Annotated in this window: 53 protein-coding genes, 1 tRNA gene and 2 pseudogenes (2 of these 56 running past the window's edge); 25 read left to right on the top strand and 31 right to left on the bottom strand. The window is 63.2% G+C overall.

Translation table 11 applies throughout. The features are described 5' to 3' along the window. The 3 genes from ACLEJU_RS14570 to ACLEJU_RS14560 all read left to right on the top strand — a co-directional run. Positions 1–1144, top strand: partial view of an MFS transporter gene (locus ACLEJU_RS14570; protein WP_435425640.1) — the 3' portion only. It extends 38 nt beyond the left edge of the window; 1144 of the gene's 1182 nt are visible here — the last part of the coding sequence; its start codon lies off the left edge, out of view; it ends in the stop codon at positions 1142–1144. Positions 1145–1263: 119 nt separating this feature from the next. Beyond that, positions 1264–1644, top strand: coding sequence for a hypothetical protein (locus ACLEJU_RS14565; RefSeq protein ID WP_435425641.1), 381 nt, complete (start codon positions 1264–1266; stop codon positions 1642–1644). Between the two features lie 117 nt (positions 1645–1761). After that, positions 1762–3900, top strand: a complete 2139-nt coding sequence (locus ACLEJU_RS14560; protein ID WP_435425642.1) for a TonB-dependent siderophore receptor — start codon at positions 1762–1764, stop codon at positions 3898–3900. Between the two features lie 197 nt (positions 3901–4097). Here ACLEJU_RS14560 and ACLEJU_RS14555 read toward each other — a convergent pair. Continuing rightward, positions 4098–4187: transfer RNA gene (locus ACLEJU_RS14555), tRNA-Ser, on the bottom strand. 290 nt (positions 4188–4477) lie between these two features. Here ACLEJU_RS14555 and ACLEJU_RS14550 point away from each other — a divergent pair. The 3 genes from ACLEJU_RS14550 to ACLEJU_RS14540 all read left to right on the top strand — a co-directional run bounded on the left by ACLEJU_RS14550 (position 4478) and on the right by ACLEJU_RS14540 (position 7035). After that, positions 4478–5167 carry a crotonase/enoyl-CoA hydratase family protein gene (locus ACLEJU_RS14550; RefSeq protein WP_435425669.1) on the top strand — a complete coding sequence of 230 codons (690 nt, stop codon included), beginning with the start codon at positions 4478–4480 and terminating at the stop codon, positions 5165–5167. Positions 5168–5248: 81 nt separating this feature from the next. After that, the gene (locus ACLEJU_RS14545) at positions 5249–5968 is read left to right on the top strand and encodes a lysophospholipid acyltransferase family protein (RefSeq protein WP_435425668.1); all 720 of its coding nucleotides are present in this window, start codon (positions 5249–5251) and stop codon (positions 5966–5968) included. A gap of 95 nt (positions 5969–6063) precedes the next feature. Then, positions 6064–7035 (top strand): magnesium and cobalt transport protein CorA, encoded by a 972-nt coding sequence (locus tag ACLEJU_RS14540; protein ID WP_435425667.1) that lies wholly within the window; start codon positions 6064–6066, stop codon positions 7033–7035. A 118-nt stretch (positions 7036–7153) separates the two neighbouring features. Here ACLEJU_RS14540 and ACLEJU_RS14535 read toward each other — a convergent pair whose 3' ends face one another. After that, positions 7154–7888, bottom strand: coding sequence for an amidotransferase (locus tag ACLEJU_RS14535; protein ID WP_027919507.1), 735 nt, complete (start codon positions 7886–7888; stop codon positions 7154–7156). A gap of 478 nt (positions 7889–8366) precedes the next feature. On the opposite strand from ACLEJU_RS14535, the gene ACLEJU_RS14530 reads away from it, so the two are divergent. Beyond that, complete coding sequence (locus ACLEJU_RS14530) at positions 8367–9167, top strand: c-type cytochrome (RefSeq protein WP_435425221.1); 801 nt, start codon at positions 8367–8369, stop codon at positions 9165–9167. 53 nt (positions 9168–9220) lie between these two features. Here ACLEJU_RS14530 and ACLEJU_RS14525 read toward each other — a convergent pair whose 3' ends face one another. The 4 genes from ACLEJU_RS14525 to ACLEJU_RS14510 all read right to left on the bottom strand — a co-directional run bounded on the left by ACLEJU_RS14525 (position 9221) and on the right by ACLEJU_RS14510 (position 12484). After that, entirely contained in the window at positions 9221–9553 is a 333-nt protein-coding gene (locus ACLEJU_RS14525) for a ribonuclease E inhibitor RraB (protein WP_110639695.1), read from the bottom strand. 174 nt (positions 9554–9727) lie between these two features. Further along, entirely contained in the window at positions 9728–9964 is a 237-nt protein-coding gene (locus tag ACLEJU_RS14520; RefSeq protein ID WP_103449660.1) for a hypothetical protein, read from the bottom strand. 126 nt (positions 9965–10090) lie between these two features. Further along, positions 10091–12148: an LTA synthase family protein gene (locus ACLEJU_RS14515; protein ID WP_435425220.1), complete on the bottom strand. Its 2058-nt coding sequence runs from the start codon at positions 12146–12148 to the stop codon at positions 10091–10093. A gap of 144 nt (positions 12149–12292) precedes the next feature. Continuing rightward, positions 12293–12484 (bottom strand): PLDc N-terminal domain-containing protein, encoded by a 192-nt coding sequence (locus tag ACLEJU_RS14510; protein WP_110639697.1) that lies wholly within the window; start codon positions 12482–12484, stop codon positions 12293–12295. Between the two features lie 124 nt (positions 12485–12608). On the opposite strand from ACLEJU_RS14510, the gene ACLEJU_RS14505 reads away from it, so the two are divergent. After that, the gene (locus ACLEJU_RS14505; RefSeq protein WP_435425219.1) at positions 12609–13547 is read left to right on the top strand and encodes a ZIP family metal transporter; all 939 of its coding nucleotides are present in this window, start codon (positions 12609–12611) and stop codon (positions 13545–13547) included. A 154-nt stretch (positions 13548–13701) separates the two neighbouring features. Here the strand turns inward: ACLEJU_RS14505 and ACLEJU_RS14500 are convergent, their stop codons facing one another. Then, a complete protein-coding gene (locus ACLEJU_RS14500) occupies positions 13702–14232 on the bottom strand; it encodes a hypothetical protein (RefSeq protein ID WP_152959332.1) in 531 nt (176 codons plus the stop codon). Between the two features lie 59 nt (positions 14233–14291). After that, complete coding sequence (locus ACLEJU_RS14495; RefSeq protein ID WP_435425218.1) at positions 14292–14816, bottom strand: ankyrin repeat domain-containing protein; 525 nt, start codon at positions 14814–14816, stop codon at positions 14292–14294. 266 nt (positions 14817–15082) lie between these two features. Between ACLEJU_RS14495 and ACLEJU_RS14490 the strand changes: the two genes are divergently transcribed. Beyond that, a complete protein-coding gene (locus ACLEJU_RS14490) occupies positions 15083–15355 on the top strand; it encodes a DUF3509 domain-containing protein (protein ID WP_435425217.1) in 273 nt (90 codons plus the stop codon). A gap of 123 nt (positions 15356–15478) precedes the next feature. Here the strand turns inward: ACLEJU_RS14490 and ACLEJU_RS14485 are convergent, their stop codons facing one another. The 3 genes from ACLEJU_RS14485 to aroC all read right to left on the bottom strand — a co-directional run bounded on the left by ACLEJU_RS14485 (position 15479) and on the right by aroC (position 18393). Beyond that, positions 15479–16015 (bottom strand): oxidase, encoded by a 537-nt coding sequence (locus ACLEJU_RS14485; protein ID WP_435425216.1) that lies wholly within the window; start codon positions 16013–16015, stop codon positions 15479–15481. Continuing rightward, positions 16012–17169 carry an MFS transporter gene (locus ACLEJU_RS14480; RefSeq protein WP_435425215.1) on the bottom strand — a complete coding sequence of 386 codons (1158 nt, stop codon included), beginning with the start codon at positions 17167–17169 and terminating at the stop codon, positions 16012–16014. Before ACLEJU_RS14480 ends, ACLEJU_RS14485 begins: the two co-directional genes overlap by 4 nt. A 132-nt stretch (positions 17170–17301) precedes the next feature. Then, a complete protein-coding gene (gene aroC, locus ACLEJU_RS14475) occupies positions 17302–18393 on the bottom strand; it encodes a chorismate synthase (RefSeq protein WP_435425214.1) in 1092 nt (363 codons plus the stop codon). Between the two features lie 142 nt (positions 18394–18535). On the opposite strand from aroC, the gene ACLEJU_RS14470 reads away from it, so the two are divergent. Continuing rightward, positions 18536–19498, top strand: coding sequence for an alpha/beta hydrolase (locus tag ACLEJU_RS14470; protein ID WP_435425213.1), 963 nt, complete (start codon positions 18536–18538; stop codon positions 19496–19498). A gap of 101 nt (positions 19499–19599) precedes the next feature. Next, positions 19600–20388, top strand: coding sequence for a hypothetical protein (locus ACLEJU_RS14465; RefSeq protein WP_435425212.1), 789 nt, complete (start codon positions 19600–19602; stop codon positions 20386–20388). Between the two features lie 37 nt (positions 20389–20425). Here the strand turns inward: ACLEJU_RS14465 and prmB are convergent, their stop codons facing one another. After that, on the bottom strand, positions 20426–21334 hold the full coding sequence (gene prmB / locus ACLEJU_RS14460) for a 50S ribosomal protein L3 N(5)-glutamine methyltransferase (RefSeq protein ID WP_103449651.1): 909 nt from the start codon (positions 21332–21334) through the stop codon (positions 20426–20428). Between the two features lie 180 nt (positions 21335–21514). Between prmB and ACLEJU_RS14455 the strand changes: the two genes are divergently transcribed. From ACLEJU_RS14455 to ACLEJU_RS14435, 5 genes are all read left to right on the top strand, one after another. After that, positions 21515–22105, top strand: coding sequence for a cysteine hydrolase family protein (locus tag ACLEJU_RS14455; RefSeq protein WP_103449650.1), 591 nt, complete (start codon positions 21515–21517; stop codon positions 22103–22105). An 88-nt stretch (positions 22106–22193) separates the two neighbouring features. Continuing rightward, entirely contained in the window at positions 22194–22514 is a 321-nt protein-coding gene (locus ACLEJU_RS14450; protein ID WP_110639706.1) for a hypothetical protein, read from the top strand. Positions 22515–22590: 76 nt separating this feature from the next. Continuing rightward, on the top strand, positions 22591–23151 hold the full coding sequence (locus ACLEJU_RS14445; RefSeq protein ID WP_254480967.1) for a Smr/MutS family protein: 561 nt from the start codon (positions 22591–22593) through the stop codon (positions 23149–23151). A gap of 71 nt (positions 23152–23222) precedes the next feature. After that, positions 23223–23768, top strand: a complete 546-nt coding sequence (gene folE, locus ACLEJU_RS14440; protein ID WP_103449647.1) for a GTP cyclohydrolase I FolE — start codon at positions 23223–23225, stop codon at positions 23766–23768. A gap of 58 nt (positions 23769–23826) precedes the next feature. Then, positions 23827–24192, top strand: coding sequence for a glutaredoxin (locus ACLEJU_RS14435; protein ID WP_435425211.1), 366 nt, complete (start codon positions 23827–23829; stop codon positions 24190–24192). A gap of 143 nt (positions 24193–24335) precedes the next feature. Here ACLEJU_RS14435 and ACLEJU_RS14430 read toward each other — a convergent pair whose 3' ends face one another. Further along, on the bottom strand, positions 24336–24938 hold the full coding sequence (locus ACLEJU_RS14430; protein ID WP_435425210.1) for a glutathione S-transferase family protein: 603 nt from the start codon (positions 24936–24938) through the stop codon (positions 24336–24338). 145 nt (positions 24939–25083) lie between these two features. Between ACLEJU_RS14430 and ACLEJU_RS14425 the strand changes: the two genes are divergently transcribed. Beyond that, positions 25084–26274 (top strand): benzoate/H(+) symporter BenE family transporter, encoded by a 1191-nt coding sequence (locus tag ACLEJU_RS14425; protein ID WP_435425209.1) that lies wholly within the window; start codon positions 25084–25086, stop codon positions 26272–26274. A 125-nt stretch (positions 26275–26399) separates the two neighbouring features. Here the strand turns inward: ACLEJU_RS14425 and ACLEJU_RS14420 are convergent, their stop codons facing one another. From ACLEJU_RS14420 to ACLEJU_RS14410, 3 genes and pseudogenes are all read right to left on the bottom strand, one after another. Then, on the bottom strand, positions 26400–27263 hold the full coding sequence (locus tag ACLEJU_RS14420; protein WP_435422895.1) for a methyl-accepting chemotaxis protein: 864 nt from the start codon (positions 27261–27263) through the stop codon (positions 26400–26402). Beyond that, positions 27261–27485 (bottom strand): annotated as a pseudogene (locus tag ACLEJU_RS14415) (HAMP domain-containing protein); the annotation flags it as partial. The pseudogene ACLEJU_RS14415 and the gene ACLEJU_RS14420, both read right to left, overlap by 3 nt. A 969-nt stretch (positions 27486–28454) precedes the next feature. Next, complete coding sequence (locus tag ACLEJU_RS14410; protein ID WP_435422890.1) at positions 28455–29852, bottom strand: PLP-dependent aminotransferase family protein; 1398 nt, start codon at positions 29850–29852, stop codon at positions 28455–28457. A gap of 165 nt (positions 29853–30017) precedes the next feature. On the opposite strand from ACLEJU_RS14410, the gene ACLEJU_RS14405 reads away from it, so the two are divergent. Beyond that, complete coding sequence (locus ACLEJU_RS14405) at positions 30018–31178, top strand: MFS transporter (RefSeq protein ID WP_435422889.1); 1161 nt, start codon at positions 30018–30020, stop codon at positions 31176–31178. Between the two features lie 6 nt (positions 31179–31184). On the opposite strand, the gene ACLEJU_RS14400 is transcribed toward ACLEJU_RS14405, so the two are convergent. The 3 genes from ACLEJU_RS14400 to ACLEJU_RS14390 all read right to left on the bottom strand — a co-directional run bounded on the left by ACLEJU_RS14400 (position 31185) and on the right by ACLEJU_RS14390 (position 33820). Beyond that, a complete protein-coding gene (locus ACLEJU_RS14400) occupies positions 31185–32123 on the bottom strand; it encodes a hypothetical protein (RefSeq protein WP_435422888.1) in 939 nt (312 codons plus the stop codon). Beyond that, positions 32120–32959, bottom strand: coding sequence for a lipopolysaccharide biosynthesis protein (locus tag ACLEJU_RS14395; protein ID WP_435422894.1), 840 nt, complete (start codon positions 32957–32959; stop codon positions 32120–32122). The genes ACLEJU_RS14400 and ACLEJU_RS14395 overlap by 4 nt, the downstream gene beginning before the upstream one ends. Positions 32960–33058: 99 nt before the next feature. Beyond that, complete coding sequence (locus tag ACLEJU_RS14390) at positions 33059–33820, bottom strand: SDR family oxidoreductase (RefSeq protein WP_435422887.1); 762 nt, start codon at positions 33818–33820, stop codon at positions 33059–33061. A gap of 172 nt (positions 33821–33992) precedes the next feature. On the opposite strand from ACLEJU_RS14390, the gene ACLEJU_RS14385 reads away from it, so the two are divergent. Both ACLEJU_RS14385 and kdsA read left to right on the top strand, forming a co-directional pair. Then, the gene (locus ACLEJU_RS14385; RefSeq protein ID WP_435422886.1) at positions 33993–34994 is read left to right on the top strand and encodes an NADP-dependent oxidoreductase; all 1002 of its coding nucleotides are present in this window, start codon (positions 33993–33995) and stop codon (positions 34992–34994) included. Between the two features lie 57 nt (positions 34995–35051). Continuing rightward, the gene (gene kdsA / locus ACLEJU_RS14380; protein ID WP_435422885.1) at positions 35052–35894 is read left to right on the top strand and encodes a 3-deoxy-8-phosphooctulonate synthase; all 843 of its coding nucleotides are present in this window, start codon (positions 35052–35054) and stop codon (positions 35892–35894) included. Positions 35895–36068: 174 nt separating this feature from the next. Here kdsA and pyrF read toward each other — a convergent pair whose 3' ends face one another. Further along, the gene (gene pyrF, locus ACLEJU_RS14375; RefSeq protein WP_435422884.1) at positions 36069–36770 is read right to left on the bottom strand and encodes an orotidine-5'-phosphate decarboxylase; all 702 of its coding nucleotides are present in this window, start codon (positions 36768–36770) and stop codon (positions 36069–36071) included. A 185-nt stretch (positions 36771–36955) separates the two neighbouring features. Here pyrF and ACLEJU_RS14370 point away from each other — a divergent pair, with 185 nt between their 5' ends. Next, positions 36956–37123: a DUF2897 family protein gene (locus tag ACLEJU_RS14370; protein WP_103449638.1), complete on the top strand. Its 168-nt coding sequence runs from the start codon at positions 36956–36958 to the stop codon at positions 37121–37123. A gap of 61 nt (positions 37124–37184) precedes the next feature. Here ACLEJU_RS14370 and ACLEJU_RS14365 read toward each other — a convergent pair whose 3' ends face one another. The 11 genes from ACLEJU_RS14365 to ACLEJU_RS14315 form a co-directional block, all read right to left on the bottom strand. Further along, on the bottom strand, positions 37185–37514 hold the full coding sequence (locus ACLEJU_RS14365) for a ComEA family DNA-binding protein (protein WP_435422883.1): 330 nt from the start codon (positions 37512–37514) through the stop codon (positions 37185–37187). Between the two features lie 117 nt (positions 37515–37631). Further along, the gene (locus tag ACLEJU_RS14360) at positions 37632–39641 is read right to left on the bottom strand and encodes a polysaccharide biosynthesis protein (RefSeq protein ID WP_435422882.1); all 2010 of its coding nucleotides are present in this window, start codon (positions 39639–39641) and stop codon (positions 37632–37634) included. A 42-nt stretch (positions 39642–39683) separates the two neighbouring features. Beyond that, entirely contained in the window at positions 39684–40688 is a 1005-nt protein-coding gene (locus tag ACLEJU_RS14355) for an MraY family glycosyltransferase (RefSeq protein ID WP_435422881.1), read from the bottom strand. Further along, entirely contained in the window at positions 40685–41617 is a 933-nt protein-coding gene (locus tag ACLEJU_RS14350; protein WP_435422880.1) for a UDP-glucose 4-epimerase family protein, read from the bottom strand. Before ACLEJU_RS14350 ends, ACLEJU_RS14355 begins: the two co-directional genes overlap by 4 nt. Positions 41618–41661: 44 nt before the next feature. Beyond that, positions 41662–42771, bottom strand: a complete 1110-nt coding sequence (locus tag ACLEJU_RS14345; protein ID WP_435422879.1) for a glycosyltransferase family 4 protein — start codon at positions 42769–42771, stop codon at positions 41662–41664. After that, positions 42771–43913, bottom strand: coding sequence for a glycosyltransferase family 4 protein (locus ACLEJU_RS14340; protein WP_435422878.1), 1143 nt, complete (start codon positions 43911–43913; stop codon positions 42771–42773). Before ACLEJU_RS14340 ends, ACLEJU_RS14345 begins: the two co-directional genes overlap by 1 nt. Then, positions 43910–44806 (bottom strand): GDP-mannose 4,6-dehydratase, encoded by an 897-nt coding sequence (locus ACLEJU_RS14335; protein ID WP_435422877.1) that lies wholly within the window; start codon positions 44804–44806, stop codon positions 43910–43912. Before ACLEJU_RS14335 ends, ACLEJU_RS14340 begins: the two co-directional genes overlap by 4 nt. Further along, positions 44806–45837 carry a GDP-mannose 4,6-dehydratase gene (gene gmd / locus ACLEJU_RS14330; RefSeq protein ID WP_435422876.1) on the bottom strand — a complete coding sequence of 344 codons (1032 nt, stop codon included), beginning with the start codon at positions 45835–45837 and terminating at the stop codon, positions 44806–44808. The genes ACLEJU_RS14335 and gmd overlap by 1 nt, the downstream gene beginning before the upstream one ends. Before the next feature lie 344 nt (positions 45838–46181). Further along, complete coding sequence (locus ACLEJU_RS14325) at positions 46182–47582, bottom strand: TolC family outer membrane protein (RefSeq protein WP_435422875.1); 1401 nt, start codon at positions 47580–47582, stop codon at positions 46182–46184. Beyond that, positions 47579–48904, bottom strand: coding sequence for an HlyD family type I secretion periplasmic adaptor subunit (locus tag ACLEJU_RS14320; RefSeq protein ID WP_435422874.1), 1326 nt, complete (start codon positions 48902–48904; stop codon positions 47579–47581). Before ACLEJU_RS14320 ends, ACLEJU_RS14325 begins: the two co-directional genes overlap by 4 nt. 12 nt (positions 48905–48916) lie before the next feature. Next, positions 48917–50707 carry a type I secretion system permease/ATPase gene (locus ACLEJU_RS14315; RefSeq protein ID WP_435422873.1) on the bottom strand — a complete coding sequence of 597 codons (1791 nt, stop codon included), beginning with the start codon at positions 50705–50707 and terminating at the stop codon, positions 48917–48919. Positions 50708–51294: 587 nt separating this feature from the next. Between ACLEJU_RS14315 and ACLEJU_RS14310 the strand changes: the two genes are divergently transcribed. From ACLEJU_RS14310 to ACLEJU_RS14295, 4 genes and pseudogenes are all read left to right on the top strand, one after another. Further along, the gene (locus ACLEJU_RS14310) at positions 51295–52176 is read left to right on the top strand and encodes a hypothetical protein (RefSeq protein ID WP_435422893.1); all 882 of its coding nucleotides are present in this window, start codon (positions 51295–51297) and stop codon (positions 52174–52176) included. 17 nt (positions 52177–52193) lie between these two features. Beyond that, positions 52194–52670 (top strand): annotated as a pseudogene (locus ACLEJU_RS14305) (DUF4214 domain-containing protein); the annotation flags it as partial. A 111-nt stretch (positions 52671–52781) separates the two neighbouring features. Beyond that, positions 52782–53588 carry a DUF4214 domain-containing protein gene (locus ACLEJU_RS14300; RefSeq protein ID WP_440776685.1) on the top strand — a complete coding sequence of 269 codons (807 nt, stop codon included), beginning with the start codon at positions 52782–52784 and terminating at the stop codon, positions 53586–53588. A gap of 144 nt (positions 53589–53732) precedes the next feature. Beyond that, positions 53733–55188 carry the 5' portion of a glycosyltransferase family 2 protein gene (locus tag ACLEJU_RS14295; RefSeq protein ID WP_435422892.1) on the top strand. It continues 1019 nt past the right edge of the window, so only the first 1456 of its 2475 coding nucleotides appear in the window; the start codon lies at positions 53733–53735; its stop codon lies off the right edge, out of view.

Here is a 55188-nt window from a genome sequence, read left to right as displayed (position 1 = left end):
GATGGCCACCGCCACCGGCCTGGCCGTGGCCAGCAATTACTACGCGCAACCGCTGCTGCACAGCATCGCCCAACAGTTCGGCCTGAGTACCGCCAGCGCCGGCAGCATCGTCATCGCCGCGCAACTGAGCTATGGCGCCGGCCTGCTGCTGCTGGCGCCGCTGGGCGACCTGTTCGAACAGCGCCGGCTGATCGTGGTGATGACGGCCATCTCTACCCTGGGCCTGGTCATCAGCGCCTGTGCCCCGAGCCTTCCCTGGTTGCTGCTTGGCACCGCGCTCACCGGCCTGTTCTCGGTGGTGGCGCAGATCCTCGTGCCGATGGCCGCCACCCTGAGCGAGCCGCATCAGCGCGGTCGCGCCGTGGGCACCTTGATGAGCGGGCTGCTGCTGGGCATCCTGCTGGCGCGTACTGCGGCCGGTTTCATGGCCGAACTGGGCGGCTGGCGCAGCATCTATGTGCTGGCCGCCGTGCTGATGGCACTCGCTGCACTGGCGCTGTACCGCAACCTGCCCGAACACAACAGCCACGCCGGCCTGAAGTACCCGGCGCTGATCGGCTCGGTGTTCCGCCTGTTCATCGAAGAGCCGGTGCTGCGCCTGCGCTCGCTGCTCGGGCTCCTGGCGTTCAGCCTGTTCGCACTGTTCTGGACACCACTGGCGTTCCTGCTGGCACGCGAGCCCTACCACTACTCCGACGCGGCCATCGGCCTGTTCGGCCTGGCCGGTGCAGCCGGTGCACTGGCGGCCAACTGGGCCGGGCGCCTGGCCGACCGCGGCAAAGGCTCGCTGGGCACCACGGTTGGCCTGGTGGCGCTGCTGTTGTCGTGGATCCCGCTGGGCTTTGCCGAAAGCTCGCTGCTGGCCTTGCTGGTGGGCGTGCTGGTCCTGGACCTGGCCGTGCAGCTGGTGCACGTGAGCAACCAGAATGCGGTGATTGCCTTGCGACCTGAAGCCCGTACGCGGCTGAATGCCGGTTACATCACCTGTTACTTCATCGGCGGTGCGCTAGGCTCGTTGCTGGGCACGCAGCTGTTCCAGCGGCAAGGGTGGATGGGCATCGTGGTGGCAGGCCTGGTGATCGGCACGCTGGCCCTGGTGGTATGGGGCCTGGCGCAGCGCAAGGCCGCCGCGCAGCTAGCCTGAAGCCATCATTGAACGCGACAACCCACCGCATTACCCTCCGTCGCCTGGCCGTTGACTTGCCTGCCCCGGCGGCGCTCAGTAAGCGCTGGTCAAGGACCTTTCACTGACAGGATGATTCAATGACAAGACTCACGGTGCAATCCGGCGATTTCTTGCAAGGTGAAGGCGAGTTTCGCAATGGATCGCTCACACTCAAGACCCCGCGCAGCCCTTCACCCGGCGAGCGAATTTCTCTGGCCCGTATCGCTGACCTGCGCCTGGCCAGCCTGGAGTCCAGTCGCAGCCTGGGTACCGCTCTCGGCTGGGGCGTGGCCGGAGCGCTGGTGGCCGGCCCTGTGGGCCTGCTGGCCGGGCTCTGGCTGGGCGGCAAGGAGGAAGAAGCCACCTTCCTGGCGACCTTCAAGGATGGCCGCAAGCTGATGGCCATTACCGACGGCAAGACTTGGTCGAAGATCGACGACACCTGGCGCCAGCATCGCCGCCCGGCAACTGTCGATTGAGCCCCTGCGGGGTCTGGGCCTGCTAAAATAGCGGCCCTTTTTTCCGCCTGTTGCGGCCGCTTCACGGGGGTTACCCGCGAGGCGGCTTGTGCGCGCTTCACCCAAGGACGCCCCTGCATGCCCCTCCTTCGCCCTCACCTGCCCCTGAGCCTGCTCAGCCTGGGCCTGGCCCTGCACAGCACCCATGGCCTGGCCGAAGACAGCCTGGAATTGGCCCCTGTGCAGGTATCCGACACCTACGGCGATGAGGGCTACCAGGTGCGCGAGGCCTCGGTCGGCGGCTTCCAGCCTGCCCCCTTGCTCGACACCCCGGCCTCGGTCAGCGTGTTCAGCCAGCAACTGCTGGAAGACCGCCTGGTCCGCCTGCTCAGCGAAGTGCTGCAGAGCGACGCATCGGTAGGCGAAAGCTATGCCCCGATCGGTTACTACGAGAACTTCAACGTGCGCGGCTTCGAGCTCAACGCGGCCAGCAGCTATCGCATCAATGGCCAGACTATCGCCGGCGAGCAGAACGTGGCAGTGGAGAACATGCAGCAGGTCGAGTTGCTCAAGGGCCTGTCCGGCCTGCAAAGCGGCGTGTCGGAGCCCGGCGGGCTGATCAACTACGTGACCAAGCGTGCCGCCGACGTGCGCAGCGTGACGGTTTCGACGAACGGCGAAGGCGAACGCTACCTGGCCACCGACCTCGGCGGCTGGTTCGGCAGTGAGCGGCAGTTTGGCCTGCGCGCCAACCTTGCCCACGAGGACATCCGGTCCTACGTCGACCATGCCGACGGCAAACGCGACTTCGCCTCTCTGGCCTTCGACTGGCAGATCAACCCCGATGCCACCTTGCAGCTCGACGCCGAGTACCAGCACCGCGAACAGCGGTCAGTACCGGGGTATCAGCTGCTGGGCGGCAGCGAACTGCCCCACGGTATCGACCCGAGCGACCGCCTGGCCTACCAGCACTGGGCAAAGCCTGTGCAGAACGATTCGCTGAACCTGGGCGGGCGCTTCGAGTACCGCTTCAACGAGGCCTGGACCGGCACCCTGAGTGCATCGCGCAGCAAGGTGGTGATCGACGACTACAGTGCGTTCGCGTGGGGCAGCGAGGGTGGCTGGCAGTCGCATTTCAGCCCCGAAGGCGACTACGACATCTATGACTTTCGCAGCCCCGACGATACCCGCCGCACCGATGAAGCCCAGGCCATGCTCAATGGCCATTTCGACGCGTTGGGTGCGCAGCACGACCTGACCGTGGGCAGCAGCGCCCAACGCCGCACGCTCGACCAGCGCCCCTATTACAACGAGCTGGTCGGCAGCGGCAACATCTATACCGGCGCACCGGCCGTGGCGCCGTCGGACAAGCCGGTCGGTGCCAGCGAAAAGCGCCTGGACAGCCGCCAGTACGGCCTGTTCGTCAGCGATCGCATCACTTTCAACGAGCAATGGCAGACCGTACTGGGTGCCCGCGAAGTGCGCCTGGACGAGAAAACCTGGGACGAGAACGGCGTGGCCGGGCGGCATACTCGGCAATACCAACTGCTGCCCAATGCCGCGTTGATCTACAAACCACGCCCCGATACCACGCTGTATGCCAGCTACGCCAAGGGGTTGTCCGCGGGCGGCACAGCCCCCTGGTACGCCAGCAACGCGGCCGAAATTCTTGCCCCTACCCTCTCCCACCAGTTGGAGCTAGGTATCAAGCGTGACTGGCAAGGCATGAGCTTCAGCGCCGCGCTGTTCCAGATCCGCCAGGCGTATCAGTACGCACGCCCGGAAGGCGACGGCAGCTTCACCTATGTTCAGCAGGGCCAGCAGAAGAACATCGGCCTGGAACTGGGCGCCAGCGGCTGGGCAACCTCCAATCTGCAGCTTCACGCCAGCGCCGCGGCGATTCGCGCCCGGGTACAGGACAGCGGCACCGATGCCTACGAGGGCCATCAGGCGATCAACGTGCCGCGGCTGCGTGCCGCACTGCAGGCCGAGTACAGCCTGCCAGTGCCTGGCCTGGCCTTGCTCGGCGGCGCGCGCTACAGCGCCAGCAAGTATGCGAGCCAGGCTGGTAACGTTGAGGTGGGTGGGTACACTGTGTTCGACATCGGTAGCCGCTACCGCACGCAGTTCGGTGGGTATGACACCGTGCTGCGGCTGACGGTGGATAACGTCTTCGACAAGCGCTACTGGCGCGATGTGGGGGATTACCTGGGCGACAACTACCTGTTCCAAGGGGCACCGCGGACGGCACGGCTGTCGGCCTCAGTGAACTTTTGAGTCTCTGGAGCGAGTGACGGCCTTGTAGGAGCGGCCTTGTGTCGCGAAAGGGCTGCGAAGCAGCCCCAGGGTTTCAGCGCAGACGCACAAATTGCTGGGGCTGCTTCGCAGCCCTTTCGCGACACTAGGCCGCTCCTACAAGGCCGCAGAATGCAAAAAGCCCCCGAACTTTTCAGCTCGGGGGCTTTCGCAGAATGTGGCGGTGAAGAAGGGATTTGAACCCTTGATACGATTTCTCGTATACACACTTTCCAGGCGTGCTCCTTCGACCACTCGGACACTTCACCGTTTTCTCTTCAAGGCTTTCACCCCGTCGAGGCGCGCTAATTTAGTAGAAGAGCTTTTCTTTGGCAAGCATTTTTTTCAAATTTTTCATGCATTTAAGCCAACCCACTGAAAAACCGAGGTTGCCAGGGCATTGCTGCCAATCTCGCCAGCGCTTTTACCCGCAGCAAACGCGCTGCCCTCGCCACGCAAGGCATCGCGCCCCGACGCTGACTGGCCGGTCAGCCTTGCTGCTTTACCTGGCCCGCCGCGCTGGGTAACGTCGTCGCCACGTCACCCTAAGGATTGCGCCATGAGCGAGCTGATTACCTACCACGCCGAAGACGGCATCGCCACCCTGACCCTGAACAACGGCAAGGTCAACGCCATCTCGCCGGACGTCATCGCGGCCTTCAATGCCGCCCTCGACCGCGCTACGCAGGAGCGTGCCGTGGTGATCATCACCGGCCAGCCGGGCATCCTCTCCGGGGGTTACGACCTCAAGGTGATGACCTCCGGCCCCAAAGAAGCCGTTGCCCTGGTCACCGCCGGCTCCACCTTGGCCCGCCGCCTGCTGTCGCACCCGTTCCCGGTGATCGTCGCCTGCCCCGGCCACGCCGTGGCCAAGGGTGCCTTCCTGCTGTTGTCGGCGGATTACCGCATCGGCGTCGAAGGCCCGTACAAGATCGGCCTGAATGAAGTGCAGATCGGCATGACCATGCACCACGCCGGCATCGAGCTGGCCCGCGACCGCCTGCGCCGCTCGGCCTTCCACCGCTCGGTGATCAATGCCGAGATGTTCGAGCCTAGGGATGCACTGGATGCCGGCTTCCTCGACAAAGTGGTGCCGGCCGAGCAGCTGCTTGAAGTCGCCCAGGGCGTTGCCCGCGAGCTGAAGAAGCTGAACATGCTGGCGCACAAGAACACCAAGCTGAAAGTGCGCAAGGAGCTGCTGGACACCCTGGACGAGGCGATTCTGCTCGATCAGGGCCACATGGGCTGATCGCAACGGCTCACACCAAGGTTTGCCCCGGCCAGTGCACAGCCGTACACTGCGCCGCGACTGTCTGGTGTGAGCCGTACCATGCTTTATTCCCTTCGCATGCTCCTGCTGGGGCTGCACTTCTTGCTGGCGGGCGCCCTCGGCCTGCTGATCGGCCTGCTACGCCCCTTCAACCGCGACAACAGCCGCCTCTTCGCCCGCCTCTACAGCGTGCCGGCCATCTGGCTGATGCGCATCAAGGTCAAGGCCGAAGTCGGCCCGCTGTGGGACCAGCCGCCTGGCTGCGTGATCGTGGCCAATCACCAGTCCAACTACGACCTGTTCATCCTTGGCCGTGTCGTGCCGCAACGCACGGTCGCCATCGGCAAGAAGAGCCTCGGCTGGATTCCGCTGTTCGGCCAGCTGTTCTGGCTGGGTGGCAACGTGCTGATCGACCGCAAGAACGCCTACCAGGCGCGCAAGGCCATGCAGACCACCACGCGCATCCTGCGCGACGACACTTCGATATGGATCTTCCCGGAAGGCACGCGCAACCCCGAAGAACAGCTGCTGGCGTTCAAGAAAGGTGCGTTTCACATGGCCGTGGAGGCCGGCGTGCCGATCGTGCCAGTGTGCGTCAGCCGTTATGCCCGGCGCCTGAGCCTGAACAGCTGGCGGCGGCGAACCGTGATCGTCCGTTCACTGCCACCGATTGCCACCAGCGGCCTCAGCCAGCAGGATGTGCCGGCATTGATCGAACAGTGCCGTACCCAGATGCAGCAATGTATCGACCTTATGGAAAGTGAACTGAAAAAGACCTAGTTTGCTTCATCGCGAGCAAGCTCGCTCCTACAGTTGCTCTACGGCCAACTACAGCCCAAGCTGTAACCCGTGTGCAACCGAACAAGTAGATAACCATGGGTCGAGTCGTGGCATCGGCGGTGTACGCCGCCGGCAGAAAGGTCACCAACATCAATATCGACGAAGGCAGCGAGTGGGCGCGCAAGCCGGGGCACTTCGTGTGGATCGGCCTGGAAGAGCCCAATGCCGAGGAGCTGGCCAACCTGCAGTGCCAGTTCAACCTGCACGAACTGGCCATCGAGGATGCGCTGGAAAAGCACAGCCGGCCCAAGCTGGAAACCTTCGGCGACGCGCTGTTCATCGTCACCTACTCGCCGGTACGCCACGAAGGCAAGTTGGAGTTCATCGAAACCCACATCTTCGCCGGTAACGGCTACATCATCACCTGCCGCAACGGCCACTCGAAATCCTACGCCCTGGTGCGCCAGCGCTGCGAAGCGCGCCCGCTGCTGCTCGAACATGGTGAAGACTTCGTGCTGTATGCCCTGCTCGACTTCGTTACAGAGAACTACCAGCCGGTCAGCGAGGCCATTCATGGCGAGATCGAGGAGCTGGAACAGAGTGTGCTGAGCACCACACTGCAGGAGGAGGATATCCAGCGCCTGCATAGCCTGCGCCGCGACATCCTGCGCCTGCGCCGCTACGTGGCGCCGATGGTGGAAGTCAGCGAGGAACTGCAGCGCCTGAGCTTCCCGTTCATCGACAAAAACATGCGCCCGTACTTCCGTGACGTGCAGATCCACGTGACGCGGCAGATGGAGGACCTGGCCGGAATTCGCGACATCGCCAGCCAGACCATCGAGATCGGCATGCTGCTGGAATCGTCGCGGCAGAGCATTGTGCAGCGCAAGTTTGCGGCGTGGGCGGCGATATTGGCCTTCCCCACGGCGATTGCCGGGGTTTACGGCATGAACTTCCAGAACATGCCGGAGTTGAGCTGGCACTATGGTTATTTCGGGGTGCTTGGGCTGATCGGGGTTGGGTGTACGGCGTTGTACGCCAGCTTCAAGAAATCTGGCTGGCTTTAGAATGCCGGGGGCGCTTTGCGCCCCTTTCGCGACACAAGGCCGCTCCTACAGGAGATCGCGTAACCCTGTAGGAGCGGCCTTGTGTCGCGAAAGGGCTGCAAAGCAGCCCCAAGCTTGATCATGCAGCGCTGTCGCTGGCCTTGGCCGGCTGCTGGATGAAGCGCATCATCCACTCGCCCACCAGGTCACCCTGGTGCTCGGTAGCCAAACTGGCAATGGCCTTGTGGTACACCTCGTCCCCCAGGTACTCCTGACGTGCATCGAGCAGCGCTCGGGAATAGTCATGGACGAACTCCGGGTGCCCCTGGAAGCACAGCACCTGGTCACGGATGTGGTACGCCGCATTCGGGCAGAAATCGCTGGAGGCGATCACCGTGGCGCCTTCCGGCAGCTCGGTGACCTGGTCCTGATGGCTGATCAGCAAGGTCAGTTCGGACACTTCCGGGTCCATCCATGGCGCATGCGCCGCCAGCGAGTAGCGGTGAACGCCCACGCCCCAGCCCTTGTCGGCGCGCTCGGCCTTGCCGCCCAGGGTCAGCGCCAGCAGTTGATGACCGAAACACACACCTAGCAGCTTCTCGCCACGCTCGTAAAGCTTGAGCAGATAGGCCTTGAGTGTCTGGATCCAGGGATCGCTACCGAACGAATCAGCCTTGCTGCCCGTCACCAGGTACGCATCGAAGCGTTCGCCGTCGGGCGGGTAGTCACCGTTCATCACGTTGTACACACGAAACTCGGCTGCGATCGGCTGACGCGAGAAGAGCTGCTCGAACATCCTTCCGTAGCCCTGGTACTGCGCGGTCAACTCCGGTCGCAGGACATCGGTTTCAAGGATGCAGATGCGTAACGACATAGGGATAGTCCTGAACGACATGGGTGGGAATCTGTTGTAGAGACTGACGCGAAAGCCACGTACAAGCAAGTAGGCTGCACTGACGAACGGTCACATTTTGTCGGGGAACATCAACTGCATACGCGGCTGTCTAGGCAGAGCTACCCAGCGCTATGGCCACTGGCCTCATAGCCAGTCGAAATCAGGTAGCCACCCTTTTAGAACAAAGGGTTCTCAATAGTGGTTAACGCTCGCCCCGCGGGTGGTTTATATCCACATACATGAAGCAAGCAGACCCGACAAGGAAGCCAACGGGTATTCAGGAATAACAACAAAAAGGCGGTCCGCCATGTTCAGACAATCGAAACTTCGCCAAGCCGGGCTCATTCTCTTCGCCACGACGTTGCTGCTGATTCTTCCCAATCTCACGCGGTTGTTCGGCTGAAAGCGCCAGTGCCACGCTTGGGTTAACCTGCGACTTTCCGGTCGGAGATTGCCCATGCGCCACTGCATTGCCCTGCTAGCCCTGTTGTTGAGTCTGCCGCTGTCGGCGGCGCAGTTGCACCTGGAGCTGGGTGACAGTGCCCGGCAGTGGTCCAGCGAGGAACTGCTCAAGCACCCTCAGGCACGCGACATCGAGATCGATCAGGACGTTTCCTACAAGCGGCCCATGCATTATCGCGCTGTGCCCCTGGCAACGCTGCTGCAAGGGGTAAATTCCGATGACCATCTGCAGGCGGTAGCACTGGACGGCTTTGCCGCAGAAATGCCAGCCGGGCCCTTGCTGCAGGAAGGCCCGGCCCGTGCCTGGCTGGCCGTCGAGGACCCGGCCAGGCCTTGGCCAGCGCTGGGCGATGGCAAGCCGAGCGCCGGGCCATTCTACCTGGTGTGGAGCAACCCGCAGGCGAGCGGCATCCGCCCCGAGCAATGGCCCTTCCAGGTCGCCACGATTCGCCAGCTGGCGCCGGTCGAACAGCGTTTTCCGGCGCTGCTGCCCGACCCCGGGCTGCCGGCCAATGACTCGGTGCGCCAGGGCTTTGCCCTGTTCCAGCAGAACTGCCTGGCCTGCCATCGGCTCAATGGTGCAGGGGACGCGCAGTTCGGGCCGGACCTGAACGTTCCGCACAACCCGACCGAGTACTTCCGGCCTGAGTACCTGCGCAAGTACATTCGCGACCCGCAGAGTTTGCGGCAATGGCCGCAGGCGCGGATGCCAGGGTTTGCCGAGAATGTGTTGAGTGAGCAGGAGCTGGATGCGCTATTGGCTTATCTGGGGCATATGGCTGGGCGCAGGCCCTGAAATCGGGGAGTCTTCTTCGCGGGTACGCCCGCGAAGAAGGCAACTCATTCCTGTCAGGCAATCGGCCTTTCCTGCTTGACGCCCCACCCTTCGACTTCGCCGCCATAGGGTGAAACAACCTGCTCGAAGGCTTCCTCAAAATCACCAATCCCGCCGTAAGTGGCGTACATGACCTTGCTCAGTTCCAGGTGCCACGCGCCATCGTCCAGTTCACGCACCTGAGCATTCAACGATTCGCCACGAAACTGCCCGGCTGCACGTCGCGCGCCGGCTTCATCTGGAAAGACCGCGTAGAACTCGATGGGGTGGATGCGGGTGAAGTCGAAACCGCCAGCTTTCATCTGGCGCAGGACATTGCTGCTGATATCGTCGTTCAGGCTGCTCATGAATCGTCCTCCCGAATAAAGCAATGGATAGACTTTCCGTGCACTACGCACCTGCCGGCACTGCCGACAGATCGAGCTGATGCAAGACGCGAGTTGAATGAGTGCAGGCCCGCAGAAAAGGCCGGCACCTCCCACCAGCGTAGTGCCTGCGCAGGCACCACGCCAACCCGTGATTCAGAGCGCTTCGTGGATGCTGGTGATGATCACGCCGTTCTGCTCCTTGAGCCAGCGTGCCGTGGGGGATGGGGCGCGGTCCTGGAAGTCGTTGAGGTCCAGCTCATCCATGACCGGAAACAGATGCGAACGGATGGCGCGAGCTGCCTCCTCCTCGCTGGGGCACTGTTCACCGTGCAGCAGCAAGGTGGTTGGCTCGCCTTTCTGGTCGGCAAAGATGACTTCCCACTCTTTCATTGAATTGCCCTCTCAATCAAAGAACACCCAGTGTGTGACGCCTGTTAATGCAGACCTTGGGCCTGGGGATTCGTTCCTGCAACAGAAAGGGCCGCAATGCGGCCCTTTCTGTTTGCTACATGATGCTTATTTCTTTGGCGTACCGTGAACAACACCGGCGGTGTTGTCCAGCAAGCTCTTGGTCGCGGTCTGGATGAAGGCCTCGAGCTGCTGCAACATCTGCGGCTGCTCCGGGCTTTCGATCAGCTCGGCCTTGAACTCGCTGCCCAGCTGGTAGCGGTACATGCGCGGGCTCATGTCCTTGGACTCGATCAGCAGGTGGTCGCCCTTGACCAGGCCGACGATCTGCTCGCTGCCCGACGGCTTGATCATGCCGATGCCCGGGTCGCCCTCAGGCAGGTTGAGCAGGTCGCGGCCCCAGCACTGGTGACGGGTCTCGCCACCCAGGCGGCCCATGATGGTCGGCACGATGTCGACCTGGGTACCCACGGTGTGGTTGACCGCACCGAACTTCTCCTGAATGCCCGGCGCGATCAGCAGCAGCGGCACGTTGAAGCGGCCCAGGTCCAGCTCGGTGACCTGCTGCTGGTTGCCGAAGCCGTGGTCGCCGACGATCACGAACAGGGTGTCCTTGAAGTACGGCTCCTTGCGCGCCTTCTCGAAGAACTGGCCCAGCGCCCAGTCGGAGTAGCGCATGGCAGTCAGGTGCTCGTCCAGGCGACCTTGGCCTGTGACCTTCTCGACCGGCAGGTTGCTCGGCAGCGCGTACGGCGTGTGGTTGGACAGGGTTTGCAGCAGCGCGTAGATCGGCTTCTTCTGGTCGTGCTTGGCCAGTTCCTCGTTGCCGCGGTCGAACATGTCCTGGTCGGACACACCCCAGGTCGGGTCGGAGAACACCGGGTTGACGAAGTCGTTACGGCCAATGAACGTGGTCATGCCCTGGTTGCCGAAGAACCCGGACTGGTTGTCCCAGGCGAAATCGCCGTTGTAGACGTAGACATCATCGTAGTCACGGGCACTGAGCAGCGCCGGCAGGCCCGACAGCTTGTGGCCACCCTCAGGGGTCTGCATCAGGTATTCGAAGCCTGGCAGGTTGGGGAAGCAGGCCATGGTGGCGAACATGCCCTGGTGGGTATGGGTGCCGTTGGAGAAGAAGCGGTCGAACAGCAGGCCTTCTTTGGCCAGCTTGTCGAAGTACGGGGTGATGTTGTTCGGGCTGCCCAGGGCGCCTACCGAGTGACCGGCGAAGCTTTCCATGAGGATCACCACGACGTTCTTGATCGGCAGAGTGCGGTCGGCCGGCGGCACGAAATCGCGGCGTATGGCGGCCTCGTCGGCGTCGACCAGGGTGTCGTTGGCGGTCAGCAGCTGTTTGCGCACGGTCTCGGTGGCCAGCTCCTGCTTCAGCACCGGCTTCCAGATATTGGCGCGGTCTTCGCCGAAGCGGCTCTTGGCAGCGTCGATCAGAGTCAGGGTGCCGTTCAGGCCCAGCTGGTTGACGAAGTTGGAGTCGGTGGTGAAAGCATCACCCCAACGCATCGGCGGCCCCTGGCGCAGGGTGCCACGGGCGGCGACCACGGCCACCAGCAGGATCACCATGAACACCGCCAGGCGGTTGTACCAAGGCGCTACGCGCTGCTGGCCGGTACCCCGGGTCAGGCGGTCGATGCCCTTGAACAGCAGGCTCAGCAGCCAAGTGCCAAAAGCCCAGGCCAGCAGGTAGCGAACCACCGGGAAGCCGTACCAGAGCATGCTCAGCACGGTCTTCGGGTCTTCTTTGATGTACTGGAAGACCAGGCCGTTGAGGCGCTGGTGGAACTCGCGGTAGAAGTCCATCTCCATCAGGCCGAGGAACATCACCACGCTCGAGGCGAGGGTCAGCCAGAAGCGGAACAGCCCGCGCCGGGCCATGAGCCAGGGGCTCAACATTGCCAGCAGCAGCGGTATGCTCAGGTACACCACCACCCGCAGGTCGAAGCGCAATCCGTTGAAGAAGCCTTCGGCGACAGTCGAGTAAGGGGTGTCGCCGATCATGTCGCTGTTGTAGACCAGCAGCGCCAGGCGTACCAGGCTGAGCATCAACATGATCACCAGGCCGCTGAGCAGCGTATAGGCCAGGTGCGATTTCAAGGTCGGCGTGAACGCTCGCGCGCCCTGTTGCCTCAAGGCATCCGTGTTAGCCATGAATGGGAAGGTCCTAGGATTGCGGTTTGCGGAGGTGGCGTTGGGGCTGGCCCAACGCAAGCATTATGCGGGAGCGGATTCTGTTTAATCCAATGTGAAAATTTTGTCACGTTACTATTGCTGATTTTGTCTGGGACGCGGCTTTCATATCCGCACATTGCCCCGCGGCCCGGCAATCGCCCAGATCACCAGGCCGATCACCGGCAACAGGGCAATCAGCAGAATCCACAACACTTTGATCCCCACTTCGCTGCTGCTCTTGATCACATTGAGGATTGCCCAGATGTCCAGGGCGAGGATGATCAGGCCGACCAGGCCATTGAAAGTAGAGCCCATTGCCGCGTTCTCCTTGAAAGGCTGTTGCTGAGCATAGTCCCCTATCAAGGCTATAGAAGGGAATCCTTGGCGAGCCACGCTTGTCACTGCATAAACTGCAAGCATCAATGGAGACGAGGTTCACATGCCCCCAGCCCCCACTCAAAGTGCCACCCCGCCCTCTTTGCTGAGCGCCTGGCGCCAACAGGTGCACAGCACCCCATGGCTCAGCGCGGGCCTTGGCATGAGCTTGCTGGCGGTGATCGTGCTGCTGGCGGCCAGCTTCTGGAACGCCATCAACGGCGACCATGCCGACAACCTGCACCTGGCCGCGCTCGGCGGGCTTTCTGGTTTTGCCGCCACCGCCCTGGGTGCGGTGCTGGCGGTGGTGCTGCGCGATGTCAGCACGCGCAGCCAGGATGTGATGCTCGGCTTTGCCGCCGGCATGATGCTGGCGGCCAGTTCGTTCTCGCTGATCCTGCCGGGCCTTGATGCCGCCCGGGCGATCACCGGCAATGGCCCGGCGGCGGCATTCACCGTGGTGCTGGGCATGGGCCTGGGTGTGCTGCTGATGCTCGGCCTCGACCGTTTCACCCCGCACGAGCATGAAAGCACCGGCCCCTGCGGCCCGGAGGCCGAACGGCTGAGCCGGGTGTGGCTGTTCGTGCTGGCGATCACCCTGCACAACCTGCCCGAAGGCATGGCGATCGGGGTGAGCTTCGCCAATGGCGACATGAACATCGGCCTGCCGCTGACCAGCGCCATCGCCATCCAGGACATCCCTGAAGGCCTGGCCGTGGCCCTGGCCTTGCGGACGACCGGGCTGTCGAACCTGAAAGCTGCGCTGGTGGCGATTGGATCGGGGCTGATGGAACCCCTGGGCGCGGTGATCGGCCTGGGCATTTCCACCGGGTTTGCCCTGGCCTACCCGATCAGCATGGGGCTAGCGGCGGGGGCGATGATCTTCGTGGTGTCCCACGAGGTGATTCCCGAAACCCACCGTAACGGGCACCAGACGGCGGCGACCCTGGGGTTGATGGGTGGGTTTGCAGTGATGATGTTTCTGGATACCGCGTTGGGCTAAGCGAGATCAGCACCTCCCTGTAGGAGCGGCCTCGTGTCGCGAAAGGGCTGCGGAGCAGCCCCGACAATCTGATGTGTCACAACGATTGCTGGGGCCGCTTTGCGGCCCTTTCGCGACACAAGGCCGCTCCTACAGGTTGATCAGCATGCCCTTTTTAGACGTGCACCGCGACTTTCAGGGCCTCCAGTGCCGGCTCCACCTTGATCCCCACCTCTGCCCCCAGCTCCAGCACCCGCGCCAGGTCCTGTTGGCCAACCATCACCATCTGCAGTTCGTCATCGAGCAGCTGGCTGAAGTTGAGCAGCACATAACCGCCCGCCTCCTTGTTCAACGCGCCCATCTGCACCTGGATGCGATTGAGTGCGGTCAGCGGCTCGGTGCGCGCCAGCTGCTTGGGCTTGAGGGTGAACGGCACGCTCTGGTCGAACGAATCGCTGATGTGCTGGAACAGCTCCTGATAGCTGTCGGCCTGGAACACCACTGTGTCAGGCAGGCTGCCGAGCACAACCCATTCGCCAAGCGGGATCGGGAAGCTGTCGTCGTAGTTGATATCCGGGTTGGCGGCGAGGAAGGCAGCGGGGTCGGCGTAGGCCTGGGCGGCCTCGTCGGCGATGCGCTCGATGTCCTCATCGCGCATGCAGCCGGCGCCGATGAGGCTGATGAATTCGAGCAACTGGTTTTTCATGAAGGGGGCCTGCGACGGGTGAAAAGTCGCCAAGGATAGCCGCAAATGCCCCCAGGCAGTTAGCCGGCCAGCGCTTGCAGGCGTGCAGCGGCGTCCACCGCGCCCATGGTCTGCGCCGCCATCAGCGCCGTGGCGCCACGGGCGTCCTGGCGCGCCGGGTCGGCGCCCTGGGCCAGCAGAAAGTCGAGAATCTCGCCGCGGTTGAACATCGCCGCCAGCATCAGCGCGGTGCGCCCGTCCTGTGCGGCAGCATCCACTGGGACGCCGCTTTCCAGCAGCAGACGGATCATCGCCAGGTCCCCCTTGAACGCCGCACCGGCGATTGGCAACTGGCCGTTGTCGTTGGCGATCAGCGGGTCGGCGCCGTGGGCCAACAACACCCGCACCGCTTCATGCTGGCCGTGGTAGCTGGCCAGCATCAGCAAGGTATCGCCCTTGTGATTGCGCAGGTTGGCCGGCAGCCCGCTGGCCAGCAGGCGGCCGAGCATCTCGGCGTCGCCCTGGCGGGCACGTTCGAAGACCTGCTCGGCAAAAGCGGCGGTTTCATCATCGGTCATGGCGGTAGCGGTGGGTTGAGCGGACATCGGGAACCTCCTGGCATAAATGATTGCCCAAGTTTTTGTCAGGCATGCCATTGCGGTCAAAGGTTCAGATTCTATGAGGCCGATAGGCAACGCCTGACCCGTGCAAAATGCACTGTGCAAAATGCACGACCATGCAGCCTGCACGATGCCGCTTCTGAAAATCCCCTATAACACCCTGTATTTACTGGACTTCCCCGCCTTCACGTTCTGGCACGGTCACTGCAACGATCAACTCACGTCTGCCCACACAACAGTCAGGAGTTGATATGGACCTCATCCAGGAAAAATTTGTCTCGGTGTTCTCGTCCTACCAGGTCGCCACCCAGCCCCGCCCTGACGGTGGCGTGCTGCTGACCCTGCGCGCCGCTGATGGCAAGGTCACTCGCCGCGTGCTGACCTACGGCCAGTTGCACAGTGCCGAGCAGTTGTCCTGGGCGATCAGTGCCATTCGCCGCGACCTGGCCGAGCAGGCCAGTGAGCTGCCGGTGATTTCCATGCTGCAGAGTCAGCAACGGTTTGCGCTGCCGACCTACCGCTGAGGTTTGTCTGTACCGGCCCTATCGCGAGCTTTGCTCGCTCCTGCAAGGGTATTGCATTGCCCATAGGGATGGCGGGATGCCTGGCAGGAGCGAGTGCAGCTCGCGATAGGGCCCGGTCAGACACTAAAGCTCGTCGATCCCGAGAAATGCCCGAGCAGTCGCATCTCCGGTAAACCGCGGCTCCGCGCCCTGCTCACTGCCAAACAGGCGCAACGCCAGGCAGAACGGATTGTCCCCCAGCTCCACCCAACGTCGCGTCCCTGCCGGCACCACCAGCTGGTCTCCCTTTTCGCACAACACCGCATATACGTACTCGCCCAGGCGCAGGCCGACTTGTGCGCGGCCGGTCAGCACGGCGAACACTTCATCGCTGTCGTGCACATGCTCGTCGCGCACATCGGCCTGGGTCGGGTCGAGGCCATCACGGTTGAGCAGCGTGAACGCCGCGCAGCCCTGGTCCGTCATCAGTTGGTCGAGGTGCCCGCGACAGGCGTCGAGCACATCCGCCTGGCTGCTGCCCGGGCGCACGCGCAGCTCCAGCGGGCTATGGCTGAAGCGCACGCCGTGCTCGGCCAGGGTCGCGGCGATGTCGTCGTGGTGGGTCAGCACCTTGTTCGGCAAGTCCGGGCTGGACGGATGGAAAACACAGAGGATGCTCATCGGCTGCTGGTCCTGGTCGATTTCGAACGAGTGGCAATGATAACGGCTGCCGCCAACGCTGCGGCGCTGGCCATACCAAAGGTGAAGGTCGGCCCCAGCATTTTCCAGCTGTAGCCCGAATACAAGGCGCCCAACGCACCGCCGGTACCCGACAGCGCCGCATACAGCGCCTGACCCTGGCCTTGCTGGCGGGCACCGAAACTGGCCTGGACGAAGGCGATGGACGCGGCGTGGAAGCAACCGAAGGTGGCCGCGTGCAGCAACTGGGCGAAGATCAGCACGGCCGGCTCATCCGCCAGGTTGCCCAGCAGCAGCCAGCGCAGCGCCGCCAGCAGGAAGCTGACCAGCAGTACCCGCTGCACGCTGAAGCGGGCAAACAGGCGGCTCATGACCATGAACATCAGCACCTCGGCCACTACCCCCAGCGCCCACAGCAAGCCGATGGCGCCGCGGCTGTAGCCCAGGTGTTCCAGGTGCAGGGTGAGGAAGGTGTAGTACGGGCCGTGGCTGAGCTGCATCAGCGCCACGCAGATATAAAAAGCGATCACTCCTGGCGCCGTCAGCTGGCGCAGGAAGCCGCCCGCCGCCGGGCGCTCGCTCTGCTCCACCGGCTGGGCGTTGGGCACCCACAGGCTGGCGGCGACGATGCCGGCCATGATGGTCACCAGGGCCACCGGGTAGATATCCAGGCTCAGCCATTCGAACAGCCGGCCCAGGCCGACCACGGTGAGGATGAAGCCGATCGAACCCCACAGGCGCACCTGACTGTAGCGCGAGGTCTGCCCATGCAGGTGGGCCAGGGTGATGACTTCGAACTGCGGCAGCACCGCATGCCAGAAGAACGCGTGCAGCGCCATGACCAGCGCCAGCCAGGCGTAGCTCTTGCCGAAGAAGATCAGCGAGAAGGTGGCCAGGGTCGACAAGGCGCCCAGGCGCACGATCAGCAGGCGCTGACCACTGCGGTCACCCAGCCAGCCCCACAGGTTGGGGGCGATGCAGCGCATCAGCATGGGGATGGCCACCAGCTCGCCGATGCGAGCCGGGGAGAACCCCAGGTGGTCGAAGTACAGGGCCAGGAACGGTGCGGTGGAGCCCAGCAGGGCGAAATAGAACAGGTAGAAGCTGGACAGGCGCCAGTAGGGAATCGCAGGCATGGAATAAGCCTTGTGGGACCTGTGCCGACCTCTTCGCGGGTAAACCCGCCCCCACAGAGCCCCCGCTGCCCTCAGGTTCAGTGATATCCCTGTGGGAGCGGGTTTACCCGCGAAGAGGTTGGCACTGGCGAATCAGAGCTGGCCCAGCACCGGGGTGTTGACCTTCACATCGGCATTTTGCGCGCGGTGACGCAGCAGGTGATCCATCAGCACGATGGCCATCATCGCTTCGGCGATCGGCGTGGCGCGAATGCCGACGCACGGGTCATGGCGGCCCTTGGTGATGACGTCGACCGGGTTGCCATCGACGTCGATCGAGCGGCCCGGGGTGGTGATGCTGGAGGTCGGCTTCAGCGCCAGGTGGGCGACGATCGGCTGGCCTGAGCTGATGCCACCGAGGATGCCGCCGGCATTGTTGCTGAGGAAGCCGTCCGGGGTCAGTTCGTCACGGTGCTCGGTGCCACGCTGCGCAACGCTGGCGAAACCGGCGCCGATTTCCACACCCTTGACCGCGTTGATGCTCATCAGCGCATGGGCCAGCTCGGCGTCGAGGCGGTCGAAGATCGGCTCGCCCAGGCCTGGCATCACGCCTTCGGCCACCACGGTGATCTTCGCTCCGACCGAATCCTGGTCACGGCGCAGCTGGTCCATGTAGGCCTCGAGTTGCGGCACCTTGCTCGGGTCGGGGCTGAAGAAGGCGTTTTCCTCCACCGAGTCCCAGCTCTTGAACGGGATCTCGATCGGGCCCAACTGGCTCATGTAGCCACGCACCTGGATGCCCTGGGTTGCCAAGTACTTCTTGGCAATGGCACCGGCGGCCACGCGCATGGCGGTTTCCCGGGCCGAGCTGCGGCCGCCGCCACGGTAGTCGCGGATGCCGTACTTGTGGTGGTAGGTGTAGTCGGCGTGGGCCGGGCGGAACAGGTCCTTGATCGCCGAGTAGTCCTTGGACTTCTGGTCGGTGTTGCGGATCAGCAGGCCGATCGAGCAGCCCGTGGTACGGCCTTCGAACACGCCGGAGAGGATCTCCACTTCGTCGGCTTCCTGTCGCTGGGTGGTATGCCGGCTGGTGCCAGGCTTGCGCCGGTCGAGGTCGTGCTGCAGGTCGGCGAGGGAGATTTCCAGGCCAGGCGGGCAACCATCGACAATGGCGACCAACGCCGGGCCATGGCTTTCGCCAGCGGTGGTGACAGTGAACAGCTTGCCGTAGGTATTGCCGGACATGGACGCTCCGCGAAATCTGCCTGAGATGAACGAAAGCGGGCAGTATACAGATGGAATGGCAATCTGTGCGCTGCGTGGGCCCTGCCTGCGAACCTTCCCGCAAACATTGGGTCAAAGCGTCATCTCCCCACTGTAGTACCGCATGATGTCGCGCCTCGTCGCCTTCTTCCTCCTGCTGTGCACGGGCATGGCTCAAGCCGCTGCCCCCACCGTGCTGCAACGCCCCATCGACCTGGACACGGGCCAGGGTGTGCTGCACGGCAGCCTGCTGCTGCCGCAACAGGCCACGCCACCGCCGGTGGTGCTGATCATCGCTGGCTCCGGCCCCACCGACCGCGACGGCAACAACCCGGCCTCGGGGCGCGTCGACAACCTCAAGCGCCTGGCCTTGGTGCTGGCCAACGAGCACATCGCCAGCGTGCGCTACGACAAGCGCGGGGTGGCGGCGAGCCAGCCGGCCACGCCGGATGAGCGCGACCTCAGCGTGCAACGCTACGTCGACGATGTGGTGGCCTGGAGCCGCAAGCTCAAGGCCGACCCACGCTTCGGCCCGCTGATCCTGGTCGGCCACAGCGAAGGGGCGCTGATCGCCAGCCTGGCCGCCGAGCGTGCCGGCGCCAGCGCGGTGATCACCCTGGCCGGCATGGGCCGGCCACTGGCGGACGTGCTCCGCGAGCAGCTGGCCCAGCGCATGTCGCCAGCGCAACTGGCCGGTGGCAGCGCCCTGCTCGACCGCCTGCAGGCCGGTCAGACCACCCTCGATGTGCCGACACCACTGCGCCAGGTGTTCCGTCCCAGCGTGCAGCCCTACCTGATCACCCTGCTCCAGCAGGACCCGGCACAGGCCTTCGCCCGCTTGCCGATGCCTGCGCTGATCGTGCAGGGCCGCAACGACGTGCAGGTCGACGTGGCCGATGCCGAACGCCTCAAGGCAGCAAAGCCGGATGCGCAGCTGGTCCTGATTGACGGCATGAACCACATGCTGCGCATCAGCCCCAAGGACATGCACCTGCAGCGTGACAGCTACCTCAACCCGGAACTGCCACTGGCGCGGGAACTCGGCGAGCGGGTGGTCAGTTTCATTCACCAGTTGCCTTCGGCCTGACCCTCAAACATCGGCAAAACCTGCCGATAACGCGGTATCGGTGCTGATTGGGCCGCTTTGTGGCCCCGTCAGCGCCCGCCCGTATCTGAGGAAATGCCTTGATGACCGATGCCCCCGCCGCCGTCGAACCGGCCGAAGAGCCGCCTGCTCCGGAACCTGCCGCTCTGCCCTGGGCCGACCTTGCGGTCGAACATTTCCAGCTGCTGCGCCTGGCGCCCTTGCCCACCGACCGCAACAGCGGTGCACGGCCATTGCGCTTCGTCGAGTTCGCCTATGCAGAGCGCCATGACAAGGCCCACAGCCTGCTGCGCATGGAAATCCGCCTGCCCGGGCAGAAAGTGCGCAAGGAGCAGAACCAGCTGGATGTGCGAGTGGATCACACCGAGCGCCTGGTGACCCTCGGCAGCGACAGCGGCCTGCAACTGGAGCCGCTGAACCGTGGCCTCGGCCGCTTCATGCTTGGCCAGGCCGTGCAGTGGCTGCAGCGCCGCTGGTCGAACTACCGGGTCGAAGGCATGGCGCTGCCAAACAAGGATGCGCTGAACGAAGATACCCGCCTGCGCCGCGACCGATTCATCACCGCCTGCGGCATGGAAGTGGAATACGCCGACCCGCAGCACCTCAAGGGCCGCACGCTAGATACCACGGTGAGCCAGCTCAAGGGCGGCTGGAATACCGAGAAGGTGCAGCAGTTGAGCATGCTGGATGCGGCGGGCATGTTGCAGCAGGCCGAGCAACAGTTGCTGGAGAAAGAGGGGCAACTGCGCGAACGCGATGAGCGGGTGGCCAAGTATCGGCGCGAGGATAGCGGCTTGCGCTTTACCATCACCTGCCTGGTGGCGTTTGCCGTGTTCCAGGCGGGGTTGCTGATCTGGATCGCTACCCGGTAAACAACTGGGGCTGCTTTGCAGCCCCGGCAATCCAGAATCAGACGCGAGCCTTGAACAGCTCCTGGTGCTGACGGCACTGCTCGGCGGTGAGCATGAACACACCATGCCCGCCACGCTCGAACTCCAGCCAGGCAAAGTCCACTTCCGGGTACAGTGCCTCGACATGCACCTGGCTGTTACCAACCTCGACGATCAGCAAACCTTTGTCGGTCAGGTGGTCGCCCGCCTCGGCCAGCATCCGCCGCACCAGGTCCAGGCCGTCGTTGCCGCAGGCAAGGCCCATTTCAGGCTCGTGATGATATTCGGCCGGCATGTCGCCGAAGTCCTCGGCGTCGACATACGGCGGGTTGGACAGGATCAGGTCGAAACGCTGCCCCGGCAGCCCCGCGAAGCCATCACCCTGCACGGTGAACACACGCTCGTCGAGCCCATGGCGCTCGATGTTCTGGTTGGCCACTTCCAGCGCGTCGAACGACAGGTCGGCCAACACCACTTCGGCCTCGGGGAACACTTCGGCAGCCACGATACCGATGCAGCCCGAACCGGTGCACAGGTCGAGGATGCGTGCCGGCTCCTGCGCCAGCCACGGTTCAAAGCGCTTTTCGATCAGCTCGCCGATCGGCGAACGGGGCACCAGCACACGCTCGTCGACGATGAACGACATGCCGCAGAACCAGGCTTCGCCCAGCAGGTAGGCGGTCGGCACGCGCTCTTCGATGCGGCGCTTGAGCAGGTGCTGCAGGCGTACCCGCTCGTCGTCCTCGAGCTGGCAGTCCAGGTAGCTGTCGGCGATTTCCCATGGCAGGTGCACGGCGCCCAGCACCAGCAGGCGGGCTTCGTCCCAGGCATTGTCGGCGCCGTGGCCGAAGAACAGCTCGTGCTCATGGAAGCGGCTGACCGCCCAGCGGATATGGTCGCGCAACGTGCGCAGACGAGATGTGATCACGGGGTACTCCTAATTCAGACCGTACAAAAGTCTAACAGCCCCACCCGCACATTTGTTCCCCGCGATGCCCCAATGGCAGGCCACAGGCCAGTAACCACGCCGCTTGCGATGTCAACCATTCCCATTGGCGCCAAGGCAAGGGAGAATAGGTATACAAAAGCCCTATCCAAGGAGCCCTTGATGTCCGTTCCAACCACGATGTTCCGCCTCACTGGCCGCGACTACCCGCCGGCCAAGCTGAGCCAAGCCAGCCTGATCATCATCGATGCGCAGAAGGAATACCTGAGCGGTCCTCTGCAACTGTCGGGCATGGACGAGGCCGTGGCCAACATCGCCCGGTTGCTCGACGCCGCCCGCAAGGCCGGCCGTCCGATCATCCACGTTCGCCACCTCGGTACCGTTGGCGGGCGCTTCGACCCGCAGGGCCCGGCCGGCCAGTTCATCCCAGGCCTGGAGCCACGCGAAGGTGAAATCATCATCGAAAAGCGCATGCCCAACGCCTTCAAGAACACCAAGCTGCACGACACCCTGCAGGCGCTGGGGCACCTGGACCTGATCGTGTGCGGTTTCATGAGCCACTCCAGCGTCAGCACCACCGTGCGCCGTGCCAAGGACTATGGTTATCGTTGCACCCTGGTGGAAGACGCCTCGGCAACCCGTGACCTGGCGCTCAAGGATCAGGTGATCCCCGCCGCCCAGATCCACGCGTGTGAAATGGCCGTGATGGCCGACAACTTCGCCTGTGTCGCCCCTACCGCCAGCCTGATCTGAGCTGACGTTGCGATGACCGCCCGGCAGCCGGGCGGAACCCAAGGGCCGGGCCCAGGTCGAATTCCGGATGTCCACAGAGGAAACTGGAATGAAGCTCAAAGGCAGTTTCGACGCCAAGCGTCTGCGCCCGCGTGAACCGCGTAACTGGGGTGCGCGTATTGCCGCCGGCCTGTCGGCCCTGATCGCCACGCTCGGCGTGCTGCTGGCCATGGCCGGCATCGCCGGGCTGCTCGGCAACTACACCGCCCTGGCCGAACTCAATGCCAACCGCCCGCTGGCCAGCATCCTGGCCGTGGTCGGGCTGTTGCTGCTGTACCTTGGCGTGCGCTTCTGGCGACGCAGCCGCATTCGCCTGCGCCGCGGGCGCGAGCTGAACCTGTCGCCGCACCTGATGAAAAAGCATGATTAGTGGTTTACCTGCGAAAAGGCCGGTACTGACGACACTGGGTTGATCGCGTAAACTACGCCGCCCATGTGGAGGCACCATGCAAGACGACGATTTTTCCCTGTTCAGCGCTGAAGTGCGCGGCGTCAAGCCGATCAAGCACGACCGCGCTGACGTGGGCAAGCCGAAAACCGACCGCAAGCAGCTGGCCGGCCTGCGCCAGGCCGCGACAGTGCGCAGTGACCAGACCCTGGTGATCGACGGCCTGTCCGATCAGTTCGTCATCGACGTCGGTGCCGAAGACGAGCTGATGTGGCGCCGCGACGGCGTGCAGGAAAGCCAGATCCGCAAACTCAAGCTCGGCCAGATCGCCTTCGAGGGCAGCCTCGACCTGCACGGCATGAGCGTGGAAAAGGCCCGTGAAACCCTGTGGGCCTTCATCGCCGAAGCCACTAAGCTGGAAGTCCGCTGCGTTCGGGTGACCCACGGCAAGGCCGCACGCCTGGACGGCAAACGCCCGATGATCAAGAGCCACGTCAACACCTGGCTGCGCCAGCACCCGCAAGTGCTCGGCTTCACCTCGTGCCAGGCCCGCCATGGCGGCACTGGCGCGGTGTATGTGATGCTCAAGCGAACCATGATGGAAGGCCGCGACGAGTAACGCCGTGCTTGCAGCGCCGCGCGCGGCGCCGTACCCTTCCTTTTTGCGATTTTTTACCCACAGGTAGATACATGTCCCTGGAACAGAACTACACCGAGATCCTCAGCCAACTTGGCGAGGACGTCTCCCGTGAGGGCCTGCTCGACACGCCCAAGCGGGCTGCAAAGGCCATGAAGTACCTTTGCCGCGGTTACGAGCAGACGCTGGAAGAAGTCACCAACGGCGCGCTCTTCACCTCCGACAACAGCGAGATGGTGCTGGTCCGGGACATCGAGCTGTATTCGATGTGCGAACACCACATGCTGCCTTTCATTGGCAAGGCCCACGTGGCCTACCTGCCCAAGGGCAAGGTCCTGGGCCTGTCGAAGGTCGCGCGCATCGTCGACATGTTCGCCCGCCGCCTGCAGATCCAGGAAAACCTCAGCCGCCAGATCGCCGAGGCCGTGCAGCAGGTGACTGGCGCCGCCGGCGTGGCGGTGGTCATCGAAGCCAAGCACATGTGCATGATGATGCGTGGCGTGGAGAAGCAGAATTCGACCATGCTCACTTCGGTGATGCTGGGCGAGTTCCGTGAAAACGCCTCGACTCGCAGCGAGTTCCTCAGCCTGATCAAGTGATCGGCGCATGACCCGAGCCGGCCCCCAGGGGTCGGCTTTTGCATTTCAGGAGTAGCCCATGATCGTCAAAGCCCTGCGGGTCGGCCTCGGCCAGCTCATCGTGTTCGGCGACTGGATCAGCCGCCCGGCCAAGCGCAAGCGTGATGCGGCGGCCCAGGCGCGTGTCGAGCAAGAGGCCAAGGGCCTCGCGCTATACCAGTTCCACGCCTGCCCGTTCTGCGTGAAGACCCGCCGCACCCTGCACCGCCTGAACGTGCCGGTGGCGTTGCGTGATGCCAAGAACGACGACGTGCATCGCCAGGCGCTGCACGAAGGCGGTGGCCGGGTGAAAGTGCCGTGCCTGCGCATCGAAGAAGCGGGCAAGGTGACCTGGATGTATGAATCCAAGGCCATCATTGCCTATCTGGACAAGCGCTTCGCCTAAGCCCTGCGTGCCCCTTGTGGGAGCCGCGCTTGCCGGCGATGGGCCGCTAAGCGGCCCCACGATTTCAAGGTTGTTGCAAAAATTCCGGGGCCGCTTCGCGGCCCATCGCCGGCAAGCGCGGCTCCCACAGGGATCGCGCCAGCTTACTCGACCATCGGCACATGCCGAGGATGACTGGCCACCCGCTCCAGCCAGGCGCGCACTCCCGGGTAATCCGTCAGGTCAAAGCCGCCCTGATGCGCCACATGGGTGTAGGCATACAGCGCCACATCGGCAATCGAGTACTGGTCCCCGACCAGATACGGCGTCATCTGCAACTGCCGCTCCATCACCTTCAACGCCTTGTAACCGCCCTTGTGCAGTTTGCGGTACTCCTCCACGCGCTCGTCCGGCAGCCCCAAGTAGAACTGGATGAACCGCGCCACGGCAATGTACGGCTCATGGCTGTACTGCTCGAAGAACTGCCACTGCAACACCTGGGTCCGCAGGCGCGGCTCGCTGGGCAGGAACTCGCTGCCGTCGGCCAGGTAGTTGAGGATGGCGTTCGATTCCCACAGGCAGGTACCGTCCTCAAGCTTGAGCACCGGCACCTTGCCATTGGGGTTCATGGCCAGGAACTCCGGCGTTTCTGTCTCACCCTTGAGGATATCCACCGACTGCCATTCATACGGGCGGTCGAGCAGGCTGAGCATCAGCTTGACCTTGTAGCAGTTGCCTGACTGGTAGTCACCATACACCTTGAACATCGCCCGTCCCCTCCCATGCAGTTGCGAAGATTTGCCCAATAGTTGGCGACTGTACGGCTAAAAGCAATGCCTGCTGTATGGCAAGGATCAATCCCGCCCGCGTTAGTCTGAAAAAACTGCTTACACATGGACAAGGACCCAACCAATGACCGATGCCACCTCCGCACGCCTGCGGCCTCTGGCAGACAGCTCCCCGTCGGCGGTAGTCGCCGGTTTCATCGCCATGCTCACCGGCTATACCAGCTCGCTGGTGCTGATGTTCCAGGCCGGCCAGGCGGCCGGCCTGACCAACGCGCAGATTTCTTCGTGGATCTGGGCGCTGTCGATCGGCATGGCAGCGTGCAGCATCGGCCTGTCGCTGCGCTACCGCACCCCGATCACCGTGGCCTGGTCGACCCCCGGCGCAGCACTGCTGATTACCAGCCTGGGCGGGGTCAGCTACGGTGAAGCGATAGGTGCCTACATCACGTGTGCGCTGCTGGTGCTGATCTGCGGGCTGACCGGCAGCTTCGAGCGCCTGGTCAAGCGCATTCCGGCATCGCTGGCCTCGGCCTTGCTGGCCGGGATCCTGTTCAAGATCGGCAGCGAGATCTTCGTTGCCGCCCAGCATCGCACCTTGCTGGTCCTGGGCATGTTCTTCAGCTACCTGCTGGTCAAGCGCCTGTCACCACGCTATTGCGTACTGGCCGCCTTGCTGGTGGGCACGGCGTTGTCCGGCGCCCTCGGCCTGCTCGACTTCAGCGGCTTCAAGCTGGAGGTGGCCACCCCGGTGTGGACCACGCCGAGCTTCTCGCTGGCCGCGACCATCAGCATCGGCATCCCGCTGTTCGTGGTGGCAATGACCTCGCAGAACATGCCCGGCGTGGCGGTGCTGCGCGCTGACGGCTACCAGGTGCCCGCCTCGCCGCTGATTTCAACGACAGGCCTGGCTTCGCTGCTGCTGGCTCCGTTCGGCTCGCACGGGGTCAACCTGGCGGCGATCAGTGCGGCGATCTGCACCGGGCCGCACGCCCATGAAGACCCGAGCAAGCGCTATACCGCAGCGGTGTGGTGCGGGATTTTCTATGGCATTGCCGGCACCTTCGGCGCCACCCTGGCGGCCTTGTTCGCGGCGCTGCCGAAGGAGCTGGTGCTGTCGATTGCGGCGCTGGCGCTGTTCGGTTCGATCATGAACGGGCTGACCGTGGCCATGAGCGAAGCCAGGGAGCGCGAGGCGGCGCTGATCACTTTCATGGTGACGGCTTCGGGGTTGACCTTGTTCTCGATCGGCTCGGCGTTCTGGGGGATCGTGGCGGGGGTTTTGACCTTGCTGATCCTCAATCCACGTAAGGCCTGAGGAAATTCTTTGCCTGTACCGGCCTCTTCGCGGGCACGCCCGCTCCCACAGAGATATCACAAGGCCTGAGAGCGGTGATATCCCTGTGGGAGCGGGCGTGCCCGCGAAGAGGCCAGTGCAGGCAATCACAGCCTGAAATGGCCGACCATGCCTTTGAGGTCATTGCCCAGCTGCGCCAGCTCGATACTGGACCGGGCATTGTCCTGCATCGCCAGCGCCGCCTGGTCGGCACTGCCACGAATCTGCGTCACACTGCGGCTGATCTCTTCAGCCACCGAACTCTGCTGCTCGGCGGCCGCGGCAATCTGTTGGTTCATCTGCTGGATCAACGACACCGCCACTGCGATGCTGCCCAGCGCGCTTTCGGTCTGCAGCGCATCGGCCACGGCCAGGCGCACCAGCTCGGTACTGCCACGGATCTGCTCCACCGACTGCTGGGCATTGCCGCGCAGGCTGGCCACCAGCCGTTCGATTTCCTCGGTCGACTGCCGGGTACGCCGGGCCAGCGCCCGTACTTCGTCGGCCACCACCGCAAAACCACGCCCTTGCTCACCCGCCCGGGCCGCCTCGATGGCGGCGTTGAGCGCCAGCAGGTTGGTCTGCTCGGCGACGCTCTTGATCACCGCCAACACATCGCCAATGGTGTGGATCTCGGCACTCAGGCTGTCGATGCCGGCACTGGCCGTATCCGCAGCCGTCGCCAGCTGCTCGATGCGCTGCATGCTCTCGCGCACCACGCGTTGCCCGGCGTCGACCTTGTCATCGGCGGCCTGCGCCGCCTGTGCGGCCTCCTCGGCATTGCGCGCCACGTCGTGCACGGTGGCGGTCATCTGCTGCATCGCGGTGGCCACCTGCTCGGTCTCTTCCTTCTGGCTGCCGACTTCACGGTTGGTCTGCTCGGTCACTGCCGACAACGCCTGAGCGCTGCCGGCCAGTTGCTCGATCCCCTGCTGCAGGCCGCTGACCACGCCAGACAGCCCGGCGGCCATCGACTGCATGGCCTGCATCAATTGGCCGACTTCATCACTGCGCGCCGCCTCGCTCTCCTGGCTCAACTCGCCTGCAGCAATGCGCTGGGCACGGCCGATCACGCGCTTGAGCGGGCCGACCACGGCGCGGGTAATCAGCCAGGCGGCGAGGAGGCCCACCAGCAACGCCAGCCCGGTGGCAAGGGCGATGGCCAGGCTGTTGCGCGTCAGCTCGGCCTGCATCGCCTGCTGATCGGCAGCATAGGCCTGGTCGACCCGGCCCGTGACCTGCTCGGCACGCGCCTGCAACTGCGCCTTGATGCCTTGCTCCTTGCCCAGCAGGTCGGTGTATTCGTTGAGCTTGTCGGTAAAGCTGACAATGTGCCCGGCTACCTCGCTGAGCACACTCTGGTAGCCCGCGTCACCGACGGCGGCCTTGAGCTGCTCGACCAGTTGCGCCGCCTCGACCGTCTGGGCGATGCGGCCTTGCTCCCCCTCCTCGCCCTTGCGGCTCTTGTCCAGGCGCACCCGGGCTTCGTCCATGGCTTGCAGCATCAGCCGCGACACCTGTGCCACCTGCCCGGCCTGCTCAAGGAACTCGCCGCCTTGCTGGCCCTGGGACTGCTTGAGCGTGTAGGTGGCATCGTCGGCCAGGCCGGCCTGCAGCACATCGAGGTTGTTGGCCACGCTGGACACCGACCAACTGGCCATGTCCAGCGCCAGCTCCTTGGCCTGCACCGCTTCGACGAAAGCTTCGAAGGCCTGGCCGTAAGCCGCGAGGTCAGCTTCAGCCGCCGCCAGCGCTGGCAGGCTTCGGGCGCGTTCGGCAAGATTCTGCAAACCGCTGCGCAAGGCCTCGGCCTCTTTGATATCGGAGCGCAAGGCAAAGGCCTGCTCGTGCTGGCGCAGCCGCAACAGGTCGGTATTGATCTGGCCCAGTTGGCGCAGGCCGTCGAAGCGCTGGCCGACGCTGTGCAGCGCCGCGATGCCGATGGCTGCCACCGCTACGGTCAACAGCAACACCAGGGCAAAGCCCAGGCCCAGTTTGCGGGCCATGCCCAAGTTGGCCAGAACACCGTGCCTGCTCGTCGCCATCGCCGATCCCCCTCCACCGTGCCAGGTTTTGCCGAGGGCCAAGCGTGGCAACGTTATCGCCCTGCTAACAAGAGGTTGGCGCCAAAATGGTGTCAAATGGCTATGAGCGTGTCGCGATCAGCTAGCTGAAGGTCGCCCTGCGTGCTGAAGGAAGCCCTGGGCACGGGCGTCCTGCCCGTAGGCGACATTGATGCGCAGCCAGTCGCTGGCAGCGCCCTGGTAGTCGAAGGCACTGCCCGGAGTAAGCAACACCGCATGCTCCAGCGCAAGGCGTTCGAGGCTGGCAAAATCATGCCCAGGCACCCGCGCCCACACGAACATGCCGCCACACGGCTCGCAGAACACCTGCCAGCCGTACTGTTCCAGCTGCCCGAGCAATTTGGCCATGTGCTGCCCCAGCCGCACCCGCAGGCGCTGGACGCTCTTGCGGTAGCTGCCGTTGGCCAGCATCTGCCCGACCACCTGCTCGGCAAAGCGCGAGGTGCCGATGCCACTGACCATCTTCAGCTCGGCCAGGCGCGCCACCAAGGGAGCATCGGCCACCAGGTAGCCGACGCGCAGCGAACTGCTCAGGGTCTTGGAGAAACTGGCCAGGTAGATCACCCGTTGCTCGCTGTCGAGAGTGGCCAGGCGGGTGGCCGGGCCCTCCTGGAAGTCAGCGTAGATATCGTCTTCGATGATGCGCAGGTCGTACTCGCGGGCCAGCTCCAGCAGGCGATAGGCAACCTTGGGCGCAAGGCTGGTGCCAGTGGGGTTCTGGTACAGGCTGTTGGTGAACAGGCAACGTGGGCGATGCTCGGCCAGCAAGCGCTCGAGCACGGCAAGGTCAGGGCCGGTCGCCGTGCGCGGCACCGGCAACATGCGTACCTGATGCTGACGCAGCAGGTTGTACAGGTTGTAGTAGCCAGGGTTCTCTACCAGCACGGTGTCGCCGGGGCGCAACAAGGTACGTACCAGCAGGTCGAGGCCATGGCTGGCACCTTGGGTGGTGAGGATGCGCTCGGGCCCGGCAGTGATGTCCAGCCGTGCCAGGCGCTTGTGCAAGTGCTGGCGCAGGCTGGCCAGGCCCAGCGGCGGGCAATAGTCGAACAGGTCCTGTGGGTTGCCGCGGCTGACCTGGCGGATCGCCTGGGCCAGTTCGACGTCTGCGCGCCAGCTGTTCGGCAACCAGCCGCAGCCAAGCTTGAGCAATTCGTCATGGCCTTCGCGGAACTGGCGCCAGCTGCCATCGCCCGCCTCACCCCACACCGGCTGATGCTCGGCCGCGACGGTGGCTTTGCGCTCGGCAACGAAGAAGCCGGTGCCATGACGTGCCTCGAGCCAGCCGCTGGCGACCAGACGGTCGTAGGCTTCGATTACGCAGGATGCACTGACCGACTGGTCGCGGGCCAGGCTGCGGATCGATGGCAGGCGGGCACCGGGACGCAGGCGCTGCTGTTCGATCCAGGCCAGCAGATGGTCGGTGAGTTGCTGCACCAGCGGGGTGGGGTTTTGACGGTCGAGGGTGAAGTACATGGCAGGAAGTGTTTGGAGGTTTTGGGCGAACAGTTAAGCATAAATGAAGCCTGGGTGTGCCTTGTTGAGGGTTGGGGTGAAGGGCAGTGTTTCCTGTACCGGCCTTTTCGCGGGTAAACCCGCGAATAGGCCGGTACTGACAACCCAAGAACCAGGATCGTACCCATGCCTTCGCACCACTCCCCCGCCCTGCTGGCCTTTGCCCTGTGCCTGATCACCCTGGCGGTCAACCTGCAGGCCCCGCTGTACATCACCTATGCCGACCTCTCCGGCCAGGGCGCCGCCGCGACCGCAGTGGCCTTTTCCGGCTATGTGCTGGGCGTGCTGCCGGTGCTGTTGGCCCTGGGCGGGCTGGCCGACCGGGTCGGGCGGCGGCCGCTGATCCTCGCCGCGCTCGTGCTGTCCATGGTCGCCACCTTGCTCATGCTGTTCGCCCCCAGCCTGCTGAGCCTCGGCGTAGCGCGCTTCTTCCTGGGCTTGGGCACAGGCCTGGCTTCGGCCACGGCAACGGCCTACATGGCTGAGCTGATGGGCGCCGACAGCAGTGCGCGTGCCGCCAACTGGGTCACCGCCAGCACCTCACTGGGCTTTGGCCTGGGCGCGGCGCTGACCAGCCTGTTCCTGCTGCGCGGCCCGAGCCTGACGCCCGGCAGCTTCCACCTGCAGCTGCTGCTTGGCGCAGTGGCTGTGCTGCTGGTGTGGCGCTTGCCCGACCCACGCCCGGCGCAGCGCAGTGCCATGCTGCGACTGCCCTGCTACCCGCGCGGCAGCGTAGTGTATGGCCTGGCCATTCTACTGGCTTGGGCCTGCGTCGGGCTGGTGATCGCCCTGCTGCCCGGGATCCTGCGCCAGCACAACTTGAGCGCATGGTCAGGGTTTTCGACGTTCTGCGTGATCAGCTGCGGCCTGCTGTTCCAGCCGCTGGCCCGGCGCATGTCCAGCCGTGCAGCCACCCTGCTGGGCCTGGCGATCCTGCCGTGCAGCTATGCCTTGCTGGCCTGGGGCGCCGAAAGCGGACGCCTCTGGGCAGTGCTCGCCGGCGCGGTGGCAGCCAGCAGTGCCTGCTACGGGTTCATCTACCTCGGCGGGCTGGCGGCGGTGAATGAACTGGCCGGAGCCGAGAAAACACGCGCCAGTGCGGGGTTCTTCCTGCTGGCCTACCTGGGCTTCAGCGTGCCGGTGATCCTGACTGGGATACTGAGTGACCGCCTGGGCTCGGGCATGGCCTTGCTGGGGTTTGGCGGGGTCTTGCTGGCGGGCTGCGTGGCCGTTGCCGGAGCGTTGCAGGGCGCAAGGCAAAGCGTGCAACCAGCCAACAGCCATTGAGCCGGATCAACCCCGAACAGCGTCCTCCAACAAGCGCTCCAGCAACCCCTTAGGGGTATGTTTGCGCAGCGCATCCGGCGACACCACCGGCGCGTTGCTGGCCAGAAACGCCTGCAGCTCGCGCTGCTCATCCCCCAGCACATAGAAGCGGTCGGGATGGTAGAAGGCTGTGTCCCTGACCCGACGGTTATCGGTGATCAGCTGCTTGTCGAAGAACGCAGCTTCCAGCGGCCGCAAGGTCAGGCCGGCCTGGCCCGGCTGGTTGATCTCCACCAGCACATCGCAGGCCATGGCCCTGGCCAGGTTGGCCTCGTACGGCAGCACCGCGTCGACGTGGTAGCTGCCCGGTGCCTCGCTGGTAGCGTCCTTGACGATCAGGAAATCAAGCGCGCAGCCCAGGTCGCCCAGCTCTTGCGCCAAGGCCTGCAAGCGATGGGCACGGCCTTTGTCGCGCCCCAGGAAGAAGCACAACGACCGCTGACATGCTGCGCCCTGTTCGGCTGAGGGCGGCCTGGCGTTGTCGGGATCGAATGGGAAAAACTGCTCCAGGTGGAGCATCCCCAGGCGCTCGCACTGCAAGGGGTCGTAGCTGTAGATACGATCGAACAGCGGCCGCATGCGCTCGACAAAAGCGACATCGACCAGGTCCCGCACCAGCAGCACCCGCTGGCCGGGGAAGCACTGCACCAGATGCAGCTGGCGCCCACGCTTGAGCTGGCCCTCGTTGCACACCAGAAGGTCGTTGGTGGTGGCCCGGTTGGCGGCGCTCGCTCGCCTGCCAAGCCACCTCAGCAACGCCGATGCACCACCCAACGCTCGTGCCAGGCGCACGACCCTGCGTGCGTAAGCAGGCAACCGGAACACCCGCACCGCGTGCGACTGCGCCAGGTGTTCGATCATGATCTGCTCGTAGCGGGCCTGCCAGCCGAGGAAGAAAACGGTCACGCGGGGTGACTGCACAGTGAAGCCTGCGCAGCGTTGCCAAGAATGATCGCCTGGGCCTGTTCGACAGAAATTTTCGGGATGACCGAATCCGGGATTTTCGACGTGGCAGAGAGGTTGTAGACGGCAAAGTCTTCGCCGACCACTCGATCGGCCATCAGCCTGAACGAGGGCAGGATGCGCCGTTGATAGGCCTCGTCCAGGTGGCAGCGCGAAGCCGCCTGGCCTGGGGTTTCATAAAAGCGCCCCACCGACTGATCGAGGTCCACCCCCACCAGGAAAACTTGGTTGAAGCCCAGGTGACAGGCTATTTGCAGCGCGGCATACGCCACCGTGCGGGCATCGAAAAAGCCTTGCGAGAGGTCTTTGCTGAAACCCACCGAGCGCGAGCGATTGCCCCAGAAGGCACGGCTGCGCACCAAGGCCGGATCGGCATTGAACAGCGAGTCGAACAGGCGCGAGCGCGCCGCCTTGGCCAGCGGAAAGACCTGCGCCTTGGTCGATACCGGCAGTGCTTCAACTTCACTTGGCCAGATCGCCAGGCGCCGGCTGAGGCGCACTGCCTTCGCATAAAGCTCAGGCTGCTGGTGCGCAAACCCGGTGTCGGTACACACGTAGAAGTACGGACGCGGGCCCTGTTCCGAGAACATCGAGATCGCGCCGTTGAGCGTGATCATCGGCACATTGGCGAAGCGCTGCATGGGAAAGCCCTTTGCCGAGGCACCCGACGCGACGATGAACACGGGCCCCTCGGCTATCCCCCGACAGGCCGCAAAGTCCATGATCGAAGGATGCCGGGCTGGCTTGTTGCCACTTTCTGCTTCCACTGTTGCCCCCATACTCTGAGAAGCAAAAGTATAGACAGCAAACAATCATTCCGCCTTTACACAACTTAACGTTATGCGTCAAGATTTTGCGCGATATATTTCATCCTTGGTTCAAATCGCGGTGGCCCCACCATCCACCGCCAAACTGTGCCCGGTGGTAAACGCGGCCCCGTCACTGCAAAGGTACAGCACGGCACTGGCAATTTCCTCGACCTTGCCGATACGCCCGACCGGGTGCATCGCGGCGGCAAATTCGGCCTTGCGTGGGTCTGCCTCGTAGGCGCGGCGAAACATGTCGGTGTCGATCACCGCCGGGCACACGGCATTCACCCGGATGCCCTTCTTGGCGTACTCGATGGCCGCCGACTTCGTCAGGCCGATCACCGCATGCTTGGAGGCGGCGTAGATGCTCATCTTCGGCGCCGCACCCAAGCCGGCCACCGAGGCGGTGTTGACGATCGCGCCGCCACCCTGGGCCAGCAACAACGGCAGCTGGTATTTCATGCACAGCCACACGCCCTTGACGTTGACGCCCATGATGGCGTCGAACTCCGCCTCGCTACCCTCGGCCAGGCGCCCCTGTTCGATTTCGATGCCGGCATTGTTATAGGCGTAATCCAGCCGCCCGTAGCCCTCGATGGCCCGCTCGTGCAGCTGGCGCACTTGGGCATCCTGGGTCACATCACAGGCCACGAACAGTGCTTCGCCACCCGCTTCGCGAATCAAGGCGACCGTGGCCTCGCCACCGGCCGCGTCGCGATCGGCCACTACCACCTTCAGGCCCTCGCGGGCAAAGGCCAGTGCCGTCGCCCTGCCAATTCCCGCCGCGCCACCGGTGACCAGTGCTACCTGGCCGGAAAAGGTCATGCTCATCGTCTGCTCCTGGGGGTGATGAATTGGCCCTGAGTCTAGTCAGCCCGCCGCCCGGCTGGGCAGCATCATCAAGGCAGCGGTTGGGCTACCATGCTTACCAGTGATTTTGCGGACCAACCTGCATCAGCGGGTTAAATTGACTGCTGTACCTCATTGCCCACAAGGACCTGCCATGACCCAGACCAACCGCCGCTTCCTGCTTGCCAAACGCCCGGTCGGCGCCGTGCGCCGTGACGATTTCACCTTCGAGACGGTGCCCGCCGACGCCCCTGCCGCCGGCCAGATCCAGGTGCGCAACCTGTACCTGTCGCTGGACCCGGCCATGCGCGGCTGGATGAACGAAGGCAAGTCGTACATCCCGCCCGTCGCCCTCGGCCAGGTAATGCGTGCTCTGGGCGTCGGCGAAGTGGTCGCCTCCAACCACCCGGACTACAAGCCCGGTGACCATGTCAGCGGCGCCCTCGGCGTGCAGGACTACTTCACCGGCGAACCCCAGGGCCTGCACAAGATCGACCCCAACCTCGCCCCACTGCCCCGCTACCTCTCGGCCCTGGGCATGACCGGCATGACCGCCTACTTCGCCCTGCTGGAGGTTGGCCAGCCCAAGACCGGCGACACCGTGGTCATCTCCGGCGCAGCCGGCGCGGTGGGCAGCATCGTCGGCCAGATCGCCAAGCTCAAGGGCTGCCATGTGGTCGGCATCGCCGGTGGCGCGCAGAAGTGCCAGTACCTCAAGGACGAACTGGGCTTCGACGGCGTGATCGACTACAAGGCCGAAGACGTGCTGGCCGGCCTGAAGCGCGAATGCCCCAAGGGCGTTGACGTGTACTTCGACAACGTCGGCGGCGACATCCTCGACGCCGTGCTTACCCGCATCAACTTCAAGGCACGCATCGTCATCTGCGGCGCCATCAGCCAGTACAACAACAAGGAAGCCGTCAAAGGCCCGGCCAACTACCTGGCGCTACTGGTGAACCGCGCCCGCATGGAAGGTTTCGTGGTGATGGACCACGCCAAGGACTACGGCAAGGCCGCGCAGGAGATGGCCGGCTGGCTGGCCACCGGCAAGGTCAAGAGCAAGGAGGATGTGGTCGAAGGGCTGGAGACGTTCCCCGAGACGCTGCTCAAGCTGTTCAGCGGCGAGAACTTCGGCAAGTTGGTGTTGAAGGTGTGAGTCTGTAAGATTGGCTATCGCCACTGAAACCAGTGACTGGGATTTGCAGAGTAGACCATGATCAAGATCACCCCCACCATCGAGTGCTCCAACACCGCCCCGTTCGTCCTCTTCGGCGGCATCAACGTGCTCGAGTCCGAGGACCTGGCCCTGACCGCCTGCGCCGAGTACGTCCGGGTTACCGAGAAACTGGGCATTCCGTACGTGTTCAAGGCCAGCTTCGACAAGGCCAACCGCTCCTCGATCCACTCCTACCGTGGCCCGGGCATGGAAGAGGGCCTGCGCATTTTCGAGAAGGTAAAGGCCGAGTTCGGTGTACCGATCATCACCGACGTACACGAAATCTACCAGTGCGCGCCGGTGGCTGAATTGGTCGACGTGCTGCAGCTGCCCGCCTTTCTCGCCCGCCAGACCGACCTGGTGGTGGCATTGGCCAAGACCGGCAAGCCAGTCAACATCAAGAAGCCGCAGTTCCTCAGCCCCTCGCAGATGCAGAACATCGTGCACAAGTTCAAGGAAGCCGGTAACGATCAGCTGATCCTGTGCGACCGTGGCACCTGCATGGGCTACGACAACCTGGTGGTCGACATGCTTGGTTTCGGCGTGATGAAGCGCACCTGCGACAACCTGCCGATCATCTTCGACGTGACCCACGCCCTGCAGAATCGCGACCCGTCCGGCGCAGCCTCCGGTGGCCGCCGCGAGCAGGTCGTCGACCTCGCCCGTGCCGGCATGGCCGTTGGCCTGGCGGGCCTTTTCCTGGAGGCACACCCGAACCCGGACCAGGCCAAGTGCGATGGACCAAGCGCTCTGCCACTGGACAAGCTGGAACCGTTCCTGGCCCAGATCAAGGCGCTGGACGACCTGATCAAAGGCTTCCAACCGCTGGTTATTGCCTGATTCGAGGGCAGTAAAAAAGGTTCTTCACGCAATGTCGGGAACGTGGCTGCCAGGTGCTTGCCTGGTTTTCTGAGGTGATGCGCTCGATCTCACCGACGCTAAAAATGCTCCGCCGAGCGCTCAAAAAAAGGGCAGACATGCACTGTGCATGTCGGCCCTTTTTGTTGGCTGATATCAGCCGCGGATTTCTGCCACCACGGCTGCCAGCGCCTGGGCCGGGTCTGCCGCCTGGCTGATCGGGCGGCCGATCACCAGGTAGTCGGAACCTGCATCCAGCGCCTGGCGCGGGGTGAGGATACGGCGCTGGTCATCCTGGGCACTGCCCGCAGGGCGAATGCCCGGGGTGACCAGTTGCAGCGCCGGGTGCGCAGCCTTCAGCGCCGGGGCTTCCAGTGCCGAGCAGACCAGGCCGTCCATGCCCGCCTTTTCGGCCAGCGCCGCCAGACGCAGCACTTGTTCTTGCGGGTCCACGTCCAGGCCGATACCGGCCAGGTCATCACGCTCCATGCTGGTGAGCACGGTCACGCCGATCAGCAGCGGCTGCGGGCCACTGCGCTTGGCCAGCTCTTCGCGGCAGGCAGCCATCATGCGCAGGCCACCGGAGCAATGCACGTTGACCATCCATACACCCATCTCGGCAGCAGCCTTGACCGCCATGGCCGTGGTGTTAGGTATGTCGTGGAACTTGAGGTCGAGGAATACCTCGAAGCCCTTCGCGCACAGGGTTTCGACGATGCCCGAAGCGCTGCTGGTGAACAGTTCCTTGCCAACCTTTACCCGGCACAGGGCGGGGTCGAGCTGGTCAGCCAGCTTCAGGGCGGCGTCACGGGTAGGGAAATCCAGGGCGACGATCAGGGGCGTCTGGCAGGCGGACATGGTCGAGGTTCTCTTGGCAAGTCGTAAACGGCGCGCATTGTAAACGAAGTGGCACAGGCTTTGGGGGCCGCGGGTCAACGGAATTGGCCCGGCAAGACGTGATGCCTATAATTGAACCAACGGAACTGGCAATTGCTCAATATTTGTACAAGCACTGCCCCGTGACGCTGACAGGAGAACACACGATGCCCTGGTATGCCTGGCTGATACTCATCATAGCCCTCGGCTCGATCATCGGCGGGCTGATGATGCTGCGCGATACGGCGAAAAAGCTGCCCCTGACCGAAGAGCAACTGCGCAAGGTGCATGAACGCAATGCAGAGGCCGATGCCAAGGATGCGCAGGACCGGTAAGCACGAACGCTGACAGTTAGGGCGGATTTGCATGGCGCAAGCACCGCCCTGGGAACGCGTGTTACTCCACACTCAATTTGTCGCGATTACGCTCCAGCAGCGCATTGCCGATGCCTTTGATCTCGAGTAGCTCATCCACTGAAGCAAACGCCCCGTTAGCCTCGCGATAGGCCACGATGGCTTCGGCTTTGGCCTTACCGATACCATTGAGTTCTTTTTGCAAGGTTGCGGCATCTGCCTGGTTGAGGTTCAGCAGTGCGGACCCGGTGGTTTTCTGGCTCACCATCGGCACCGGCTGAGTGACCGGCGTATCCGCCGGCGCGGCGCTGACAGAAAACGCGAGGCCGGCGAACAGGGGCAGCAACAGGTAGGAAAGAACGGTATTACGCATACAGACACTCCTTCGGATGGATTAACGAGGCAGCGTTTCCATGGCTGCCTGCTCAAAGTATCGGTCCGAAAGGGGCCTGCGAAGCGGCGAAATCCCCGCTTGCTGTAGGAATCAGCGTTACCGATCCTTGTGCTGCTGTTGGTACAACCAGTCAACAATCTCGCCTTCTGGCGAGTAACCATTGACCAGCTCGCGCAACAGATGCCGGATCCGGCTGAAATCATCTTCCGCCACCGCCTTGAGCAACGCCGCCAGGCGCTCGCGCAGCACATCCCAGGCCAGGAAGTCTTCGTTGGCGGTCATGATCATCGGGTGCACGGTCGGCGAAACGTCGTCACCGATCAGTAACTCCTCGTACAGCTTCTCTCCCGGCCGCAAGCCGGAAAACTCGATGGCGATATCGCCATGGGGGTTGCCGGGGCTGCGCACGCTCAGGCCGGAGAGGTGAATCATCTTCTCGGCCAGCTCGACAATTTTCACCGGCTCGCCCATGTCCAGCACGAACACATCACCGCCCTGGCCCATGGCCCCCGCCTGCACCACCAGCTGCGCAGCTTCGGGGATGGTCATGAAGTAACGCGTGATCTTGGGGTGGGTGACCGTGAGTGGCCCCCCTGCCTTGATTTGCTGATGAAAAAGTGGAATCACCGAGCCCGAGGAGCCCAGCACGTTACCGAAACGCACCATCGTGAAGCGGGTTTTATTCACCCGTGAAATCTTGCTGCTGTCGCCATACATCACCGGCGCAGCTTCGCGGCTGAGGGCCTGGAGGATCAGCTCGGAGAGGCGCTTGGTACTGCCCATGACATTGGTCGGGCGCACAGCCTTGTCGGTGGAAATCAGCACGAAGTTGGCGACGCCAGACTGCAATGCGGCCTGAGCGGTGCACAAGGTGCCGTAGACGTTGTTGAGGACGCCCTCGGCCATGTTGTGCTCGACCATCGGCACATGCTTGTAGGCAGCCGCGTGATAGACCGTGTCGACCCGCCAGGTAGTCATGATGTCGACCAGGTGCTGCTGGTTGCGTGCCGAACCCAGAATCGGCAGCAGGCGTACCGACAGCGACTCACGGGAAATGCGCTGCTCCAGCTCACTGAGAATGCTGTACAGGTTGAACTCGCTGTGATCGAACAGCAGCAGGGTCTTGGGCTTGAGCCCGATGATCTGTCGGCACAGCTCCGAGCCGATCGAGCCACCGGCCCCGGTAACCAGCACAACCTGATTCTTGTTGCAGCGGTCGAGCAGTTCGTCCTGCGCCGGCACCGGGTCGCGCCCGAGCAAGTCGGCAATGTCTACGTCCTGGATATCATCGACCTTGACCCGCCCGCTGGCCAGGTCGGCAAACGCCGGCACGCTGCGCACGTGCAATGGATAAGGCTCGAGGAAGGCCAGGATTTCCTTGCGCCGGGCGCGGGAAGCACGGGGCAACGCCAGGAGGATCTCCTGGGCGCCGCTTTCCTTGATCATCTGCTGCAAGTGCTTGGGCTTGTAGACCTGCAGGCCGGAGATGACCCGATTGGCAAGGTCACCGTCGTCGTCGATGAACGCCACAGGGCGCATCACTCGGCCCATGCGCAATGCCGCCAGCAACTGGTTGCCGGCGGTACCTGCACCGTAGATGGCGACCTTGATCAGGCCATCGTCACGGTTGGTGAACGGAATCTGGTGGTTGCCGGTGAACCAGTCACCGAGGAAGAACTGCCGCATGATCAGGCGCAGGCCGCCGATGATGACCAGGCTCAGCCACCAGTAGTTGAAGATGATCGAACGCGGTACCACGACCTTGTGGTTGCTGTACCAGTAAACCACCACGGCCAGGATCAACGCCGACAGGGTGACAGCCTTGATGATGGTGACCAGCGCGTCGTTGCCGAAGTAGCGCATTACCGCACGGTACATGCCGAAACGGATGAACAGCGGCACAGCCACTACCGGTGCGGCGAGGAACAGCCAGGTGTGCTCCAGAATCGGGTTGTACATTTCATCGATGCCCAGGCGCACGATGAACGACAGCCACAACGCCAGCCAGATAAGCAGCATGTCGGTGCAGACTTGTATCAGGCGCTTCTGCCGCCGTGACAGGTTCACCAGGAACTGGCGCAGCCTGTCTTTGTTTGCATCGCTCATCCAGCTCTCCTCAACGTGCCATGCCCGGCTTGCTCGACCATGTTATTCCCGCTTCCCGGCATGGTATTTGATCGCTAGCAGTATAAGAGGTAAATAGGCCACGATGGTTCCGGTGGCGCCGTCCAGCCCCAGCCCTACCACCGCCAGCGCCACTGGCAGCAACCAGCCCAGGTTGATGGCCGCTACAGCCAAGCTGACCGGCCGGTGGCTGCCCTGCTGACGTGAAGCATACTGATAGGCATGGCTACGATGCGCCTCGTAGACGCGTTCGCCGCGCAACAGCCGACGCACCAAGGTAAAGGTCGCATCCACCACGAACACACCCAAAAGTATTAACCACCCCCAGAATAGTAGCGGGTTTATCCAAGCAGCCTGCAACGCCAGCAGGGCCAACACGATGCCTAAGAAGCCACTGCCGGCGTCGCCCATGAAAATACGCGCTGGCGGGAAGTTCCAGAACAGGAAGCCGGCCACCGTCGCAGCCAGCAACATTGGCAGCCACAGCGCCTGCGGATAGCCACTGACCAGGTACAACAGGCAGCCGCCGATGCAGGCACAGATGGCTTCGATGCTGGCGATACCGTCGATGCCGTCCATGAAGTTGTACAGGTTGAGCAGCCACACCAGGTAGAGCATCCCGAACAGTGCACTTAACCAGGCGCTGTCCAATGCCCATCCGAACACCATCAGCGGCGGCATGCCGCCCAACCAGTAAAGCCCCCAACCTGCGGCCACGAAGTGGCCAAGCAGGCGCCATCGTGCAGCGATATGGCCGTGATCGTCCATGAAACCGATCAGCGCCACCAGACCACCAGCGCCGAGCAGGCCCACCAGCAGCGCTGGCGCCACCATGCCAGCCCAGCCTAGGGCAAGCGCGCCCAGCAGGAACGAGAAGACGAACGCCAGCCCGCCACCACGCGGGGTCGGAAGGGCGTGCGAGCTGCGCGCATTGGGAATGTCCAGAAGGCTGCGCGCCAGGGCATAGCGGCGCAGGCCCGCCGTCATTGCCAACGCGGCAACGCCACAAAGGAGAATCAGCCAGATCATCGGTTTTGAGCGTCCAGAAAAGCGCGAGCGGTCAGGTTGAGCCCTTGCTCCAATGAGAAGGGTGGGGTCCAGCCAAGCAGCTGGTGATTCTTGGTGATGTCGACCTGCAGCGAGCCTAGCAGGCGCTGGGCCAGATCACCTCGCCCCAACAACCGCGCCGCCGCGTGCAGCAGCGAAGGCGGTACTGGCAACAACCGCGCCGGGCGGCCCAGCGCCTGGCCGATGGCCCGCAACAACTCGCTCAGGGTCACGTCCAGGCCATCGCTGGCAAGGAACACCTGGTTGGCCGCCTGCGGGTGATCGAGGCAAGTCATCACCAGATCGACAAGGTTATCGACGAACACCAGGCTACGGCGGTTCGGCAAGGCACCGAGCGGCAGCGGTACACCCCGTTGCACCCAGCGCAGCATGCTGAGGAAGTTGGCCTTGACGCCCGGTCCGTAGACCAGAACCGGGCGTATCACCACCACTTCCATGCCGGTGGCCGCCGCCAGCTGTTGCAAGCCTTGCTCGGCCTCATGTTTGGACACCCCGTAGGCATCCTGCGGCGCAGGTTTGTCGTCGGCGCGCATAGGCTGGCCGGGCTGGCTGAGCTCGCCATTGACCTTGATCGAACTGATGAAAATGAAACGGCGCACCCCGGCAGCAGCGGCTTGCCGGGCGAGGTTGAGGGTGCCATCGACATTGACCCGGCGGAATTCGGCCTGGCTGTCGTTGGCATTTTCCTGCATCACGTGCACGCGGGCCGCGGCGTGTATGACCGCGTCGACACCGGCCAGTGCAGATGCCCAGTCGGTCCCTGCAGCCAGCTCGGCATCATGACGTGAAGGGGCGCGGACATTGAAGACGCCCAGCGTGTTCAGTTGGCGGCACAGGGCGCTGCCAACGAAACCGCTGGCACCGGTGACAAGAATCGTTCGACTATCCATGCAAGTTATTCTTATCTAAAGGCTGAAGCAGGCAAGCATGAGGACTACAGCAAGCTACGGTACAGGTCGGCATAGGCCGCCGCCATGGCAGGCGCGGTGAAGATGGCTTCGTAACGCTCAAGGGCCTTGGCACCCATGGCCTGGGCCATGCCTGGGTCATCCCAGAGGCGTTGCATGGCATGGGCCAGCGCCGGGGCATCACGCGGCGGTATCACCAGCCCGGTCTGGTCGGCCAGGTTGATGAACGTGGTGCCCGAGCCCATCTCGCAGGAGATCAGCGGCTTGCCGTACATCGCGGCTTCCAGCAACGAGATGCCGAATGCCTCGGAGCGCAAGTGCGAAGGGAAGACAAAACCGCAACAAAGCTGTAGCAAAGCCGCCTTGTCGTCATCAGGTAGCCCGCCGAGGAAATGCACATTGGTCAACCCCAGGGTTTGCGCACGCTGCTTGAGTTCATGCTCCAGGTGCCCGCCCCCGACAATAGCGACCGGCAAGCCATTGATCCGCGCGGCCTCAAGCAAATAGTCGAGGCCCTTGTAGTACCGCAGCGCACCTACGAACAGGAAAAAACGCTCCCCCAGCCGCGCGCGCCAAAAAGCCAGTTTCTCCTCGGTCGGCTGCGGGTACGTGGCCCGGTCCAAGCCGAACGGGATGATGCTGACCTTATCTTTGAAATGCGTCAGTACCGGGCTATGAGCCGCATAATTGGGCGATGAAGCCACGATCCGGTCAACGCTGGACAGAAAACGGTTCATCAATGGCTGATAGAGCTTCAGCAGCCATTTCTGCTTGACGATGTCGGAGTGGTAAGTCACTACGGTCGGCTTGTTCAGGCGCGACAGGAAATGCACCAGGTCCATGTAGGGCCACGGGAAGTGGTAATGGATCACGTCCGCTTGGCTGGCCAACTCCGCAAAGTCCTTGAGCCCGGAGAGCGAAAAGCCGGTTGAGGCCACATGCAGGTCGAGCTTGGAACGGTGGGTCAGATGATTCGCGACCGGCTCATCGCGAGCCGCCCCCCGCTCACTGAGGTACAGAACCTGAGACTCGATGCCATGGGCCTGGCAGCCTTCGGCAAGCTGGAAAATGACCTGCTCGATACCGCCCATGGAGTCGGGGTAATAGGTTTTGAAGAAGTGCAGAACTTTGATCATTACCCCGCCCTCACCTGCTTATAGACATCGATGGTGGCCTGGGCACAGCGCTCCCACGAGAAACCGGCGGCGTGGGCCAGGCCTTGCACAACAGCCTGGTCACGCCAGACCTCATCTTCCAGCCCTTGCCGCAGCAAGGCCGTCAGGGCCTCGGTGTCGCTCGGCGCACACATCAGGGCCGCACTGCCGGCTACTTCCGGCAGCGAGGAACTGTTGGAGCAGACCACCGGCACGCCCGAGCTCATGGCTTCGAGCACCGGCAGGCCAAAGCCTTCATAGTGGGACGGGAAGGCAAACAGGCGCGCACCGGCAAACAGCAAAGGCAGATCTTCGCTTGCCACAAACCCCAGGTAGCGCGCCCACCCTTGTTGTTGAGCTTGCGCGATGCGGCTGTGGATAGCGTCGCTGCGCCAGCCCTGATAACCGGTGAGGATGAGCGGCCAGCGCTGGCGTAACGCCAGAGGCAGACGCCCGTAGGCGTCGAGCAGGGTCTCGATGTTCTTGCGCGGCTCGATGGTACCCACGAATAGACTGTACCCTCCCGGCTCCAGGCCATGGCGGGCCAGGGCTGGCGCAATGGCGGTGGCGCTGCGCGGGTGGAACTCTGGCGAACTGGCCAACGGTACGGCATGGATCCGCTCGATCGGCCAAGCGAAGTAATCAGCAAGCTCCTGCCGGGTAAACCGCGAATCGGTGATCAGCGCATCGGCACGGTCGAGCGTCTGGCGCAGCTCTTTCTGCAGGTAGTTCACCAGCTGCGGCGCATGGCAGTGCGCCCAGGTAAACGGCGACAGGTCGTGGAACGTTGCCACGCTGCGCCCGGCAAACGGCGGCAGGTAGTAATTGGGGCTGTGGTAGAGATGATCCTCATGCCCCTTCAGCGCGTGCTTGCGCAGGTACGGCATCAGCCGCCGGTAGGCCTCAACGGCCAGGGCGTTTTTCTGCACAAGGCGCTTCAGGCCATGCACCGCATCGGATTGTTCAGCCGCGGTCGGCAAAGTCGGCAAGAATCGCCGGCCGGCGAAGAACTGCAGGTCAGTGATTTCGGCGCTGTGCTGCAGCCGCGTGGCCAATTCGTAGGTGTAGCGCCCGATGCCGGTCAGCGGGAAGCGGACCGGCTCGACGGAAAGGATGAGCTTCATTTACCCGCAAGCATCCAACCCAGGGTTTCATCCAGCGAAGGGGTTTGCCAGCCCGGGACCAGGGCGCGCAGGCGGCCGTTGTCGCCGCAGAGGGTCTTGACTTCGTTGGCCCGCACGAATGCCGGGTTGACCTGCACCTCGATCTGATGGCCGGTGATGGCCGAGCATTTGGCGATCACTTCGCGCAGCGAGTGGGTCTGCCCGGAGCTGACGTTCACCGTCTGCCCCACCGGGCGCGCTTCGATCAGGCCGCGGTAAGCCTGCACCACTGCCCGCACGTCGCTGAAATCGCGCCAGACGTCGAGGTTACCGAGTTCGATGGTGCCCGCCTTGCGCTGGAAGTGCGAGACGATCTTGGGCAGCAGGAAGTTCTCCGCCTGCCCGACACCGGTGTAGTTGAAGGGGCGCGTGATGACGATCGGCAGGCGATCGAACCACAGGCTGGCCATGTACTCCATGGCCAGCTTGCTGACCGCGTAATCGTTGGCTGGCGCCGGCAAAGTCTGCTCATCGAGCATCCCTTCGGAAACATTGCCATAAACGTTGGCGCTGCTGGCAATCAACACGCAATCCGGTGTTTTGCCGCAGGCCGCGATGGCTTCGAGCAGGTTGCGTGTACCCACCAGGTTGACCTGGTAGAACGCGTCGGCTGCACCGTGCCCGACAAAGGCGATTGCAGCCAGATGCACGACGACATCCGGCTGCAGTTCGGCCAGCAATGCACGCAGGCCAGGGCCGTCAGTCAGGTCGACCTGATGGTAATCAGGCGCCTGCAACGGCTGGCTGCCGGTCCCTATGACTTCATAACCACGGGCTCGCAGCTCGGCTGCCATGTAGCGACCGGTGAAGCCCTGAATCCCTGTGATAAGCGCGCGCTTGCTGGCCATTTGCATCAGAACGAGAACCCTTTTTCGTTACGACGCAGGTCGGCTTCGACCATCATGCGGCACAGCTCTTCGAGGCTGGTCTTCGGTTCCCAACCCAGTACTTCCTTGGCCTTGGCCGGGTTGCCGATCAGCAGCTCGACTTCCGCAGGGCGGTAGAATTTCGGGTTGATCACGACCAGCACCTTACCAGTGGCGGCGCAGGTGCCCTGCTCGGCTTCGTCCTTGCCGCTCCACTTGATTTCGATGCCGGCAGCCTTGAAGGCCATCGACACGAAGTCACGCACGGTTTCGGTGCGGTTGGTGGCGAGCACGAAGGTGTCTGGCACGTCAGCCTGCAGCATGCGCCACATGCCTTCGACGTATTCCTTGGCGAAGCCCCAGTCGCGCTTGGCGTCGAGGTTGCCCAACTCGAGCTTGTCGAGCAGGCCCAGTTTGATCTTGGCCACCGAGTCGGTGATCTTGCGGGTCACGAACTCACGGCCACGCAGCGGCGACTCGTGGTTGAACAGGATGCCGCTGGTAGCGAAGATGCCGTACGACTCGCGATAGTTGATGGTCATCCAGTGCGCGTACAGCTTGGCCACGCCGTACGGGCTGCGCGGGTAGAACGGGGTATCTTCGACCTGTGGGATGGCCTGGACCTTGCCGAACATTTCCGAGGTGGACGCCTGGTAGAAGCGCACCTTCGGGTTGACGATGCGGATGGCTTCGAGCAGGTTCACCGCGCCCAGGCCGGTGATTTCAGCGGTGGTTACCGGCTGTTCGAAGGAAACACCCACGAAGCTCTGCGCCGCGAGGTTGTAGACCTCGGTGGCTTCGGTGGTCTGCAGCAGACGGATGCTGGCCGACAGGTCGGTGAGGTCGTACTCGACCAGGTGCAGGTTAGGGTTGGTGTGGATGCCCAACTCCTCGATGCGCCAGAAATTGACCGAGCTGGTGCGCCGGTAGGTGCCGTAGACGGTGTAGCCCTTCTCCAGCAGCAGTTCCGCCAGGTAGGCGCCGTCTTGACCAGTGATCCCAGTGACGATTGCTTTCATGCGACTTAACCAACTCCGATAGTGCCGTGCGGGCATGTGTGTTTGTCAGACCGGCGCGGGCGATTCCTGCCTCGCGCGTTAAGGTTCGATGACGGAGTATACATCTGTTGGGCAGCGTACTCGACTCGGAAAAAGCGGCCGCGCGCCACCAGGTAGAAAAGCCATCTGCACAGGGTACGAGCGAGGGTTTTCAGCAGCAACCGGACGCCATTCGACAGGGGGGCGCAGGATAAATTCTGGAATCGGGCGATTCCAGCGGAATGATTGTAGGAAAATTCTGAAATGCTGGGTGGGATTGGGGCAGCGCTCGATCTCGCAGGCGCCGCCTCCCCCGCCAAGCCCAATCAGCGCCCTGCATCCAGCAATGCTACATCACCGCCTGGCAAACTGGTCTCCGGCACCGGACTCAGCCATACGTTGACGTGATCGACACTGTCCTGATTCAACTCACCCGCCCAGCGGTTAAGCAGGAACAGATTGGTGATGAAGTCGTATTGCGACTTCAGCAGGTCACGGCGGGCCTTGAACTCGTTTTGCACGGCCGTCAGCACATCCACTGCGTTGACCACGCCGAAGGTAAAGGCCTTCTGCGCCGCCACGCTCGACTTCTGCGCCGAGGACAAGGCATTGCGGTTGGCGCGGATCTTCTCGACGCTGGACTGAGCGGTGAGGTAGGCCGTGGTGGTTTCCTTGACCACCTGCCGACGGATACCTTCGGCCTGCTCTTCGGCCGCCAGCTGGTCGTCATACAAACCGCGCACCCGGGCCGAAGTGGAACCACCGCTGTAGATCGGGATCTTCAATCCCAGCGAGGCCACATAGCTATCGCTGCGCGGCGCCTGGGTATTGTCGTAACCCTGGTCGCTCTGCTGCGCGCTCAGGCTCAGGCCCAGTTGCGGGTAATGCTCACCCTTGCCCTCGCGCACCGCCGCGTTCGCCGCCTCGGCGCCGCTCTGGGACGCCTTGAGCATCGGGTTGGTTTCCACCGCCTGGGTAACCCAGCTCTGCAGCGGCCGGGTCGGCGCCTGCAGGGCCACATCGTTGCGCACCCGGCTCAGCGGCTCGGTTACCGGCCGGCCGACGATTTCGGCCAGGGCCTCGCGGCTCACTTGCACCTGATTGCGCGCATCGACCTCCTGCGCCGCCAGGGCATCCACCCGAGCCTGCATGTCGAGTTTGTCGGTGATCTTGGCCATCTGCCGGTCGAACATCATGCTGACGCGGTCGAGGTTTTTCTGCGTGGCGCGGCGCTCAGCCTGCACCAAAGCCAGTTCATCGTCTGCCGCCAAGGCAATGAAATAGCGCTTGGCAAGATCGACAGTGGCCTCGGCCAGGGTGTCCTCAGCCTGCTGGCTCTGCTGCGCCTTGACGCTCTTGGCCTTCTGGTAACGCTCCCAGGCCGGTTTGTTGTACAGGTACTGGGTGAGGCTGAGCGAGTAGTTTTCGTTGTTGTAGATGTCACGCGCGGTTTCGTTCTTGCGCAACACGCGGCTGGAGTTGGCATTGGCAGACACCTGCGGCAGCAACTGGCCAAAGGCTTCACGTTGCCTCTCGGCGGCCGAGCGCGCACGGGCGTAGCCGATCAGCACACGCGGGTCCTCAAGCCGGGCTTCACGATACAGGCCCGCGAGATCCAGCGCGTAGGTTGACGCCGACACCCCTTTGGAGCCTTGGTTCTCAACCGCCACCGCCTGCCAGGCGGCCATGCACATCAGTACACCGGGTAGCAAACGCAGCACAATCATTCCTCGATCAGCGATTCGGCAAACATGTTTCGCGCCGGTTTCAGCAGGTACTGCAACATGGTGCGGTCGCCTGCGTTGATGAGGACTTCAGCCGGCATGCCGGGTTGCAGCTTGCGGTTGCCGAGCTTTTTCATGCCGTCTTCGGTGACATTGACGCGAACGAGGTAATACTGATCGCCAGTACGCTCTTCAGTGAGGCTGTCCGCCGAAATACGGGTCAGGGTGCCTTCGATCACCGGGGTAGTGGCCTGGTTGAATGCACTGAAACGGATGTCTGCCGTCTTGCCCAGCTCCAGGCGGTCGATGTCTTTGGTCGCCACTTTGGCTTCGATCACCAGCTCCGATGAAGCCGGAACGATGTCTAGCAACGGCGTGGCCGCACTGACCACACCGCCGATGGTGTGCACCTTCATGTCCAGCACCATGCCGCTTTCGGGCGCACGAATCACCACCCGCGACAGGCGGTCACGCAGGGCTGCTTCCTTTTCCTGCAGGTCGAATACCTTGGCCTGGGTATCGGCCAGTTCGTTGGCCACGTCCGCGTCGAACTTCTTTTTCAACTGCACGATCTGCAGCTCGGTCTCACCGATCTGCAGCTTGGTCTTGGTGATGCTCGACTCATGGTCGGCGACCTCGGTCTTGAGCATGTCCAGCTTGCGCTCTTGCTCGAGCAGACGCTGGTTGTCAACGAAACCTTCGGCGAGCAGTTCCTTCAGTTGCTTGATCTCACCACTGTAGGACTTCTCCAGGCCAGTCTTGGTGCGGATCATGTCGTTGAGGCCGGCGATCTGCTGCTTCATCTGCTCGATGCGTTCGCGGTTGACCGAGATCTCGCCCTGCAAGGAGTCACGTCGGGCCCTGAACACCTGCTGCTCACCGACCAACGCCTCGTTGGCACGGTCCGAATCGGTGCCCTCCATGGTCACGCCGGGAATCGCCGGCAGGCCATCGCGCTCGGCGCGCAGGCGCGCTTCTTTATAGCGAGCGACGATCAGCTGGTTGCGGGTGGACTCGTATTCGGAACTCAGCTGGCTTTCGTCCAGCACAATCAGTGGGTCGCCCTTCTTCACCAGATCGCCGTCGCGGGCATGCAGCTCTTTGACGATGCCGCCTTCCAGGTGCTGAACAGTCTTGCGGTAATTCTGCACGGTGACTGTGCCGGAACCATGCACGGAGTTGCTCAGCGGCGCGACCGCCGCCCAGGTGCCGAAGATGCCAAAGGTGACGAAGACAATGGTCAGGCCGATGCGGCGGATACCGCGATCAGAAATGGGCAAGTCATCAAAATTGTGGTCGAACGTGGTGATCGCTTTACTGCTCATCTGAAAATCCTTTTACGCGCCAGTGCTGCTGGTGACTGCTGGCGCAGCGGCGGCGGCCGCCGGGGGAACCGGGTGAGGTGCGGCGGCTGCGGCGGGCTGGGCAACGCGCTGCTGGGCCTTGGCCTGTTGCGCCGCAAGCTCGGCGATGACGCGGTCGCGCTCGCCGTACAGCGAGATGGTGCCACCGGCCATGACCAGGATACGGTCGAGGCGCGTAAGAATGTTCGGCCGATGCGACACGATGAACACCGTGGCGCCGGTTTCCTTCAGCTTCTGCAGCGCCACGCCCAGCGCACGCTCGCCGATGTCGTCGAGGTTTGAGTTGGGCTCGTCGAGCACGATCAGCCGCGGATTGCCATAGAGCGCCCGGGCCAGCCCGATGCGCTGGCGCTGACCGCCGGAAAGGTTGATGCCGTCGCTGCCTATGACCGTGTCGTAGCCATCGGGCAGCATCAGGATCATTTCGTGCACGCCGGCCATTTGCGCAGCCTGCACAACTTTCTCCGGGTCGACCTTGTCGAATCGGGCGATGTTCTCGCTGATACTGCCTTCGAACAGTTCGATGTCCTGGGGCAGGTAGCCCACGTACGGGCCAAGGGCTTGTTTGTCCCAACTGGCGATATCGGCGCCATCGAGGCGAACGACGCCGTGTTGGGGCGGCCAGATACCCATAAGACCGCGGACCAGGGTGGACTTGCCGGCGGCGCTTGGCCCGACGATACCAACGATGGAACCGGCAGGGGCGACAAAGTTGATGCTACGCAGGACTGGGGCTTTGGCGCCGGGCGGCGCGAGGATCAGGTTCTCCACCTGAATGTGACCTTCCGGCGCGGGCAATGGCATACGCTCGGGCTCTTTTTTCAGGTCGTCCATGACTTTGTTCAGGCGGTCGTACTGGACCTTCGCGGCAACGAAGCCCTTCCAGCTGGAGATTATCTGGTCTATCGGTGAGAGCGCTCTCCCCAACAACAGCGAACCAGCCATCAGCAGCCCTGGGTTGATTTCGTGAGTGACTACCAGGTAAGCGCCAATGGCCAGCATGAATGACTGCGACAGGATGCGGAACGTTTTTGAAGCAGAGCTGACGATCCCGCCTTTGTCGCTCGCCTCGGATTGCAGCAACATGATGTTGCGCTGACGCTTGGCCCAGCGATTCATCAGGGTTTCCAGCATGCCCATCGACTCGATCACTTCCGCATTGCGCAGTGTCTTGGTGGTTATCATGTTGGAGGCAACGTTCTCTTTGTTCGCGGTCGACAACGCCTTACCCGTCACCCGATGATTGACCACGGCCAGCCCGGCGAGCACGAGACCACACGCCACGGTCATGCATCCAAACCATGGGTGGAACAGGAACATCACGGCGGTGTAGATCGGAAACCAAGGTGCGTCGAAGAAGGCAAACAGCCCCGAGCCGGTGAAGAATTGGCGCAGCGACGTCAGGTCGTTGAGCGACTGCGCCGTGGCATCGCCTCCACCGCTGTTGAGCGCACGCTTGAAACTGGCACGATAAACGTCACGACTGAGCATCACATCGAGGCGGTTGCTGATGCGCACCATGATGCGCGAGCGCACCCACTCCAACGCCCCCATGGTCGCCACAAGTACCGTCAGGATCAAAGTCAGCATGAGCAAGGTGGAGGTACTGCTGGACGGCACGACGCGGCCCGACACCTGGATCATGAAGAAGGTGGGCACCAGCATCAGGGCATTGACGAAGAAGCTGAAGAAACCGACCGAAAGGAAGCTGCTTTTGCAGGCTTTGAGGGCGGACTGCAGGTTATTTTCGGATAGTGAACTCATGGTATCCATACGCGAGGAAGGCGAAAGCGGCGGGCAGTGTAACACCCACTTGCGTCTACGGCGTGCCTTGGTCGGCTCCGGGCGATCGGACAACCGAGAAAATGCCGGCTAGTTGACACTTTCATGAAATCGTTGCCGACCTCGAAAAACTGCAGCAATCCGCAGCCATCGTAAAGAGCAACTGCCTGAAAGTTACGCATCACATTGCCACCAAACGCCGAGTAAAACCCGACGGATGGCACCTGTGGCCGAGCCTCCTGACCTTTTCGACACCCCAACAAGCCTAAATATTGACGAACATCAAAACGATCGTTCCAATATCATGATTCTGCTGTTTTTTTCATGTCATACAGATGACTTGGCGAGCGCCGCCGTTATGCCCTTGCAACCCAGCAGCGACGCGCCTAAGACGATTTAGTTCGGTTTTTTAATGAAATTTTTTTTAACCATCGCGGTTGACAAGCTTTTCTCACCGCTGCATCTTCGCGGCTCGCAGGGAGCCATCACTGGCCGTATTGGTTACGCACAGGTTTGAGCAAGTTAGCTGCCAGTGTTGTATGTAAAAGGAGCTTAACAAAGCCATGTCTATGCCTTCGCAACCGCTTGACGGTCTGAAGATCAGTTCGCGGGTGACGTTGCTCGAGCCCGGCATGTACATCTTCCGGTACGCCTCGCAGCCCCCGGCCGACAAGCCCGTGTGCATTGCCTTGCAGCAAGCGCCCCTGGGTAAAGGCTCCATCGACTTCTTCCCGGCCGAAGGCGTCAGCAAGAACATGCTGACCAAGCTCGGCGACACCATCGTGGCGCGGGTCAAGGGTGGCGTCACCACCGTCCTGATCACCGAATACCACATGTTCGACGATGTGATCGATCCCATCGACCTGCGCATTGACCGTATCGACACCTCCCCTGCCATCATGCGCACCTTTGCCGTGGTGGCCAGCGCCGAGCCAGCCCCGGCCATTGCCAGCAGCACAGCACCAACGCCTTTCGAGCTGACCGCACACCTGCAGCGCTCAGGTGAGGTGGTGTCCAGCGAAGGCTGGGTCGGCACCCCCAACAGCGACGAATTCATCGAGAGCTTTGCCATCAACTGGCCGAACAAGCCGGCCGGCGTCGACCTGCTCTACACCTGCATGGTCGCCGGCTCCGGCCCTAGCCGCAACGTATCCACCGGCACCTTCGTCGGCGTGCGTGGCGAGGGCCTGCCGCTGATCTGCACCGGCTTCAGCCTGGTCGGGCCACAGCGCAAACGCTACGAACTCACAGGCCACATCGTGTTCGGCAACGCCGAGCCGCAGCGCCTGGTCTCCAATCAGATGATGCATGGCCCCACCGGCACCGAGCCGTTGGTGGCGCTGCATATCGCCGTTACTCCCGTTACGAAGATGAACGCTGCCCGCTCTAAGTCTCCGTGGGAACACTCTGCGCAACCGCAGAAAATCAGTGCAGCAAGCCAACTGGCTTGAAGTAACAGGAATACACAATGCAATACGATAACCCCGTCTCGGAACTGCAAGACCACCTGGCAGCCTCCTCCCTGTCGGCCACCACTGTCGACGCCATCAGCTCGCTGCTGGGCCTGGACGCTGAAAACGCGACCGTCAACCTCGCAACCTTCGATGGCGTGAACCTGGTTCTGCCAGAAAGCGGCACTGCCAACGTAGTGACTGGCACCGTCGTAGGCGAGAAGAATGACCAAGTAACTGTCGACCTGACCCAGGCCGCAGCTGCTGGCGCCAATGTCTTCATCCTGGACAGCGAAGCCAACCTGGTTGTCAACGTTCCGACTCCAGCCGCTCAAGCCGCCACTCTGGCCGCTACCGCTCAAGCTGACCAGATCATCACCACCGGTATCGGCGATGACGTGATCACCGTTGCTGGCGATCAGAACGTGATCATCGATGCTGGCGCTGGTAACGACACCATCATCACCGGCAACGGCAACAACACCGTTATCGCTGGCGAAGGCAACAACTACGTGAAGACCGGTTCGGGCACCGACACCGTGATCCTCAGCGGCAGCAACCACGCTGACGTGGTTGACACCGGTGAAGGCTTCGACGTTGTCCAGCTGGACGGCGCACGCGGCGACTACAACTTCGCCGTTGGCAACAACTTCAACGTTAACCTGACTGGCAACCAAACTGCCCAGATCAGCAACGCTGAGTTCCTGACCTTCGTTGGCGGTGGTACCGTTGCCCTGGCTCACAGCGAAGCTGAAGCAGACGCCCTGCGCCTGTTCCAAGGCATCCTGGGCCGCGACGCCGACCTGGGTGGTGCGCAGCACTACGTGTCGCAAGTCAACGGCGGCACTTCGCTGACCGACATCGCCAACAGCTTCCTGAACTCCAACGAGTTCGCAGGCGCAGCCAACACTGCTTCCCTGAACGAGCTGTACCAGGCGCTGCTGGGCCGCGGTGCTGAAGCTGACGGCCTGGCCGCATGGCAAGCCGTGCTGGCCAACGGTGGCAGCCTGGCCGATGTGGCCGCGAGCATCGCCACTTCGGCTGAAGCGCAGAACCTGGACGCTAGCAACAGCGAGTTCGTCTCGAGCCTGTACAGCAATGTGCTGGGTCGCGAAGTTGACGCTGGCGGCCTGCAGGGCTGGGTATCGGCACTCGTTAACGGCACCAGCCGCGCAGACGTTGCCAAGGCAATCGTCGGTTCGGAAGAGGCTGGCAACAAGTCCGATAGCGACTTCATCGACTCGCTGTACCAGTCGGCTCTGGGCCGCGGTGCGGACGACGCCGGTAAGGCGCACTGGACCGCTCAGCTGGAAGCCGGTGCTTCCCACGCTGACGTCGCTCTGGGCATCGTTGGTTCCTCCGAAGGCGAAGCTCACAACGACAACGTCGTTGTGCTGCACGGCCAGGTGTAACTAGCACTGCCGTAGCGAAGCGTATGCCCGGCCGCAAGGCCGGGTGTATGCCAAAGGGGCGACTCCCGGGTCGCCCCTCTTTTTATTTTTTGTAGCCAAGCCAAGCTTATGTCCAGAATTCTTGACCATGGGCGCGAAACGCTCATGGACATCTTCCACCGCCACCGGCAGGCCAATGCGCATGACCTGGCGGCCGCCGCACTCGAGCGCGCCTTGCAAACCGCCGAGTACCGGCCGGAAGCCCAAGTATGGAAAGGCATCGCGGCCCTGCCGCAGGCGCCTGAGCTGGCCTTTTTGTTTTTCAGCAATGCCGCCCGGGCCCTGCCCGAGCGCGCCGACATCCATGCCCTGATCGGCCGCAGCCTGCTGGCCCAGGGGCACAGTGCCCTGGCCTGCAAATACCTGACCACGGCGTGGCGCAAACAGCCCAACGAAGCGGCCATTCGCATGACCCTGTGGGAGGCCCGCAGCCAGGCGCAAGCGCCCGCCGAACTGCGCAGGACGATCCTCGCCAACCTGCCGGAGATCACCTCAGGCAAGGAACTGGCCCTGGTCCTCAAGCTGCTGGCCGCACAAACCGACCCCCTCACTACGGTCGGCGTCATGCGCTACATCGAGGAACGCCGGGAAATCCATGGCTGGGCCATCGACCTGCGCAACCTGCAAACGCCAGTCGCCCTGCTGCTGGAGGCCAACGGTGCCAGAGTCTCAACTACAGCCAGCGCCCCTCACCCGCTGCTGAGCGCGGCCGGCCTGCCTGCCACCCATGGCGGCATCCGTATCAGCGTGCCCAACCCGACAGCCGCCGTGCACGTTCGCTTCGCCGATGGCTCGCCACTGCACGGTAGCCCGGTGTACGCCATGCCTGCCCTGGTGCCGCCGCCTGCTGCAGGCGGTGGCGGCCTGGAACAACCGGTTGATGTACTGATCCCGGTTTATGACGGCCTTGAAGAAACCCTTGAGTGCATCAACAGCGCCCTTGAAGCCCGCAAGCTCAACCGCACGCCCCACCGCCTGGTGGTGGTCGATGATGCCTCGCCACAGCCCAAGCTGACCAAGGCGCTGAAGGTGCTGGCGGCCAAAGGCAAGATCACCCTGGTGCAGAACGCCGTGAACCTCGGCTTCATCCGCACCATGAACCGCGCCATGGCCCTGAGCCCGAACAAGGACGTGGTGTGGCTGAACGCCGACACCCGCGTGCACGGCGCCTGGCTCGACCGCCTGCGCCAGGTGGCCTATAGCGCCGAAGACATCGCCTCGGTCACGCCCTTCACCAACAACGGCGAGCTGATGAGCTTCCCGCAGAGCCAGGTGTGCCATGACATGCCCAGCGCCAAGGCGCAGGCCGAGCTGGACGAGCTAGCCCGCCAGGTGAACAGCCCACCAATGGAGATCGAGACCGGCTGTGGCTTCTGCCTGTACATCAGGCGCGCCGCGCTGGATGAGGCGGGCTACCTGGACGAGGTGCACCTGTCGCGTGGCTATGGCGAAGAAACCGACTGGTGCCTGCGCGCTCGCGAGCATGGCTGGCGGCACATGGGGGCGCCGAATGTGTTTGTTGCGCACCAGGGCGGCATCTCGTTCGGTGCCGAAAAGATCA

It is taken from the genome of Pseudomonas sp. SMN11, from assembly GCF_052041945.1.
In the GTDB taxonomy this organism is placed as follows: domain Bacteria; phylum Pseudomonadota; class Gammaproteobacteria; order Pseudomonadales; family Pseudomonadaceae; genus Aquipseudomonas.
Note: the sequence above shows the minus strand (reverse complement) of the source record. Positions and strands in the feature narration are given on the sequence as shown.

Bases quoted from the DNA above. Each gene is read 5' to 3' on its own strand.
- ACLEJU_RS14340 (WP_435422878.1), bottom strand. From the start codon at position 43,913: ATGAAGCTCATCCTTTCCGTCGAGCCGGTCCGCTTCCCGCTGACCGGC.
- ACLEJU_RS14505 (WP_435425219.1), top strand. From the start codon at position 12,609: ATGCCCCCAGCCCCCACTCAAAGTGCCACCCCGCCCTCTTTGCTGAGC.
- ACLEJU_RS14435 (WP_435425211.1), top strand. From the start codon at position 23,827: ATGATCGTCAAAGCCCTGCGGGTCGGCCTCGGCCAGCTCATCGTGTTC.
- ACLEJU_RS14405 (WP_435422889.1), top strand. From the start codon at position 30,018: ATGCCTTCGCACCACTCCCCCGCCCTGCTGGCCTTTGCCCTGTGCCTG.
- ACLEJU_RS14335 (WP_435422877.1), bottom strand. From the start codon at position 44,806: ATGCAAATGGCCAGCAAGCGCGCGCTTATCACAGGGATTCAGGGCTTC.
- ACLEJU_RS14565 (WP_435425641.1), top strand. From the start codon at position 1,264: ATGACAAGACTCACGGTGCAATCCGGCGATTTCTTGCAAGGTGAAGGC.
- gmd (WP_435422876.1), bottom strand. From the start codon at position 45,837: ATGAAAGCAATCGTCACTGGGATCACTGGTCAAGACGGCGCCTACCTG.
- ACLEJU_RS14495 (WP_435425218.1), bottom strand. From the start codon at position 14,816: ATGTCCGCTCAACCCACCGCTACCGCCATGACCGATGATGAAACCGCC.
- ACLEJU_RS14345 (WP_435422879.1), bottom strand. From the start codon at position 42,771: ATGATCAAAGTTCTGCACTTCTTCAAAACCTATTACCCCGACTCCATG.
- ACLEJU_RS14535 (WP_027919507.1), bottom strand. From the start codon at position 7,888: ATGTCGTTACGCATCTGCATCCTTGAAACCGATGTCCTGCGACCGGAG.
- ACLEJU_RS14550 (WP_435425669.1), top strand. From the start codon at position 4,478: ATGAGCGAGCTGATTACCTACCACGCCGAAGACGGCATCGCCACCCTG.
- ACLEJU_RS14410 (WP_435422890.1), bottom strand. From the start codon at position 29,852: ATGTACTTCACCCTCGACCGTCAAAACCCCACCCCGCTGGTGCAGCAA.
- ACLEJU_RS14540 (WP_435425667.1), top strand. From the start codon at position 6,064: ATGGGTCGAGTCGTGGCATCGGCGGTGTACGCCGCCGGCAGAAAGGTC.
- ACLEJU_RS14445 (WP_254480967.1), top strand. From the start codon at position 22,591: ATGCAAGACGACGATTTTTCCCTGTTCAGCGCTGAAGTGCGCGGCGTC.
- ACLEJU_RS14425 (WP_435425209.1), top strand. From the start codon at position 25,084: ATGACCGATGCCACCTCCGCACGCCTGCGGCCTCTGGCAGACAGCTCC.
- ACLEJU_RS14430 (WP_435425210.1), bottom strand. From the start codon at position 24,938: ATGTTCAAGGTGTATGGTGACTACCAGTCAGGCAACTGCTACAAGGTC.
- ACLEJU_RS14510 (WP_110639697.1), bottom strand. From the start codon at position 12,484: ATGGGCTCTACTTTCAATGGCCTGGTCGGCCTGATCATCCTCGCCCTG.
- ACLEJU_RS14545 (WP_435425668.1), top strand. From the start codon at position 5,249: ATGCTTTATTCCCTTCGCATGCTCCTGCTGGGGCTGCACTTCTTGCTG.
- ACLEJU_RS14325 (WP_435422875.1), bottom strand. From the start codon at position 47,582: ATGATTGTGCTGCGTTTGCTACCCGGTGTACTGATGTGCATGGCCGCC.
- ACLEJU_RS14515 (WP_435425220.1), bottom strand. From the start codon at position 12,148: ATGGCTAACACGGATGCCTTGAGGCAACAGGGCGCGCGAGCGTTCACG.
- kdsA (WP_435422885.1), top strand. From the start codon at position 35,052: ATGATCAAGATCACCCCCACCATCGAGTGCTCCAACACCGCCCCGTTC.
- ACLEJU_RS14520 (WP_103449660.1), bottom strand. From the start codon at position 9,964: ATGAAAGAGTGGGAAGTCATCTTTGCCGACCAGAAAGGCGAGCCAACC.
- ACLEJU_RS14385 (WP_435422886.1), top strand. From the start codon at position 33,993: ATGACCCAGACCAACCGCCGCTTCCTGCTTGCCAAACGCCCGGTCGGC.
- ACLEJU_RS14395 (WP_435422894.1), bottom strand. From the start codon at position 32,959: ATGGGGGCAACAGTGGAAGCAGAAAGTGGCAACAAGCCAGCCCGGCAT.
- ACLEJU_RS14470 (WP_435425213.1), top strand. From the start codon at position 18,536: ATGATGTCGCGCCTCGTCGCCTTCTTCCTCCTGCTGTGCACGGGCATG.
- folE (WP_103449647.1), top strand. From the start codon at position 23,223: ATGTCCCTGGAACAGAACTACACCGAGATCCTCAGCCAACTTGGCGAG.
- ACLEJU_RS14560 (WP_435425642.1), top strand. From the start codon at position 1,762: ATGCCCCTCCTTCGCCCTCACCTGCCCCTGAGCCTGCTCAGCCTGGGC.
- aroC (WP_435425214.1), bottom strand. From the start codon at position 18,393: ATGTCCGGCAATACCTACGGCAAGCTGTTCACTGTCACCACCGCTGGC.
- ACLEJU_RS14420 (WP_435422895.1), bottom strand. From the start codon at position 27,263: ATGGCCGCCGGGCTGTCTGGCGTGGTCAGCGGCCTGCAGCAGGGGATC.
- ACLEJU_RS14320 (WP_435422874.1), bottom strand. From the start codon at position 48,904: ATGAGCAGTAAAGCGATCACCACGTTCGACCACAATTTTGATGACTTG.
- ACLEJU_RS14450 (WP_110639706.1), top strand. From the start codon at position 22,194: ATGAAGCTCAAAGGCAGTTTCGACGCCAAGCGTCTGCGCCCGCGTGAA.
- ACLEJU_RS14455 (WP_103449650.1), top strand. From the start codon at position 21,515: ATGTCCGTTCCAACCACGATGTTCCGCCTCACTGGCCGCGACTACCCG.
- ACLEJU_RS14315 (WP_435422873.1), bottom strand. From the start codon at position 50,707: ATGAGTTCACTATCCGAAAATAACCTGCAGTCCGCCCTCAAAGCCTGC.
- ACLEJU_RS14490 (WP_435425217.1), top strand. From the start codon at position 15,083: ATGGACCTCATCCAGGAAAAATTTGTCTCGGTGTTCTCGTCCTACCAG.
- ACLEJU_RS14310 (WP_435422893.1), top strand. From the start codon at position 51,295: ATGCCTTCGCAACCGCTTGACGGTCTGAAGATCAGTTCGCGGGTGACG.
- ACLEJU_RS14485 (WP_435425216.1), bottom strand. From the start codon at position 16,015: ATGAGCATCCTCTGTGTTTTCCATCCGTCCAGCCCGGACTTGCCGAAC.
- ACLEJU_RS14480 (WP_435425215.1), bottom strand. From the start codon at position 17,169: ATGCCTGCGATTCCCTACTGGCGCCTGTCCAGCTTCTACCTGTTCTAT.
- ACLEJU_RS14370 (WP_103449638.1), top strand. From the start codon at position 36,956: ATGCCCTGGTATGCCTGGCTGATACTCATCATAGCCCTCGGCTCGATC.
- ACLEJU_RS14350 (WP_435422880.1), bottom strand. From the start codon at position 41,617: ATGGATAGTCGAACGATTCTTGTCACCGGTGCCAGCGGTTTCGTTGGC.
- ACLEJU_RS14525 (WP_110639695.1), bottom strand. From the start codon at position 9,553: ATGAGCAGCCTGAACGACGATATCAGCAGCAATGTCCTGCGCCAGATG.
- ACLEJU_RS14500 (WP_152959332.1), bottom strand. From the start codon at position 14,232: ATGAAAAACCAGTTGCTCGAATTCATCAGCCTCATCGGCGCCGGCTGC.
- ACLEJU_RS14465 (WP_435425212.1), top strand. From the start codon at position 19,600: ATGACCGATGCCCCCGCCGCCGTCGAACCGGCCGAAGAGCCGCCTGCT.
- ACLEJU_RS14530 (WP_435425221.1), top strand. From the start codon at position 8,367: ATGCGCCACTGCATTGCCCTGCTAGCCCTGTTGTTGAGTCTGCCGCTG.
- pyrF (WP_435422884.1), bottom strand. From the start codon at position 36,770: ATGTCCGCCTGCCAGACGCCCCTGATCGTCGCCCTGGATTTCCCTACC.
- ACLEJU_RS14355 (WP_435422881.1), bottom strand. From the start codon at position 40,688: ATGATCTGGCTGATTCTCCTTTGTGGCGTTGCCGCGTTGGCAATGACG.
- ACLEJU_RS14365 (WP_435422883.1), bottom strand. From the start codon at position 37,514: ATGCGTAATACCGTTCTTTCCTACCTGTTGCTGCCCCTGTTCGCCGGC.
- ACLEJU_RS14360 (WP_435422882.1), bottom strand. From the start codon at position 39,641: ATGAGCGATGCAAACAAAGACAGGCTGCGCCAGTTCCTGGTGAACCTG.
- ACLEJU_RS14390 (WP_435422887.1), bottom strand. From the start codon at position 33,820: ATGAGCATGACCTTTTCCGGCCAGGTAGCACTGGTCACCGGTGGCGCG.